Source organism: Aeromonas popoffii (assembly GCF_000820025.1).
GTDB lineage: Bacteria > Pseudomonadota > Gammaproteobacteria > Enterobacterales > Aeromonadaceae > Aeromonas > Aeromonas popoffii.
The window spans coordinates 57,672-115,111 of the sequence record NZ_CDBI01000055.1 but is presented as its reverse complement, the minus strand read 5'-3'; the positions used below and the strand labels follow the sequence as shown (position 1 = coordinate 115,111).

At 58.9% G+C, this 57,440-nt stretch carries 53 protein-coding genes, 1 tRNA gene and 1 riboswitch; of the genes, 19 read left to right on the top strand and 35 right to left on the bottom strand.

Annotated features, from left to right (window positions below; translation table 11 throughout):
* Positions 1–406: 406 nt before the first annotated feature.
* The 7 genes from phoU to BN1129_RS11000 form a co-directional block, all read right to left on the bottom strand.
* Positions 407–1,117: a phosphate signaling complex protein PhoU gene (gene phoU / locus BN1129_RS11025; RefSeq protein ID WP_042036494.1), complete on the bottom strand. Its 711-nt coding sequence runs from the start codon at positions 1,115–1,117 to the stop codon at positions 407–409.
* Between the two features lie 113 nt (positions 1,118–1,230).
* Complete coding sequence (pstB, locus tag BN1129_RS11020; RefSeq protein ID WP_042036492.1) at positions 1,231–2,049, bottom strand: phosphate ABC transporter ATP-binding protein PstB; 819 nt, start codon at positions 2,047–2,049, stop codon at positions 1,231–1,233.
* Between the two features lie 225 nt (positions 2,050–2,274).
* On the bottom strand, positions 2,275–3,924 hold the full coding sequence (pstA, locus tag BN1129_RS11015; protein WP_042036489.1) for a phosphate ABC transporter permease PstA: 1,650 nt from the start codon (positions 3,922–3,924) through the stop codon (positions 2,275–2,277).
* A gap of 32 nt (positions 3,925–3,956) precedes the next feature.
* Positions 3,957–6,194 (bottom strand): ABC transporter permease subunit, encoded by a 2,238-nt coding sequence (locus tag BN1129_RS11010; protein ID WP_042036488.1) that lies wholly within the window; start codon positions 6,192–6,194, stop codon positions 3,957–3,959.
* Positions 6,195–6,398: 204 nt separating this feature from the next.
* Positions 6,399–6,938, bottom strand: a complete 540-nt coding sequence (tadA, locus tag BN1129_RS11005; RefSeq protein WP_084204632.1) for a tRNA adenosine(34) deaminase TadA — start codon at positions 6,936–6,938, stop codon at positions 6,399–6,401.
* A complete protein-coding gene (locus BN1129_RS23330; RefSeq protein WP_157013346.1) occupies positions 6,935–7,111 on the bottom strand; it encodes a hypothetical protein in 177 nt (58 codons plus the stop codon). The genes tadA and BN1129_RS23330 overlap by 4 nt, the downstream gene beginning before the upstream one ends.
* Positions 7,108–7,284 (bottom strand): hypothetical protein, encoded by a 177-nt coding sequence (locus BN1129_RS11000; RefSeq protein WP_157013345.1) that lies wholly within the window; start codon positions 7,282–7,284, stop codon positions 7,108–7,110. Before BN1129_RS11000 ends, BN1129_RS23330 begins: the two co-directional genes overlap by 4 nt.
* A gap of 346 nt (positions 7,285–7,630) precedes the next feature.
* On the opposite strand from BN1129_RS11000, the gene BN1129_RS10995 reads away from it, so the two are divergent.
* The 4 genes from BN1129_RS10995 (at position 7,631) to aceA (ending at position 11,810) form a co-directional block, all read left to right on the top strand.
* A tRNA-Pro gene (locus BN1129_RS10995) sits at positions 7,631–7,707 on the top strand.
* A gap of 259 nt (positions 7,708–7,966) precedes the next feature.
* Positions 7,967–8,101 (top strand): hypothetical protein, encoded by a 135-nt coding sequence (locus tag BN1129_RS24390; protein ID WP_280136037.1) that lies wholly within the window; start codon positions 7,967–7,969, stop codon positions 8,099–8,101.
* A gap of 714 nt (positions 8,102–8,815) precedes the next feature.
* Positions 8,816–10,423 (top strand): malate synthase A, encoded by a 1,608-nt coding sequence (gene aceB, locus BN1129_RS10990; protein WP_042036483.1) that lies wholly within the window; start codon positions 8,816–8,818, stop codon positions 10,421–10,423.
* 73 nt (positions 10,424–10,496) lie between these two features.
* Positions 10,497–11,810: an isocitrate lyase gene (gene aceA, locus BN1129_RS10985; RefSeq protein WP_042036481.1), complete on the top strand. Its 1,314-nt coding sequence runs from the start codon at positions 10,497–10,499 to the stop codon at positions 11,808–11,810.
* Between the two features lie 100 nt (positions 11,811–11,910).
* Here aceA and hda read toward each other — a convergent pair whose 3' ends face one another.
* The 3 genes from hda to upp all read right to left on the bottom strand — a co-directional run bounded on the left by hda (position 11,911) and on the right by upp (position 14,509).
* Positions 11,911–12,612: a DnaA inactivator Hda gene (hda, locus tag BN1129_RS10980; RefSeq protein WP_016351307.1), complete on the bottom strand. Its 702-nt coding sequence runs from the start codon at positions 12,610–12,612 to the stop codon at positions 11,911–11,913.
* Between the two features lie 103 nt (positions 12,613–12,715).
* Positions 12,716–13,735, bottom strand: a complete 1,020-nt coding sequence (locus tag BN1129_RS10975; RefSeq protein ID WP_042036476.1) for a DUF2066 domain-containing protein — start codon at positions 13,733–13,735, stop codon at positions 12,716–12,718.
* Between the two features lie 147 nt (positions 13,736–13,882).
* Positions 13,883–14,509 carry a uracil phosphoribosyltransferase gene (gene upp / locus BN1129_RS10970; RefSeq protein WP_042036473.1) on the bottom strand — a complete coding sequence of 209 codons (627 nt, stop codon included), beginning with the start codon at positions 14,507–14,509 and terminating at the stop codon, positions 13,883–13,885.
* 175 nt (positions 14,510–14,684) lie between these two features.
* On the opposite strand from upp, the gene purM reads away from it, so the two are divergent.
* Positions 14,685–15,722 (top strand): phosphoribosylformylglycinamidine cyclo-ligase, encoded by a 1,038-nt coding sequence (gene purM / locus BN1129_RS10965; protein WP_042036471.1) that lies wholly within the window; start codon positions 14,685–14,687, stop codon positions 15,720–15,722.
* An 8-nt stretch (positions 15,723–15,730) separates the two neighbouring features.
* Positions 15,731–16,369, top strand: coding sequence for a phosphoribosylglycinamide formyltransferase (gene purN / locus BN1129_RS10960; RefSeq protein ID WP_042036468.1), 639 nt, complete (start codon positions 15,731–15,733; stop codon positions 16,367–16,369).
* 118 nt (positions 16,370–16,487) lie between these two features.
* On the opposite strand, the gene BN1129_RS10955 is transcribed toward purN, so the two are convergent.
* From BN1129_RS10955 to BN1129_RS10935, 5 genes are all read right to left on the bottom strand, one after another.
* Positions 16,488–17,249, bottom strand: coding sequence for a Nif3-like dinuclear metal center hexameric protein (locus tag BN1129_RS10955; RefSeq protein WP_042036465.1), 762 nt, complete (start codon positions 17,247–17,249; stop codon positions 16,488–16,490).
* Between the two features lie 138 nt (positions 17,250–17,387).
* Positions 17,388–18,731 (bottom strand): sigma-54-dependent transcriptional regulator, encoded by a 1,344-nt coding sequence (locus tag BN1129_RS10950; RefSeq protein WP_042036462.1) that lies wholly within the window; start codon positions 18,729–18,731, stop codon positions 17,388–17,390.
* Positions 18,728–19,762, bottom strand: a complete 1,035-nt coding sequence (locus BN1129_RS10945) for a sensor histidine kinase (protein ID WP_042036460.1) — start codon at positions 19,760–19,762, stop codon at positions 18,728–18,730. Before BN1129_RS10945 ends, BN1129_RS10950 begins: the two co-directional genes overlap by 4 nt.
* Before the next feature lie 106 nt (positions 19,763–19,868).
* On the bottom strand, positions 19,869–21,290 hold the full coding sequence (locus BN1129_RS10940) for a sigma-54 dependent transcriptional regulator (RefSeq protein WP_042036459.1): 1,422 nt from the start codon (positions 21,288–21,290) through the stop codon (positions 19,869–19,871).
* 265 nt (positions 21,291–21,555) lie between these two features.
* Complete coding sequence (locus BN1129_RS10935) at positions 21,556–22,431, bottom strand: DUF2726 domain-containing protein (RefSeq protein ID WP_042036457.1); 876 nt, start codon at positions 22,429–22,431, stop codon at positions 21,556–21,558.
* A gap of 189 nt (positions 22,432–22,620) precedes the next feature.
* On the opposite strand from BN1129_RS10935, the gene BN1129_RS10930 reads away from it, so the two are divergent.
* From BN1129_RS10930 to ppx, 3 genes are all read left to right on the top strand, one after another.
* Positions 22,621–23,133 (top strand): glycine cleavage system transcriptional repressor, encoded by a 513-nt coding sequence (locus BN1129_RS10930; RefSeq protein WP_042036456.1) that lies wholly within the window; start codon positions 22,621–22,623, stop codon positions 23,131–23,133.
* Between the two features lie 75 nt (positions 23,134–23,208).
* Positions 23,209–25,278: a polyphosphate kinase 1 gene (gene ppk1 / locus BN1129_RS10925; RefSeq protein ID WP_042036455.1), complete on the top strand. Its 2,070-nt coding sequence runs from the start codon at positions 23,209–23,211 to the stop codon at positions 25,276–25,278.
* Entirely contained in the window at positions 25,268–26,758 is a 1,491-nt protein-coding gene (ppx, locus tag BN1129_RS10920) for an exopolyphosphatase (protein WP_042036453.1), read from the top strand. The genes ppk1 and ppx overlap by 11 nt, the downstream gene beginning before the upstream one ends.
* A gap of 83 nt (positions 26,759–26,841) precedes the next feature.
* On the opposite strand, the gene mgtE is transcribed toward ppx, so the two are convergent.
* The 14 genes from mgtE to BN1129_RS10850 form a co-directional block, all read right to left on the bottom strand.
* Positions 26,842–28,185: a magnesium transporter gene (mgtE, locus tag BN1129_RS10915; protein WP_042036452.1), complete on the bottom strand. Its 1,344-nt coding sequence runs from the start codon at positions 28,183–28,185 to the stop codon at positions 26,842–26,844.
* A gap of 122 nt (positions 28,186–28,307) precedes the next feature.
* Positions 28,308–28,477, bottom strand: a riboswitch (M-box (ykoK) riboswitch).
* A gap of 219 nt (positions 28,478–28,696) precedes the next feature.
* A complete protein-coding gene (gene flgL / locus BN1129_RS10910; RefSeq protein WP_042036450.1) occupies positions 28,697–29,905 on the bottom strand; it encodes a flagellar hook-associated protein FlgL in 1,209 nt (402 codons plus the stop codon).
* Positions 29,906–29,909: 4 nt separating this feature from the next.
* On the bottom strand, positions 29,910–31,907 hold the full coding sequence (locus tag BN1129_RS10905) for a FlgK family flagellar hook-associated protein (RefSeq protein WP_042036449.1): 1,998 nt from the start codon (positions 31,905–31,907) through the stop codon (positions 29,910–29,912).
* Positions 31,908–31,910: 3 nt separating this feature from the next.
* Positions 31,911–32,984, bottom strand: a complete 1,074-nt coding sequence (gene flgJ, locus BN1129_RS10900; RefSeq protein ID WP_042036446.1) for a flagellar assembly peptidoglycan hydrolase FlgJ — start codon at positions 32,982–32,984, stop codon at positions 31,911–31,913.
* Between the two features lie 43 nt (positions 32,985–33,027).
* Positions 33,028–34,125 carry a flagellar basal body P-ring protein FlgI gene (locus tag BN1129_RS10895; protein ID WP_042036444.1) on the bottom strand — a complete coding sequence of 366 codons (1,098 nt, stop codon included), beginning with the start codon at positions 34,123–34,125 and terminating at the stop codon, positions 33,028–33,030.
* 8 nt (positions 34,126–34,133) lie between these two features.
* Positions 34,134–34,805, bottom strand: coding sequence for a flagellar basal body L-ring protein FlgH (gene flgH / locus BN1129_RS10890; protein WP_042036442.1), 672 nt, complete (start codon positions 34,803–34,805; stop codon positions 34,134–34,136).
* Between the two features lie 60 nt (positions 34,806–34,865).
* Positions 34,866–35,654 carry a flagellar basal-body rod protein FlgG gene (flgG, locus tag BN1129_RS10885; protein ID WP_042036440.1) on the bottom strand — a complete coding sequence of 263 codons (789 nt, stop codon included), beginning with the start codon at positions 35,652–35,654 and terminating at the stop codon, positions 34,866–34,868.
* A 14-nt stretch (positions 35,655–35,668) separates the two neighbouring features.
* Positions 35,669–36,415 carry a flagellar basal-body rod protein FlgF gene (gene flgF / locus BN1129_RS10880; protein ID WP_042036438.1) on the bottom strand — a complete coding sequence of 249 codons (747 nt, stop codon included), beginning with the start codon at positions 36,413–36,415 and terminating at the stop codon, positions 35,669–35,671.
* 145 nt (positions 36,416–36,560) lie between these two features.
* On the bottom strand, positions 36,561–37,889 hold the full coding sequence (flgE, locus tag BN1129_RS10875; RefSeq protein ID WP_042036437.1) for a flagellar hook protein FlgE: 1,329 nt from the start codon (positions 37,887–37,889) through the stop codon (positions 36,561–36,563).
* Positions 37,890–37,899: 10 nt separating this feature from the next.
* A complete protein-coding gene (locus BN1129_RS10870; RefSeq protein WP_042036436.1) occupies positions 37,900–38,634 on the bottom strand; it encodes a flagellar hook assembly protein FlgD in 735 nt (244 codons plus the stop codon).
* 15 nt (positions 38,635–38,649) lie between these two features.
* Complete coding sequence (flgC, locus tag BN1129_RS10865; RefSeq protein WP_042036435.1) at positions 38,650–39,069, bottom strand: flagellar basal body rod protein FlgC; 420 nt, start codon at positions 39,067–39,069, stop codon at positions 38,650–38,652.
* Complete coding sequence (gene flgB / locus BN1129_RS10860) at positions 39,069–39,467, bottom strand: flagellar basal body rod protein FlgB (protein ID WP_042036434.1); 399 nt, start codon at positions 39,465–39,467, stop codon at positions 39,069–39,071. The genes flgC and flgB overlap by 1 nt, the downstream gene beginning before the upstream one ends.
* Before the next feature lie 62 nt (positions 39,468–39,529).
* A complete protein-coding gene (locus BN1129_RS10855; protein WP_042036433.1) occupies positions 39,530–40,354 on the bottom strand; it encodes a CheR family methyltransferase in 825 nt (274 codons plus the stop codon).
* Positions 40,355–40,372: 18 nt separating this feature from the next.
* A complete protein-coding gene (locus BN1129_RS10850) occupies positions 40,373–41,284 on the bottom strand; it encodes a chemotaxis protein CheV (protein ID WP_042036432.1) in 912 nt (303 codons plus the stop codon).
* Between the two features lie 222 nt (positions 41,285–41,506).
* Between BN1129_RS10850 and flgA the strand changes: the two genes are divergently transcribed.
* The 3 genes from flgA to BN1129_RS10835 all read left to right on the top strand — a co-directional run bounded on the left by flgA (position 41,507) and on the right by BN1129_RS10835 (position 42,936).
* Positions 41,507–42,112: a flagellar basal body P-ring formation chaperone FlgA gene (gene flgA / locus BN1129_RS10845; RefSeq protein ID WP_042036626.1), complete on the top strand. Its 606-nt coding sequence runs from the start codon at positions 41,507–41,509 to the stop codon at positions 42,110–42,112.
* A gap of 87 nt (positions 42,113–42,199) precedes the next feature.
* Complete coding sequence (gene flgM / locus BN1129_RS10840; RefSeq protein WP_042036430.1) at positions 42,200–42,523, top strand: flagellar biosynthesis anti-sigma factor FlgM; 324 nt, start codon at positions 42,200–42,202, stop codon at positions 42,521–42,523.
* A complete protein-coding gene (locus BN1129_RS10835) occupies positions 42,520–42,936 on the top strand; it encodes a flagella synthesis protein FlgN (protein ID WP_042036429.1) in 417 nt (138 codons plus the stop codon). The genes flgM and BN1129_RS10835 overlap by 4 nt, the downstream gene beginning before the upstream one ends.
* 65 nt (positions 42,937–43,001) lie before the next feature.
* On the opposite strand, the gene yfcE is transcribed toward BN1129_RS10835, so the two are convergent.
* On the bottom strand, positions 43,002–43,544 hold the full coding sequence (yfcE, locus tag BN1129_RS10830; RefSeq protein WP_042036427.1) for a phosphodiesterase: 543 nt from the start codon (positions 43,542–43,544) through the stop codon (positions 43,002–43,004).
* A gap of 10 nt (positions 43,545–43,554) precedes the next feature.
* Positions 43,555–45,192: a peptide ABC transporter substrate-binding protein gene (locus BN1129_RS10825; RefSeq protein WP_042036624.1), complete on the bottom strand. Its 1,638-nt coding sequence runs from the start codon at positions 45,190–45,192 to the stop codon at positions 43,555–43,557.
* A gap of 238 nt (positions 45,193–45,430) precedes the next feature.
* On the opposite strand from BN1129_RS10825, the gene BN1129_RS10820 reads away from it, so the two are divergent.
* Positions 45,431–46,330 (top strand): DMT family transporter, encoded by a 900-nt coding sequence (locus tag BN1129_RS10820; RefSeq protein WP_042036425.1) that lies wholly within the window; start codon positions 45,431–45,433, stop codon positions 46,328–46,330.
* A gap of 137 nt (positions 46,331–46,467) precedes the next feature.
* Here BN1129_RS10820 and rsuA read toward each other — a convergent pair whose 3' ends face one another.
* Complete coding sequence (rsuA, locus tag BN1129_RS10815) at positions 46,468–47,160, bottom strand: 16S rRNA pseudouridine(516) synthase RsuA (protein ID WP_042036423.1); 693 nt, start codon at positions 47,158–47,160, stop codon at positions 46,468–46,470.
* 173 nt (positions 47,161–47,333) lie between these two features.
* Here rsuA and BN1129_RS10810 point away from each other — a divergent pair, with 173 nt between their 5' ends.
* Positions 47,334–48,530 carry an HD-GYP domain-containing protein gene (locus BN1129_RS10810; RefSeq protein ID WP_042036422.1) on the top strand — a complete coding sequence of 399 codons (1,197 nt, stop codon included), beginning with the start codon at positions 47,334–47,336 and terminating at the stop codon, positions 48,528–48,530.
* On the opposite strand, the gene BN1129_RS10805 is transcribed toward BN1129_RS10810, so the two are convergent.
* Positions 48,527–48,715: a hypothetical protein gene (locus BN1129_RS10805; RefSeq protein WP_042036421.1), complete on the bottom strand. Its 189-nt coding sequence runs from the start codon at positions 48,713–48,715 to the stop codon at positions 48,527–48,529. The genes BN1129_RS10810 and BN1129_RS10805 overlap by 4 nt on opposite strands.
* A gap of 109 nt (positions 48,716–48,824) precedes the next feature.
* A complete protein-coding gene (fsa, locus tag BN1129_RS10800) occupies positions 48,825–49,475 on the bottom strand; it encodes a fructose-6-phosphate aldolase (RefSeq protein WP_042036419.1) in 651 nt (216 codons plus the stop codon).
* A gap of 127 nt (positions 49,476–49,602) precedes the next feature.
* Here fsa and BN1129_RS10795 point away from each other — a divergent pair, with 127 nt between their 5' ends.
* From BN1129_RS10795 to BN1129_RS10775, 5 genes are all read left to right on the top strand, one after another.
* Positions 49,603–50,499 (top strand): glycyl-radical enzyme activating protein, encoded by an 897-nt coding sequence (locus BN1129_RS10795; RefSeq protein ID WP_042036417.1) that lies wholly within the window; start codon positions 49,603–49,605, stop codon positions 50,497–50,499.
* 4 nt (positions 50,500–50,503) lie between these two features.
* Positions 50,504–52,948 (top strand): formate C-acetyltransferase/glycerol dehydratase family glycyl radical enzyme, encoded by a 2,445-nt coding sequence (locus BN1129_RS10790; protein ID WP_042036416.1) that lies wholly within the window; start codon positions 50,504–50,506, stop codon positions 52,946–52,948.
* A gap of 94 nt (positions 52,949–53,042) precedes the next feature.
* Positions 53,043–53,789: a DeoR/GlpR family DNA-binding transcription regulator gene (locus BN1129_RS10785; protein ID WP_042036415.1), complete on the top strand. Its 747-nt coding sequence runs from the start codon at positions 53,043–53,045 to the stop codon at positions 53,787–53,789.
* A gap of 165 nt (positions 53,790–53,954) precedes the next feature.
* Entirely contained in the window at positions 53,955–54,848 is an 894-nt protein-coding gene (locus BN1129_RS10780; protein WP_042036414.1) for an EamA family transporter, read from the top strand.
* Positions 54,849–54,981: 133 nt separating this feature from the next.
* Entirely contained in the window at positions 54,982–56,832 is a 1,851-nt protein-coding gene (locus BN1129_RS10775; RefSeq protein WP_042036411.1) for an extracellular solute-binding protein, read from the top strand.
* Between the two features lie 127 nt (positions 56,833–56,959).
* On the opposite strand, the gene BN1129_RS10770 is transcribed toward BN1129_RS10775, so the two are convergent.
* Positions 56,960–57,352 (bottom strand): DUF2750 domain-containing protein, encoded by a 393-nt coding sequence (locus BN1129_RS10770; RefSeq protein WP_042036410.1) that lies wholly within the window; start codon positions 57,350–57,352, stop codon positions 56,960–56,962.
* Positions 57,353–57,440 lie beyond the last annotated feature (88 nt).

Genomic DNA, 57,440 nt, shown 5'->3' with positions numbered 1-57,440 from the left:
TTAACCTATTGCTACACCCGTCTTAGCACAAGACGGAAAACTGGGCCTGGGAGACCAGACCGTGAGCCCATCCGAGACTCACACAGGGGGCACATTCTAGCAGAAAAGCGCCTGTTGGGTGGCGATATCTTACTCTGGCGCTCAGTGCAACAAAAAAGGCGCCCAAAGCGCTAATGCCAGTCAGTTAAGCATTTTTATGACTAAATATTCGAGATATTGAATATCAAAAACTGTTCCATGGTTAAAGAGTCAATTTGGCTCCAACCCTTGCCCTGACTGGCATGCAATAAAAAGAGGGAGGCATCATGCCTCCCTCACTCTTTAGCCCTTATCCCCTGCGGGTTGGGACTCAAATTCTCTTAACTGACTTGCATTAGCCCAAAGCGCCTTTTTATTCATTTTACGGTCAGTGCTTGCCAAGCAGCTCATTGAGCTCGTCCGCCTTGGTATGGCGCACGTCCTTGCCCTTGACGTAATAGACGATGTATTCGCAGATGTGCTGACAGCGATCGCCGACCCGCTCGATGGCCCGTGCCGCCCACAGCACGTTCAGTACCTGGGGTATGGTGCGCGGATCTTCCATCATGTAGGTCATCAGCTCGCGAATGATGGACTCGTACTCCCGATCCACCTTGTCATCTTCTTTGTAAACGGCGATGGCCGCCTCCAGATCCATGCGGGCAAAGGCGTCGAGCACGTCATGCAGCATCTTGATGGTGCGCCGGCCCATGTTCTCGAGCGATACCAAAGGCGGCTGTGGCTTATTGGCGTTGTCGGTCAGCATGCGGGCAATCTTGTCCGCCACGTCGCCGATGCGCTCCAGATCCGTGATGGTCTTGATGATGGCCATCACCAGGCGCAGGTCGGACGCGGTGGGCTGACGCTTGGCGATGATGCGGGTGCACTCCTCGTCGATCGCCACTTCCATAGCGTTGACCTTGTGGTCGTTGGCCACTATCTTGCGCGCCGCATCCAGATCCTGATCGTGGATGGCCGCGATGGCGTCGGTCAGTTGCTGCTCCACCAGACCGCCCATCACCAGCACCTGATTGCGCACGCTCTCTAGCTCGGCATTGAACTGACCGGAGATGTGTTTATTGAGGTTCATATTGTCCATACAAATAATCCTTGATGCTCCGATTATGCCTTAGCCGTTGAACTGACCGGTAATCTGTTTATTGATGCTCATCTTGTTCATATCAATAAGATCCTTGTTGCACCAACCATGCCTTAGCCGTAACGACCTGTGATGTAATCTTCGGTCTTTTTCTTGGCCGGAGTGGTGAAGATGGTGTTGGTGTTCGAGTACTCGATGAGCTCGCCCATGTACATGAAGGCAGTCTGATCCGACACCCGCGCCGCCTGCTGCATGTTATGGGTGACGATAACCACGGTGAACTGGCTCTTGAGCTCGTTGATCAGCTCCTCGATGGTGAGGGTCGAAATCGGATCCAGCGCAGAGGTGGGTTCATCCAGCAGCAGCACTTCCGGTTCGATGGCGATGGCCCGGGCGATCACCAGACGCTGCTGCTGACCACCGGAAAGACCGAAGGCATTGTCGTGCAGACGATCCTTCACCTCGTCCCACAGCGCCGCACCACGCAGGGAGCGCTCGGCCGCCTCATCAAGGGTGCGTCTGTCGTTGATGCCCTGCAGGCGCAGGCCGTAGATCACGTTCTCGTAGATGGACTTGGGGAAAGGGTTCGGACGCTGGAACACCATGCCCACCTGACGACGCAGGGCAGAAACATCCACTCCCTTGTCGTAGATGTTGTGGCCGTGCAGCTGGATCTCCCCCTCGATGCGGCAGATCTCCACCAGATCGTTCATCCGGTTGATACAGCGCAGCAGGGTCGATTTACCACAACCGGACGGACCGATAAACGCAGTCACCTGCCCTTTCGGGATCTTCATGTTGACGTTGAACAGCGCCTGTTTGTTGCCGTAGTACAGGTTAAGATCCTTCACCTCCAGCGCGGTCTGCTCCGGGCTCAGGTTGAGCAGATCCAGCGCTGTGTGCTGGGTGGACGTGGTCGTTACGTTGATCATCTGTTACCTCAAATCAGTCGGTGGCGGCGGGCATCTTGATGCGCCAGCGGCCGGAACACTTGACTGGCAAGGGGGGAACCCCGTCCCTTGCCTCACATCAGTCTGGGGTGGCTGGATTCATGTTCCAGCCACCGGGATTTCTCACGCAGTGGTTACGAATGGCTGTGATGTCGGTCAGGTTCATGCTGTTCATCCATTGTCTCAACATCCGTCCGGGCAGCCACATCAATGTTCCAAAGAGCGGAATTTTTCACGCAAGTGGTTACGAATACCGATGGCGGTCAGGTTGAGGCCAACGATCACCGTCACCAGCAGGAAGGCGGTGGCATAGACCAACGGGCGCGCCGCCTCGACGTTGGGACTCTGAAACCCGACATCATAGATGTGGAAGCCCAGGTGCATGAACTTGCGCTCCACGTGCAGGAACGGGAAGTTGCCATCCATCGGCAGGGTCGGCGCCAGTTTCACCACCCCCACCAGCATCAGCGGCGCCACTTCACCGGCAGCACGGGCAATCGCCAGAATAAGGCCGGTCATGATGGCCGGACTCGCCATCGGCAGCACGATGCGCCACAGGGTCTCGGCCTGGGTGGCTCCCAGTGCCAGCGAGCCCTGACGTATGGTGCCCGGGATCCGCGACAGCCCCTCTTCGGTGGAGACAATCACCACCGGCAGAGTCAGGATAGCCAAAGTCAGCGCCGCCCAGATAACACCGGGTGAGCCAAAGGTCGGGCTCGGCAGCGCTTCCGGGTAGAACAGCCGATCCAGCGAGCCGCCCAGGGTATAGACGAAGAGGCCCAGACCGAACACGCCGTAGACGATGGAGGGTACACCCGCCAGGTTGATCACGGCGATGCGGATGATCTTGGTCAGACTGTTCTTGCCCGCGTACTCGTGCAGGTAGACAGCCGCCACCACACCGAGCGGCGTGACTATGATCGCCATCAGGAACACCATGAACACGGTGCCGAAGATGGCCGGGAATACGCCGCCCTCGGTGTTGGCCTCGCGGGGATCGTCGGAGACGAACTTGCCGATCTGGTGGAACCAGTGACCCACCTTGGCCAGCAGGCTCATGTCGTTGGGCCACACCACATCCAGTACCTTGGACATGGGCATGGTCACCAGCTCACCACGCATATCCTTGACAGTAATGGCGTCGCGGTCGGCCTGACTGCGCAGGGAGAAGAGCTCTTTTTCCAGCAGCTGATAACGGTCGTTGAGCGCCTGGCGCTCACTGGCCAGTTCGGCTTTGAGCTGATCGGTCAGCTTGTCATCCAGCTCGGCCCTGCGCTCTTTCAGGCGCAGCCGCTCCAGCTGATAGTTGATCCTGCCAATATCCCCTTTTTGCAGATCGTTCGCCTGTGCGGAGAGCGCATTGGCGCGAGCCAGCACTCGCTTCAGAGCAGGGTGCAGATCCGTGGTCAGCTCGTTGCCATCCTCCTTCACCCCCACGATGTAGCCGTAGAAGTTGCCGTTGGTGGTACGCTCCACCATCGCCAGCTCGGCAGGCCGGGTCCGGGACTTGATGTCGGTCTCCAGCACCCAGCGGAAATCGAGGTCGACAAACTCGCGGTTGCCAGTCTTGACCAGATAACGAGTGATCTGCTCACGCTCCTCCCCTTCCAGCGGGATACCTGCGGCACGCAGCCGCTCCACCGGCACCAGCTCGCGATCATTGATCTCACCGATCAACACGCTTTTGTTGCCGTTGGCATCCTCAAGTTGCCACTCATAGATAGGGTGAGGCCAGAAGTAGACCAGACCACGCCAGCCGATGAGCAGCAACAGACCCAGTACCGCCACCAGACTCAGGCTGACGGCACCGCCGGTCATCCAGATCCAGGGGGCCCCTGATTTAAACCACTTACCCATTGTCGATTCCTTGTCCATTACAGAGTTGCCCCTTACATCGAGCTGTATTTTTCACGCAACCGCTGACGGACAAACTCGGCCAGGGTGTTGAACATAAAGGTGAACACAAACAGGACGAAGGCCGCGAGGAACAGCACCCGATAGTGGGAGCTGCCTACTTCCGATTCCGGCATCTCCACCGCGATGTTAGCGGCAAGGGTGCGCAGCCCCTGGAACATGGAGAAGTCCATGATGGGGGTATTGCCGGTGGCCATCAGCACTATCATGGTCTCGCCCACGGCGCGGCCAAGACCCATCATCACCGCCGAGAAGATGCCCGGACTGGCGGTGAGGATCACCACCCGGCTCAGGGTCTGCCAGGGAGTCGCCCCCAGCGCCAGCGAGCCCTGAGTGAGATGCTTGGGCACGGAGAACACGGCGTCCTCTGCGATAGAGAAGATAGTAGGGATGACAGCAAAGCCCATGGCGATACCGACTACCAGGGAGTTGCGCTGATCAAACTTGATGCCCATCTCGTGAGTCAGCCAGATGCGCGAATCGCCGTGCATGAAGGCGTTCTCGATGAGCGGACTCACCGCAAAGGCGCCCCAGCCGATCAGCAGCAGCACGGGGATCAGCAGGATGGCGTGCCACCCCTCCGGCAACCAGGATTTGCAGCGCTCCGGCAGATAGTTCCACACCAGCGCGGTCAGCAGCATCCCCATCGGCAGCAGGATGAACAGCAGCACTACCCCGGGCAGCGTCCCTTCGATGATGGGCGCCAGCCACAGACCCGCCAGGAAGCCCAGGATAACGGTCGGCAGCGCCGCCATGATCTCGACCGTCGGCTTGACGTATTTGCGCAGCCCGGCCGACATGAAGTAGGCGGTGTAGATGGCGCCAGCGACCCCGAGCGGCACCGCAAACATCATGGCGTAGAAGGCAGCTTTCAGGGTGCCAAACACCAGCGGCACCAGGCTCAGCTTGGCTTCGAAGTCGTTGCTGGCGGAGGTGGATTGCCACACATACTGGGGCTCGGGATAGCCTTCGTACCACACCTCTTGCCACAGAGCAGACCAGGTCACCTCGGGATGCTCATTCTCCACCGTGAACAACTTGAAGCCACCCTCCTGCTGCATCAGCAGCACGTTGTGGCGTGGCGAGATGGCCAGGGCCGACAAGGGGCCACCCTCGACCTTCTCGCTCAGCAGCTTGGTCTCGCCGGTGGCGTGGAAGAAGCTGACTGTGCCATCCCTGCCTGCACTGATGAAGCCCTTGCGAAAGTGCTCCGGGGTGAGCAGATCCACAGGGCCATCGCCCTTGAAGTCACGAATTTGGGTGAACTGGCGCTTGCCATCCTTGGCCACTTCAAACCACTGGGAGATGACGCCGTTGTCGTTGCCTACCAGCAGGGAGGAGGCACCGGAGAGCAGCTCAACCCGGGTCACGTTGGCATTGGGAGCATTGATCTCCATGACGTTGCGCAGGGAGATGTCATTGAGGTTGTGGATGTCGTAGACAGAGAGGCGGTTGCCCTCACGCACGAACAGGATACGCAGATTGGGGGTCAGCAACAGCTGATCCACATGACGCGGCAGGGAGGGAATGCTGTAGTTCTGGGCGCTCCACTCCACCTCGCCGGAGAGGAAATTCTCCTCGCCGGTCATCACCGTCATCACGCCGCGACCATCCTCGGTCACCGCGGCGGTGGCCATCTTCTCCTTGGTCGCCGCGAACACCATCAGCTGCAACGCTTTTCCTTGCGGATCAATCACCACAGGTGTTTCACCGAAGGGATACTGCAGGCTGGGTTCTATGACCCGCACATCGTTGGGATAGGAGACCTTGAAGTAGGGCTGCATCACCAGCGCCGTGCCATCGGCAAAACCGTAAGCGATGAGCTTCTGACCCGGCGCGGGTGACGCGACCGTGGTGATGTCGCCGGCAACCTGGGCCTGACCCAGGGCCTGCCCCACCTTGACCTTGCCATCCCCCTGGACGGCGAAGAAGTTGACCAGCCCCTTGTCGCTGAAGCGATAGCCAATCTCGTTCTGCTCCTCCACCCCAAGCCAGGCCGTCTTGCCCGCAACGGGTAGCGTGAACGACGCGGTCGGCTCCATCGTGGCACCATTGAAGATGGGTTTCACCACATAGAGCAGGTAGAAGAAAATGAGCAACAGGGCCACCAGCACCAGGGCACCACCTGCGGTGACCCCGTACTTGGCCAACTTATCCTTGATACGGCGCTTTCTACTGCCCGCCATACCCAAGTTTATCGATTCCGATGACATGCAAGACCTCAATGTGCGCTAGCTTGGCGGCATTATATGGCGGTTGCATGACAGTTTTGTTACATCAAGGCCCTCTGCGAATAGGCTATTTTGAGGGGCATTCAGGCAGGATGTTGTCGGCAAGAAACAGTGCCAACCATCTGTTTTATATGGGGATATATGAAGGCATCAAGCGCGGGGCAAGGCGGCTCACCCCCGTTGGCCTCAGACGGCAGGGCCGCCGCTTTGTTGCAGCGCCTGTCTGGCCGCCTTTTTCTCGGCGCGGCGACGCTTGAAGAAGGCTGATAGCTGGGCCGAGCAGGCTTCCGCCAGCACACCGCCGGTCAGCGTCACCCTGTGGTTATGGCGCGGGTCCTGCAATATTTCGAACACAGACCCCGCGGCTCCGGTCTTGAGATCTCGCGCCCCGAACACCACTCGCTTGACCCGACTGTGGATCAGGGCGCCGGCGCACATGCAGCAGGGCTCCAGCGTCACATAGAGGGTGGTGTCGAGCAGACGGTAGTTCGCCAGCCGAACACCTGCCGCGCGGATTGCCATGATTTCCGCATGGGCGCAGGCGTCATGAGTGCTGATGGAACGATTCCACCCCTCACCGACCACCTCGTCCCCCAGCACCAGCACGGCACCAACCGGGATCTCGCCTATCCCTTCAGCCCTGGCGGCCAGCGCCATGGCGTAATGCATCCAGCGCTCGTCTTGTTGCGCTTGCTCAAAGGAGTCAGCCTTCTCTGATGGCGTCACGCCCTTACCTCTTTGTCGTTATATTGCCTGTGCGCCTTGAACATTGACGCCGTGCCGACCGGGATCTCACCTGTTTCCCCCTCAGCCCCGGCGGCCAGCGCCATGGCGTAATGCATCCAGCGCTCGTCTTGTTGCGCTTGCTCAAAGGAGTCAGCGTTCTCTGATGGCGTCACGCCCTTACCCCTTTGTCGTTATATTGCCTGTGTGCCTTGAACATTGACGCCGTGCCGACCGGGATCTCACCTGTCTCCCCCTCAGCCCCGGCGGCCAGCCCCATGGCATAATGCATCCAGCGCTCGTCTTGTTCGCTATACCCCAAGCACGGTGCGACTTCTGATAGTTCCACGCCCTTGTCCTCTCTCGACAGCATGTTCATGACGGTTTGCCCTGCCTCCCGGCCTGACTGATGACGCTCATCTGTCTCTGGTCTTTGTGCGGATGTGGTTATCCGGGACAGGTCCCTGCCCGGCGGGTGATGACAAGGTGCGTGATCACCCGGCGAGGCTGCTCGCCTGGCAGTGGCTGCGCGCACCACAACACGGGGCGGCGATTATGCCAAATCTCACCTGCGGCCCCAAGCTACATCTTGGTTGCACAATAAAGAAGCAGTCGGCATCTCCCTGATAAAAAAGGAGTTGCACCAACCAATCCATATCATTAGACTCCCTTTCGTCAGCTCGAACTGACCTCGTCGGTGTGTAGCGCAGCCAGGTAGCGCATCTGCATGGGGTGTAGAGGGTCGGAGGTTCGAATCCTCTCACACCGACCATTTTCCCCGAAAATAGCCCAGTCACACGACTGGGCTATTTTTTTGCCTCGTTGCCAGCGCCCTATCTTTATTGTCCTGCAAAACGCCCTGCCCAAAGAGCCATCACTTATCAGTGGCACGCTTTTTATTCAGAACCACTTGAAACCCACGCAAAGTATCGCTAGGATACGCCACTTTTCCGCCGGCAGTGGATACAGGGAGGTGGAAACCCGGGTGATGGAGTCACCAACCGGCTTGCAATCCAACAAGGCAAGCACCCATGACGCAAACCGTTGACACACAACCCGACCAGACCCCTCTACCACCACCGAACGTCGAACTCGGCGATAACGAATACGGCACTATCGTACGCCTCGACGTGGTCGATCTGGCGGCACCGGACGACGATTACTGATCACGCCCTTAAAGGGATCCCCGGCACGCAATGGGATTGTGTGGCCACTGAGCCGTGAATTTCGCCACCCTTGCATCCTCCCGAGGGGCCAGAAAGAGCGGCTGATACAAATAACAATAAAATGCTATATATCTGAACATTACCAGTTGCATTCACTATTCATCACCCTCCTCTCCCCCCGCGTGTTGCCAGGCCAAGCTGATACAAACCTACGTTATTGCTCGTCACTTTGCCCTCGCTGATGGGGTAAATCCCATTCGCCTCCCATTCGCGACTCAAGTTTTAAACAAACGTTCACTAGCCAATGCTGGCAGGATCTGGATATTCACTGGAATCGCAGATCCCATTTCATACAACCGTTTTTTGAAAGCTTGGAGTTAGGTCGGGATTTATTTTTGCATTTGTAATTTTATTACGTAATAAGTTACATATCGAGCATCATTATCCCCACTGGATCACACCACCATCAGGGGTCGGAAAACAAGCGCATAACCATCTGCATAGAGTTTTTGCGCTAATCATATAAAACCATTAAAAACATACCCTTAACCACAACCCAAAAACGGGTGTTTTAAAAAACAGATTGACGAACAGAGCAATATTTCGCACCTTATAAATTGTGTCACCCGTCGTTACGGGACGTTTGAAAGAACAGGGATCGACTTTTGTCGTAGTTAGTAAGTTCAAAATGTAATTTTCAAAGGAGTGAACCTTATGTCGGCACCGGCTCAGACCCACTGCAGCGCCCGCCTTCGCATCCAGGGCGAGATGCTGCCCGAATACGCGCAAATTCTGACGCCGGACGCGGTGGCTCTGGTCGCCGAACTGGTAGAACGTTTTGCTCCCCAAAGGGGGGAATTGCTGAAACAACGTGTGGCACGCCAGGCACGCATCGATGGCGGCGAGCTGCCGGACTTCCTGCCCGAAACCGCCCACATCCGTGCCGGTGACTGGACCGTTCGCGGTATTCCCGCCGACCTGCAAGACAGACGGGTGGAGATCACGGGCCCGGTCGAGCGCAAGATGGTGATCAATGCCCTCAATGCCAACGTTAAAGTGTTCATGGCGGACTTCGAGGATTCGCTGGCCCCCGCCTGGAACAAGGTGATCGAGGGGCAAATCAACCTGCGCGATGCGGTCAACGGCATCGTTTCTTACACCAGCCCGGAAGGAAAGGCCTATACCCTGACCCCCAACCCGGCCGTGCTTATCTGCCGGGTTCGTGGCCTACACCTGCCGGAAAAACATGTCACCTTTGATGGCACCCCCATCCCGGGCGGCCTGTTCGACTTTGCCCTCTACTTCCTGCACAACTATCAGGCGCTGCTGGCCAAAGGGTCGGGCCCCTACTTCTATGTACCCAAGCTGCAAAGCCATCTGGAAGGGCGCTGGTGGAGCGAAGTGTTCGCCTGGACCGAAGACAAGTTCGGTCTGCCACGCGGTACCATCAAGGCCACCGTACTGATTGAAACCCTGCCCGCCGTATTCGAGATGGATGAGCTGCTCTATCAGATGCAGGATCACATAGTCGCGCTCAACTGTGGCCGCTGGGACTACATCTTCAGCTATATCAAGACGCTCAAGAACCACCCGGATCGAGTACTGCCAGACAGGCAGGTGGTGACCATGGACAAACCCTTCCTCTGCGCCTACTCACGCCTGCTGATCAAGACCTGTCACAAGCGCGGCGCGCTTGCCATGGGCGGCATGGCCGCCTTCATCCCGGCCAAAGATGCGGCCGTCAACGAGCAGGTGTTTGCCAAGGTCAAAGCCGACAAGGAGCGCGAAGCCAACAACGGCCACGATGGTACCTGGGTCGCCCACCCCGGCCTCGCCGACACGGCCATGGCGGTGTTCAATGCCACCATTGCGGCTGGCGCCAAGAACCAGATCGGCGTGCTGCGCGAGCAGGATGCCCCCATCACAGCTGCCGACCTGCTGGCCCCCTGCGAGGGTGAGCGTACCGAGGCGGGCATGCGCACCAACATCCGGGTCGCCCTGCAATACCTGGAGGCCTGGATCAACGGTAACGGCTGCGTGCCCATCTATGGCCTGATGGAAGATGCGGCCACCGCGGAGATCTCCCGCACCTCCATCTGGCAGTGGATCCGCCACGGCAAGAGCCTGTCGAATTGTCAAGTGGTGACCAAGGATCTGTTTCGCCAGATGCTGGTCGAGGAGCAGCAGGTGGTCAAACGCGAACTGGGCGATGCCCGCTGGCAGGCGGGGCGTTTTGCCGAAGCGAGCGAGCTGATGGAGCAGATCACCTGCGCGGATACCCTGATCGATTTTCTGACGCTGCCCGGTTACGAGCGACTCTGAATCACGGGCCCCCAGCGGGGCTCGCCAATAACAAGTCAATGGACACGTGAAATCAATGAAAGAGGGAACTGATATGGCACTGACCCGTGAGCAACAGATCCAGGCTATCGAGAAAGACTGGGCACAAAACCCCCGCTGGAAAGGGATCAAACGCGGCTACAGCGCCGAAGACGTGGTGAACCTGCGCGGCAGCTTGCAGCCTGCGCACACCCTGGCTCAGCGCGGCGCCGACAAATTGTGGGAACTGATCCACGGCAGCGCCAAGAAAGGCTACGTCAACTGCCTCGGTGCCCTGACCGGCGGCCAGGCGGTACAGCAGGCCAAGGCGGGCATAGAAGCCATCTACCTCTCCGGCTGGCAAGTGGCGGCGGACAACAACTTGTCCTCCACCATGTATCCGGATCAGTCCCTCTACCCGGCTAACTCTGTCCCGTCCGTGGTGGAACGCATCAACAACTCGTTTGCCCGTGCCGATCAGATCCAGTGGGCCAACAAGGTGGGTCCGCAGGATGCCGGTTTCATCGACTACTTCCTGCCGATCGTGGCGGATGCGGAAGCCGGTTTCGGTGGCGTGCTGAACGCCTTCGAGCTGATGAAGGGAATGATTGAAGCGGGCGCCGCCGGTGTGCACTTCGAAGATCAGCTGGCCTCGGTGAAGAAGTGCGGCCACATGGGTGGCAAGGTGCTGGTCCCCACCCAGGAAGCGGTACAGAAGCTGGTTGCAGCACGCCTCGCAGCCGACGTCTGCGGCACCACGACGCTGGTGATCGCCCGTACCGACGCCAACGCGGCGGACTTGCTGACCACGGATGCAGACCCTTACGATGCCGGCTTCCTGACCGGTGAGCGCACCGCAGAAGGCTTCTACAAGGTGCAGGCGGGTATCGAACAGGCCATCTCCCGTGGCCTGGCCTATGCCCCCTACGCCGACATGGTGTGGTGTGAAACCGCCAAGCCGGATCTGGACGAGGCACGCAAGTTTGCCGAAGCCATCAAGGCGCAGTACCCGGACACCATACTGGCCTACAACTGCTCCCCCAGCTTCAACTGGAAGAAGAACCTGGACGATGCCACCATCGCCCGCTTCCAGCAGGAACTGTCCGACATGGGTTACAAGTACCAGTTCATCACGCTCGCCGGCATTCATAACATGTGGTTCCACATGTACGAACTGGCCTACCAGTACGCCCGTGGCGAGGGGATGAAGCACTACGTCGAAATGGTACAGGAGCCGGAATTTGCCGCCGCCAGCCGTGGTTACACCTTCGTGGCGCACCAGCAGGAAGTGGGCACGGGTTACTTTGACAAGGTGACCACCGTTATCCAGGGCGGCCAATCCTCGGTGACCGCGCTGACCGGCTCCACCGAAGAAGATCAGTTCCACTGATAAGCAAAGCTTCCTTGAGATAGCAAAACCCCGGCCAGGTGCCGGGGTTTCTTTTTATCTGTTGTATCAGCGCCGCTGCGGCTCAGGCACACCCAATGGCTCAGAGCTCCAGGATCTCTTTTACAAAGGGGATGGTGAGCTTGCGCTTGGCGCGAAATGAGGCGTTATCGAGCTGATTGAGGGTGGTAAGCAGGGTGCGCATGTCGCGGGAGAGTCGGTTGAGCAGGAAGCGGCCCACGTCAATGGGCAATTTGAAGCCCCGCAGCTCGGCACGCAGCTGCAGGGCACTGAGCTTGCCTTCATCATCTAGCTCGTCGAGGTGGAAGCTCACCCCCCAGTCGAGGCGGGAGGCGAGATCCGGCAGTTGCAGCCCCAGCTTGCGCGGTGCACTGCAACCCGTGACCACCAGCGTCCCCTCCCCTTTCTCCTGCCAGCGATTGTAGAAATCGAACAAGGCCCGCTCCCACAGCGCATTGCCGGCGATGGCTTCGAGACTGTCGAGACAGACCAGTGGCAGGCTTTCGAGGGCATCGAGCATGCTGGGATCGAGCTGTTCGAACTGATCGAGGGAGAGATAGGCCGCCGCCGCATCGCGGGCGTTGACCTCGGCGCAAGTGGCGTGCAGCAGGTGGGAGCGTCCCGACCCCTTGGCACCCCAAAAATAGAGGAAAGGTGATCCCTGACCGATGGCCGCATTCTTGAGGGCGGTGATCAGGTGCGCATTGTTGCCGGGATAAAAACTGACGAAGGTTTCATCATCCGGTAATTGTACGGCTAAAGACAGTTGGGCCGGTTGCTTCACTCGTTGGGCTTTGACTGTGACATTTGTGGCTGAGTGTATCATCGCAAAGGCAGATAGAGAACCGCCCGGACTTGGCCAGGCGGTTGAGACAAAGCAGAAATGATCAGGGCTGCGACCATTGGTAGCGCAAACCGCTGTCATTATCGTCAATTTGGCGCAACCTGCTCTCCAGTTGCAGGCCACGGATGAGCTCAGCCTTATCCCCCTGCAACGCGAGGTTGAAGGTGACCTTGTCCCCCTCCAGCTGGCCGATCTCCACCTTGGTGACGCTGGCCATGCCCTGCAGCATCTTCTGCACCGTGATCATGCCGTCTATGCCGGACAAGCCTTCCACCACCAGGGTTTGGCTGGAGGCGACACCCGAGATGCGCGCACCATAGTTTTGCACCAGCCAGGCCGCCAGCCCATCGGCAAACCCCTGTGCCACCTCGGCCTGGGTGCCGCTGCCACTACCGCGGGTCAGCTCGGCCTGCTCGCCACCGGCTTTGGGTCCATAGAGGCCCCAGTCTATGTTCCACGTTTCCCCTGCCGGGGTCAGCTTGCCCAGCACCACCATCTCGGCGCCATAACGCTGGCTCGCCTTGAGGATGGGGTCGGCGAAGCGGCCCCAGACATCGGTGGCATTGACCGCCATGTTGTCATCGAGATCCATCAAGGGAATGCTGACAGGCAAGCCCATGGCCTGGCTCTGGGCACGCAGCGCGGCGGCCCAGCCATCGCTGGACTGATCCGGCAGGAGGCGGCGTTCTCCCTCATTGATCACCAGCCAGATGGCCACTTGAGGCCGCGCTGGTCCAAGCAGGGCAAACTTGCTCTGGGAGATCAGGGCGTTGACCTTAGCGACGTCAAAGTCGGCCTTGAGAAACTTGACCGGTCCCACGTCCTGATAACCGTAGTGCTGCACATAGTCGCCTGGAGCGGCCAGCGCCTTGACCACGGCCGGCTGGGTGAGGATATCCCGCTTGCCGGTCACCTTGACGAGTACCTCCCCCAGCGCCTGGGACTGGGCCGCCACCATGTCGCCGCTGGTGGGCGCCTTGCCCTGATAGAGATCGGTCACCTGAGCGGCCGAGACCATGAATGACAAGCCGCAGCAGAGGGCGGTCACAACACGTTTTAACATGAGAAAAGTCTCGAAATGGGAGATGGTGCTTATGGTAGCGGCAAGGTGCGCATTGCAGCAAGCTGGAGGGGGATAAACAGCAGAGCCGGCAAGGCGCCGGCTCCATTCTCACCCCTCACACAGAGAAGGTGGTCACGTTATCAGGCATTACTTGGTGCCGAAGATCTTGTCGCCGGCATCGCCCAGACCCGGGACAATATAGCCTTTCTCGTTCAGGCCCTGATCGACGGAGGCGCAGTAGAGCTCGACATCGGGGTGCACAGCTTCCAGCGCCTTGATCCCTTCCGGCGCGGCAACCAACACCAGCACCTTGATGGACTGGCAGCCTTTCTTCTTCAGCAGGTCGATGGTGGCGATCATGGAGCCGCCGGTGGCCAACATGGGATCGATTACCAGTGCCAGACGCTCTTCGATGTTGCTGACGATCTTCTCGAAATAGGGAACCGGTTGCAGGGTCTCTTCATCGCGGTAGATACCGACCACGCTGACGCGTGCGCTCGGCATGTGCTCCAGCACGCCATCCATCATGCCAAGACCGGCACGCAGGATAGGCACGACGGTGACCTTCTTGCCCTTGATCTGGTCAACTTCCACTGGTCCGTTCCAGCCATCGATGGTAACCTTCTCGGTTTCGAAGTCAGAGGTCGCTTCGTAGGTCAACAAACTGCCCACTTCTTTGGCCAGTTCACGGAAACGCTTGGTGCTGATATCGCCTTCACGCATCAGACCGATCTTGTGTTTGACCAGGGGGTGTTTGACTTCAACGACTCTCATTATTATCTCCTCTAACTGCCGCAAAAAAATCGCGGAATCATACAACAAAAGCCGACTCTTGTAGAGCTTTTCCACGCAAAAACGCGCAAACGATTTCCTTTCTGCTTTTACCCGGCCACTGTTAGAATACGCCCCGAATTTTACCCTCCACTTCTTTATATGACGGGGAATACGCGTGACTGACAAAACCTCACTGAGCTACAAGGATGCTGGCGTAGATATCGATGCTGGCAATGCACTGGTTGAACGTATCAAGGGCGTGTCAAAGCGCACTCGTCGTCCTGAAGTCCTTGGTGGTCTTGGCGGCTTTGGGGCCCTGTGTCAAATCCCTGCGGGCTACAAGGAGCCGGTACTGGTCTCCGGCACCGATGGTGTGGGCACCAAACTGCGTCTCGCCATCGATCTGAAAAAGCACGACACCGTCGGTATCGACCTGGTGGCCATGTGCGTCAATGACCTGATAGTGCAAGGCGCCGAGCCGCTGTTCTTCCTCGACTACTATGCCACCGGCAAGCTGGACGTGGACACCGCGGCCGCCGTGGTCACCGGCATAGGTGCTGGCTGCGAGCAATCCGGCTGCGCCCTGGTGGGCGGTGAAACCGCCGAGATGCCGGGCATGTATGAAGGGGAAGACTACGACATCGCCGGTTTCTGCGTCGGCGTGGTGGAGAAGAGCGAGATCATCGACGGCAGCAAGGTCGGTGACGGCGATGCCCTGATCGCCCTAGCTGCCAGCGGCCCCCACTCCAACGGTTTCTCGCTGGTGCGCAAGATCCTGGAAGTGTCCAAGGCAGACGTTCATCAGCCACTCGGTGACACCACCCTGGCCAACGCCCTGCTGGAGCCAACCCGCATCTATGTGAAGCCCGTGCTCAAGCTGATCAAGGAGTGCGAGATCCATGCCCTGTCCCATATCACGGGCGGCGGCTTCTGGGAGAACATCCCCCGCGTGCTGCCCGCCAATACCCAGGCGGTGATCGACGAGCAGAGCTGGCAGTGGCCGGCGGTGTTCGGCTGGTTGCAGCAAGCTGGCAACGTCACCCGTCACGAGATGTACCGAACCTTCAATTGCGGCGTCGGCATGATCATCGCCCTGCCTGCGGATCAGCTCGAAAAGGCGCTGACCCTGCTCAAGGCGGAAGGCGAGAATGCATGGCACATCGGCCATATCGCCAAGGCGGCCGATGGTGAAGAACAAGTCGTCATAAAATGACCTCCCCAATGAAACGGATCCTGGTGCTGGTCTCCGGCAGCGGCAGCAACCTGCAGGCTATTCTCGACAATTGCGCCAGCGGCAAGATTGCCGGCGAAGTGGTCGGCGTCATCAGCAACAAGGCCGATGCCTACGGCTTGGTGCGTGCGCAAACGGCCGGGGTAGCGACCGCCATTCTGTCCCAGCAGCAGTTTGCCAGCCGGGTGGAGTATGACGTCGCCCTGCAGGCGCTGATGGATGACTATCAGCCGGATCTGGTGGTACTGGCCGGCTTTATGCGGATCCTGAGTGCCGATCTGGTGCGTCACTTTGCAGGGCGGATGATCAACATCCACCCGTCACTACTGCCCAAGTATCAGGGCTTGCACACTCACCAGCGCGCCATCGATGCCGGTGATAGCGAGCACGGTGCCAGCGTCCACTTCGTCACCGAAGAGTTGGATGGCGGTCCCGTGATCCTGCAGGCTCGCGTCCCCATCTTCGAAGGTGACGATGTCGAGGAAGTGGCGGCCAGGGTGCAGGCTCAGGAGCACAGCATCTACCCGCTGGTGGTGCACTGGTTCTGCGAGGGAAGGCTGAGAATGCAAGGCGATACCATCCTGCTGGACGGTATCGCGCTTGGCCCCGCAGGTCATGCCTGCGAGTAACCGCCAAGCACAGCATGCAACATATGACAAGGGAGGCTTAGGCCTCCCTTGTCATTTCTAGCTACCCGCACAATTGCTGCAGTCATGTCCGATTACGCCGCTACGCGGCTAATCGAACTTACACCGGATTATCGATATCGATAAAGGTGACATCCAGCCCCTGCACGGTCGCCAGCCACTCTCCCAACGCCTTGACGCCGTAGCGTTCGGTGGCGTGGTGGCCAGCGGCGTAGAAGTGCATCCCCATCTCGCGAGCGGTGTGAATGGTCTGCTCGGAGGCTTCGCCGGAGATGAAGGCATCGATCCCCTGCTCCGCCGCCAGATTGATATAGCTCTGGCCACCGCCAGTGCACCAGGCTACGGAGCGGATAAGCTCGGGGCCTGTGTCACCACAATAAAGGGGTTCACGACCGAGCCGTTCGGCGATGAGCGTTGCAAAATCGCGACCGCTCATCGGCTCTTCCAGCTTGCCCACCATGGCGACGCTCTTGCTGTTCCAGGGCTCCAGGCCACGGCGCACCTTGATGTCCAGCAGCTTGGCAAGCTGGGCATTGTTACCCACCTCGGGATGCACATCCAGCGGTAGATGATAGGCAAACAGGTTGATGTCGTGAGTGAGCAGGGTCTTGAGGCGACGCTGCTTCATGCCGGTGATCTGGGCCGGCTCGCCGCTCCAGAAGTAACCGTGATGGACCAGAATGGCATCGGCGTCGAGGGCCACGGCCGCGTCGATCAGCGCCTGACTGGCGGTGACACCGGTCACCACCTTGCGAATGCGTGCGCGCCCTTCCACCTGCAACCCATTGGGGCAGTAATCCTTGATGGCGTGGGGTTCAAGTAGATGGTTGAGTACGGTTTCGAGTTTTCGATGAGAGATCATAGGGGTCCCTTATAAAGGCTCGGTCCCCTGCATCAACGATACAGCAGGGGGCAGGCTCAAACGCCAAGGACCCCATGATAATCGAGCAAAGCCGCCAAGACCATGACAGTTCCCTGGCAGGGCATGCCCGCCCAGTACTCAGGCGGGCAGATCGATCCCCGCCTCTCGCATCTGGGCAAGCTTGTAGCGCAGGGTGCGCGGGCTGATGCCGAGCCGGTCGGCCACCGCCTTGCGGCTGCCGTTACAGTCTTGCAAGGTATCGAGAATGATCTGGTGCTCCTGCTGCTTGAGCTCGCTGCCCAGATGCTCGCTCCCGCAGCTGCGATCGCCGCCGGTGAAGCGGATCGCCTCCTCGTCCACCTCTTCCAGGATCAGGTGCTCGCAGCCGATGAGCCCATCCGGGCTCAGGATCAGGGCACGCTGCACCACGTTGTCCAGCTCCCGCACATTGCCGGGCCAGGGGTGAGCCAACAGGCGTTCGCGCGCTTCATCTGCCAGCTGCGGCGTCGGCAACCCTTGCTGACAGGCATGCAGCGCCAGCAGGTGTTCCGCCAGCGGCAATATGTCGCCGGGCCGCTCCCAGAGCGAGGTCCAACGCAAGGGGAAGACGTTGAGACGGTAGTAGAGATCCTCGCGGAACAGGCCGTCCTGTACCGCCTTCTTGAGATCCCGGTTGCTGGTGGCGATGACCCGCACATCGAGGGGGATCATCTTGCGGCTGCCGAGTCGCTCCACCTCTTTCTCCTGCAAGACCCGCAGCAGCTTGGCCTGCAGCCCCAGATCCATCTCGGTGATCTCATCGAGCAACAAGGTGCCGCCCTGGGCCTGTTCGAACTTGCCCGGGCACCCCTGCACGGCGCCGGTAAAGGCCCCCTTCTCGTAACCGAACAGGGTTGCCTCCAGCATGTTTTCCGGGATGGCGGCGCAGTTGATGGCGACGAAGGTCTGTTCGGCGCGGCTGGAGTTGTCATGGATGTAGCGGGCCAGCACCTCTTTCCCCGTTCCGCTCGGGCCTGTCACCATGACAGTGGCTTCGCTGCGGGCTACCCGGGTCGCCAGCTGGAACAGCTCGGCGGTCTTGGGATCCCCGTACACCACGGCGCGCTTCTCCACCTTCTGGGCCGGCACATAACGGCTGACCTGGTTGAGCAGCACCTCGGGCGAAAACGGCTTGGCGAGGTAGTCGATGGCGCCTTCGCGCATGGCGCGCACGGCACCGTCTATGTTGGCGTAGGCGGTCATCAAGAGCACCGGCACCTGGGGATATTGCTGGCGAATGTTAGCCAGCAGGGTCAGGCCATCCATGCCCCCCATCTGGATATCAGAGATCACCATGTCAAAGCTCTGGCGCGACAACGCCAGCAGGGCGCGCTCGCCGCTGTCAGCTTCACGGCACTCGTAGCCGCCGAGCAACAGGGTATCCACCAGCGCTTCGCGCAGGCCATTGTCATCTTCCACGACCAGAATACGAGCCTGAGTCATGCGACACCTCCAAGCTGCACCGCTTGCTGATGCAGGGGGAACGACAGGGTAAAGCAAGTGCCTTCAGCAGGCACTGAGGCCACACTGACCTCCCCCTGATGGGCACGTACCACGGATTGCACCACAGCGAGACCCAGGCCTGTGCCCTGGGAGCGGGTGGTGAAGAAGGGTTCGAAAATCTGGTTAAGCAGGTGGGCGGGCATCCCTTTGCCATTGTCGAGAATACGCATCTCCACCCGGGCGCCACTGCGCACCGCACTCACCAACAGCGAGGTGGCACCCGCCTGCTGGGCGTTGGCGATCAGGTTGTTGATGGCCCCCGCCAGCGCATTGCTGTTGGCGAGCAGGCAGAGATCCGGCTCGGGCGCGTCTATATGCAGCTCACAGCCCTGCTGGTTGCAAAATGCCTCGGCGCCTGCCTGCACCTCGGCCAGTAATCCCTGGACCGAAATGGGTGTCACCACCTGATTGTCACCGTTGCGGGCGAACAGCAGTATGTCGTTGATCTGTTTTTCCAGGTCTTGCAACCTGGCCATCAGCTTTTGTTGGAACTGGCTGCGCGACTCGGGCTTGAGGGTGCGGTTGGCCAGATTGGCCGCATAGAGCATGGCGGCGGAGAGCGGTGTGCGGATCTGGTGTGCCAACGAGGCGGCCATGTTGCCCAAGGCAGACAGCCGCTTCATGTGGTTGACTCTGTCCTGCAGTTTGCGGGTTTCGGTCAGATCCGTGATGAACACCAACTGGCCGGGTTGATCCGGCAGCGGCTGGGTCGAGAGCTGCACCCGACGCCCATCGCGCAGGGAGATCTCGTGACCGTCATCCTCACGGGGCTGGAAGCAGCGAGCGATGATCTGGCGCCAGGCCTGACCCTCCAGCGGCTCCCCCAGCAGCGCCAGGGCGGCGGGGTTGGCACGGGTGATGCGACCCTCGCCATCGAGCAGCAATACACCGGTCGGCAGTGCCGTGAAGATGGCGTAGAGCTGGCTCACCTCGTGAGACTGGAGTAGGTTGACTTGCTGCTGGGCTGTCATAAAGCTGACCTCAAACTGGCTATTGGGTCAGGTTATTCAATTTCCATGCCACTAAAATTATGGTTAAAAATCAACTCGTTGAACAAAGGCGTCAAGGCTTTGACCCTTATGCTTCCTTGCTCATCCCGTATTTTTTCATCTTCTCCACCAGGGTGGTACGACGCATGCTGAGCAAGTCAGCGGCGCGGGCCACCACCCCATCCTGGGACTCCAGGGCCTGACGGATCAGCTCTACCTCGAGGTCGGCCAGCATCTCCTTGAGATTGACCCCCTCCTCTGGCAGCTGCATGGCACGGGAGTGACTTGCACTGAGATCCAGCGCCAGGGGATCCTGGAACACGGCGGCCAATGCGTCGCGCTCGTCCATCTCGGTCAGCCGCTCATCTCTTGGCTCGCACGGCAGCAGGCGATAGCGGCTCGGCAAATCGGCCACATCGACTATCTGCTGCGGGTAGAGGATCAGCAGTCGCTCCAGCAGGTTGGAGAGCTCGCGCACATTGCCGGGCCAGGGGTACTGCATCAGGGACTCCAGCGCCCGCTGGGTCAGGCGAATCATACCCTGATGCTGCTCGGTATGACGGTTGAGCAGCTCCTGCAGCAACAAGGGAATGTCATCGACCCGATCCCGCAACGGTGGCGTCTCTATGGGGAAGACATTAAGGCGATAGTAGAGATCTTCCCGAAAGCCCTGGGTGCGGATCATGGCCTCCAGATCCCGGTGGGTAGCCGCAATGATGCGCACGTCCGCCTGAATGGGCTTACCACCACCCACCCGATCGAACAGCCGCTCCTGCAACACCCGCAACAACTTGACCTGCATCGGCAAGGGCATGTCGCCGATCTCGTCGAGGAAGAGCGTGCCGCCCTGAGCCAGCTCGAAACGGCCCCGGCGGGCGGCGATGGCGCCGGTGAAGGCGCCTTTCTCATGGCCAAACAGCTCGCTTTCCAGCAATTCGGCCGGGATGGCGCCACAGTTGATGGGCACGAAGGGGCCCCCACTGCGGGGAGAAAGTTCGTGAATGGCGCGGGCTACCACCTCCTTGCCGGTCCCGGATTCCCCCAGGATCAACACGTTGGCTTCGGTCTCTGCCACCTGGCTGATGAGACGGCGCACTTCCTGAATGCCTCGTCCCTTGCCCACCAGCAGACGCAGCAGCGCCTGGCCCTTGTCGTGAGTCTGCTGACGGGGATGCAAGGAGACAAACGCCTGACAGAAGTGCAGATGGCGAGTGAGGGATTCGTAGGTGAAGGGGGCCTCGGCGACACCGATGAAGTTGCTGTTGGGGAAATCAGCCTCTACCAGGGACAGGAAGGGCACGCGAAGGAAGCTGGTCAGCAGCTCATCCAGCGAACGGCTGGTCAAGGCACCCGCCAGCACCCCTTGCAGCGGACCGGACGACTCGATGGCAACATCCAGCTCGCTCTCGACTATCTCCTGCCACGGGATCCCCATGAACGAAAGCACTGTGCCCAACTGTTGGCGCCGCTGCGCATCGGCATCAACAATCAATACTCCCATCGCCATCATATGAATCCCTCTTATTAACGACGTAACTTATTGTTTTATTGTGCTTCTGTGGCCTAGCCACGCACTTTATGCAGGAAGAACAAAGTGCCAAAATTCCGACGTATTGTCAAAAATTGTCGCATTCAACCTAAGTTTATCGACATCACTTCGCAATAAGATAAATTTTGTCGCCTCTTTTTTAATTTGAGGCACAAACAAGATAAAGAGATGGGACTATCGACTACCCGTTCCCGGCCCCATGACAGGGTCGGGAACGGCGACAGTGTCAGTGACGGGCGTTCGTGTGGGGCGTGGCGTAGCGGCACTCGGGGAAGCGACTGCAAGCCATGAACAGGCGTCCGGCATGAGGCCCTTTTTTGGCCTCCCGTTCGACCAGCGGGGCATCGCAGCGAGGGCAATGAGGTGCCTGGTGCGAGTGATCCTCTTCTTCGTCATCCACCTCGGCAAACAGGTTGTCCACCAACTCGCTGTCTGTGGCAGAGACCAGGGCACTCCTGATCGGGGCCGTAACGGTCGACATGCTCGAGGAACCGGAAGACGAGCGTCCACCATGACGGGTCTCTTCCGTGTCGACGCCATCGAGCAACAGGGGGCTGAAGGTCGGCTCGCGGCGCTCGCCCGGCATCAGATCATCGGCCAGCGGAGCTGTCGTCTTGTTCAGCAGCGGCAGGATCAGATCCCGCACCGCCTCTACCTCATAGTGGCTGCTTGCCGGGATTTGCAGCAGCGGCAAACCGGCGCTGTCGCACGCGGCCTTGAGGAAGCTGTCCCTGGCTCTGCGCTTCTGCTGGCGGTGGGAACTGTCATCGAGTTCGATGGCGCAGATAAAGGAGAGATCAGCCGGATGGCAGAGCAGGTAATCCAGATGCTTGGCGCTGATCTTGTTGAACGCCTGCTGCCACTTGCTCTTGCCCATGCCCGCCTCCGGGGTCAGTACATCGGCCACCCGCACCTTGGCAAACACCCGGGCCTTGTCACCGACCGCGAGATCCAGCACACCGAGGAAGGCGCGCTCGGCCGGACTGAACAGGGTCTCCTGCACATCATAGGGCAACGGCTTGCCTTTCTTGCCTCGGGTCCAGAAGACCACCAGCAGGAGCAGCACCAACAACACCAATCCCGATACGACAAGGGTATTCATGAGCGCACTATCCAGTTCACAAAACAAAAGAGGGGTATCACTCTACCACAGGGGCCCAGTGGCAGGCAGCGCTGAAACATAGCCCCCTCCCGAATCTGCGTTTTTCACCCTGTTTACGCCGGGCAGGGCTTCATATGGCCTGCCACAGCAGGCACAATGCTACAGAAATCCAATTCCAAGGAGAGCAGGATGCAAAAGCAATTGGTTGTGACCGTGATCGGCACAGACAAACCCGGCATAGTCGAAAGTCTGGCGGATGTCATCACTCGGCAGCAGGGCAACTGGCTGGGCAGCGCCATGAGCGAGCTGGCAGGCCAGTTTGCCGGCATCCTCCATGTGACCGTGCCCGAGGAGCACTACCGCAGCTTGTGCGAAGCGCTGGCCCTGCTGCCGGGTCTGACCATCAGCTTTGCCGAAGGGACGCCCACCGCCGAACCGTCCCATCAGGTGATGATGACGGTGACCGGCAACGACCGCCCCGGTATCGTCCGTGAAATGGCCAGCATATTGCGCCAGCTCAACATCAACGTGTCCGACCTCACCACGGGTTGCGAACCGGCTCCCCACTCCGGCGCCCCGCTCTTCTATGCCCATGCCCTGGTGGCCCTGCCGCCCCAGCTCGAACTCGACGATCTGATCACCGCGCTGGAGTCGCTCTCCGACGATCTGATGGTCGACATAGACCAGGCATTCGCCGACTGAGCGGATGGTCATCACCCTGTCATATTTTCACGCCATTACTGCCGCGCAGACGCGACCTGACCACGGAGGCATCACATGAGCACCGACAAGCAGTATGAAGAGAAAGAGCTGAGCTGGCTCTCATTCAATGAACGGGTGTTGCAAGAGGCAATGGACAAGACGGTGCCCCTCATAGAGCGGGTCCGTTTCCTGGGGATCTTCTCCTCCAATCAGGATGAGTTCTTCAAGGTACGGGTGTCGGACGTCAAGCGCCGCATCCTGATCAACGAAGTGCACGGCGGCGAGGACGACGCCAAGGTGTTGCTGCGCGCCATCCAGCAGAAAGTGATGGCGCTCGGCGAAGCGTTCGACAACACCTACAAGGAGCTGTTGATAGCGCTGGCCCGTCACAACATCTTTCTGGTCAACGAGAGCCAGATCTCCGAGTCTATCCAACAGTGGCTGCGGGTCTTTTTCAGGGAGAAGGTGCTGCGCCACATCATCCCGATCCTGCTCAACAAGGAGGTCAACCCGGTCAAGTTCCTCAAGGACGAGCACACCTATCTGGCCATAGAAATGAAGAAGAATGGCCAGGTGATCCAGTACGCCCTGGTGGAAGTACCGACCGACGATCTGCCCCGCTTCTTCCAGCTGCCGCCGGAAGGCACTCGCCGCAAGAAGCAGATCATCATACTGGACAACGTCATCCGCTTCTGTCTCGACGAGATCTTCAAGGGCTTCTTCGACTACGACGAGATAGCTGCCTATGCGGTCAAACTGACCCGGGATGCCGAATATGATCTCTCCGACCAGCTGGATCTCAGTCTGGTGGACAAGATGAGTGACGGTTTGAAGCAGCGCCTCACCGCCATGCCAGTACGCTTCGTCTACGAGCGGGAGATGCCCGCCGCCATGATAAGCTTCCTGAAGCTCAAGCTGCAGATCAGCTCCTACGACGCCATCATGCCGGGCGGGCGCTATCACAACTTCAAGGATTTCATCGGCTTCCCCAACGTAGGCCGAGATTATCTGGAAAACCCCAAGCTACCTGCCCTCGATTGCCGCGATTTTGACGGTTTCGTCAACGCCTTCGATGCGATTACCAAGCAGGATATTCTGCTCTACTACCCGTATCACAAGTTCCACCACTTCACCGAGCTGGTGCGCCAGGCGGCGTTCGATCCGGCGGTGAGTGCCATTCGCATCAATATCTACCGGGTCGCCAAGAAGTCGCGCATCATCCACTCCCTCATCGATGCCGCCAACAACGGCAAGAAAGTGACCGTCGTCGTCGAGCTGCGCGCCCGTTTCGACGAGGCGGCCAACATCGACTGGGCCAACATTCTCACCGATGCCGGCGTCAAGGTGGTGTTCGGGGTGCCGAGCCTCAAGATCCACTCCAAGCTCTGCCTCATCACTCGCCACGAACATGGCGAGGCGGTGCGCTACGCCCATATCGGTACCGGCAACTTCAACGAGAAGACGGCGAAGATCTACACCGACTTCTCCCTGCTGACCCGCCACCCGGACATCACCGCCGAGGTGGAGGGCGTGTTCGAATACATCGAGTACCCCTATCGGCGCTACAAGTTCAACCACCTGCTGGTCTCCCCCATCAACAGCCGCCGTCAGCTCTATCGACTCATCGATAACGAGCTCTCCAACGCCAAGGCGGGCCAACCCAGCGGCATCACCCTCAAGATCAACAATCTGGTGGACAAGGATCTCATCAACCGGCTCTATGCCGCCGGCCAGGCCGGGGTGCCGATCCAGATGATCATCCGTGGTATGTGCGCCCTGCGCCCGGGTGTACCGGGCCTCAGTGACAACATCAAGGTGATAAGCATCATAGACCGCTTCCTCGAGCACCCCCGGGTCATGGTGTTCCACAACAAAGGCAACCCCCAGCTCTATATCTCCAGCGCCGACTGGATGAGCCGCAACATCGACGGCAGGATCGAGGTGGGAACCCCCATCTATGATGAGCGCCTCAAGCAGCGCATCATGGACATTCTCGAACTGCAACTGAGTGATACCTGCAAGGCACGGGTGATCGATGCCGACCAGCAAAACGCGTATGTGAAGCGGGGCAACCGCCGCAAGATCCGCTCTCAGGTGGCGATTTACGACTATCTCAAACGTATCGAGTCAAACAATGGACAATAGTCTCTATGCCGCCGTGGATCTCGGCTCCAACAGTTTTCACATGGTGATCGCCCACCTGAGCGAAGGACGCTTTCGCATCGTCGATCGCATCAAGGAGCGGGTCCGTCTAGCCGAGGGGATGGATGAGCAGAAGCGGATGAGCCCGGAGGCGATGGCCCGCGGTCTCACCTGCCTGTCGCTGTTTGCCGAGCGCCTCACCAATATCAAGCCGGATCAGATCCGCATTGCCGGTACCTATACCCTGCGCCGCGCCAGCAACGCCCGCGAATTCGTGAGCGAGGCAGCCAAGGTGCTCAACCATCCCATCGAAATTATCAGTGGTCAGGAAGAGGCGCGCCTCATCTATCAGGGCGTTGCCCATACCCAGCATATCGAAGGCCAGGTGCTGGTGGTGGATATCGGCGGTGGCAGCACTGAGCTCATCATAGGGGAAGGCTTCGATCACAAGGCCCTCACCAGCCGCAAGATGGGCTGTGTCAGCTTGACCCAGCGCTTCTTTGCCAACGGCAAGCTGAACGAAAAGGCCTTCCACAGCGCCGTGCTGGAGACCCAGCATCAGCTCGCCCCCATCATCAACCAGTATCGCAAGCTGGGCTGGCAGAGTTGCCTTGGCAGCTCCGGCTCGATTCGAGCCGTACGCGACGTGCTGCAAGGAGAAGGCTGGACCGATGGCGCCATCACGCTGGCGGGGCTGGAGCGGCTCAAGCAGGAGATGCTCGACCACAAGCGGGTCGATCAGTTGAAGCTCGCTGGCCTGACCGAGGAGCGCAAGGGGGTGTTTGCCGCCGCGGTGACCATACTGCTTGGGCTTTTTACCTCCCTACCCATTGAACGGATGGAGTATTCGGACGGTGCCTTGCGCGAAGGGCTGCTGTATGAATTCGAGGAGCGCTTGCAGCACCACGACATTCGCGAGCGTACCGCGCTGGCCCTCTCCACCCACTATCACATCGACAAGCGCCAGGCCAACCGGGTCGAGCAGAGTGTGTTGGCCCTGTTCGATGCCCTTAGCGGCCCCTGGCAAATGCCGGAGGAACCCTATCGCGCGATCCTCGGCTGGGCGGCGCGACTGCACGAGATTGGGCTGGTCATCAACTACAGCGGCATCCAGCGCCACTCCGCTTATATATTGCAGAACACGGATTTGCCCGGCTTCACCCAGGACGATCAGGCCCTGCTGGCAGCCCTGGTACGGTTTCAGCGCAAGGGGCTCAAGCTCTCCGAGCTCCCTCCCCTGCCCAACCATGACACGCAAACTGTGCTGCGTTGCATTCGCATCCTGCGGCTCGCCGTGGCGGCGCACCACAGGCGTCAGGACAATTTGTTGCCAAAATGGAACGTACAAGCAGCCGAAGATCAGCTGGTGGTCACCCTGCCGATCGATTGGTGCGACGAGAACCGCCTGCTGATGCAAAACCTGGAGAAAGAGCACCGTTATTGCCAGGAGCAAGGCTGGCCGCTGCTGTTTCAGCTGAGCTGACCCCGCCTCTTTGGCAGGCAGACAGGCAAAAAGGCAGCCCAGGCTGCCTTTTTGCTATTTGACTCATCCGCGTCAGGTGCGGGTTACTGCAACTCGGGCAGCAACCACTTGGCCATCTCGAAGTAGATGATGAGACCGGTACCATCCACCAGGGTGGCGATGAAGGGGGCGGACACCACAGCAGGGTCGATGCCAAAGCGGCGCAGCACCATGGGGATAATGGATGCAACTGTGGCGCTCCACAGCACGATGGCGATGATGGTAAAGGTCACCACCATGCCAATCTCGGGGCCGACGCCCAGACTCCATGCCCGCACCCAGGCCGCCATGGCAATGGCCCCCGAGATAAGCAGACCGGTGGAGAGCTCCTTTTTCAGCACAGTGCCAAGGTTGCGCAGACTCACCTCACCGACTGCCATGGCGCGCACTATGGTGGTGGTGATCTGGGTGCCACTGTTACCGCCAGTACCGATGAGCAACGGGATAAAGAAGGCCAACGCGATGGCGGCTTCCAGCTGCTCTTCGAACGCCCGCAGCACTGTGCCGGTATAGGCCTCCGCCACAAACAGGATGAGCAGCCAGCCCACCCGTTTACGCCACAGTTGCCAGGGGGTCGCCTGCAGATAGGGGGTATCGAGCGGCGATGAGCCCCCCTGCATCTCGGCATCCTCTGTGGATTCGAGCTCCAGGATGTCGGCGGCATCATCCACATGGAAGATACCCACCAGCTTGCCCTGCTCCTCCACCGGCAAGGTCGAGATGTCACGGTCGATCAGCAGACGTGCCGCCAGCTCCTGATCCGCCCGGGCGTTGATGCGCACCGTATCCCTGTCCATCAGCTCGCTGACCGGCAGCAGAGGATCCGCTATCAACAAGGATTTGAGCGCTATGCTGCCGAGCAGACGATGCTCGGTGTTGACCACATAGAGGTGCTGGAACAACTGGGCGTTGTCCCAGGCATCGTGGATCAGCTGCTTGGCACTGCCCACCGTATCCTGATCGCCGATGGCCAAAAATTCATGGCGCATATTGGCTCCAACCGATTCGGTCGGCCAGTCGAGCAGGGAGTAGAAGGTGGACTGCACCGGCTCCGGAAAGCGGGAGAGCAGCATGGTGCGATCGCTACTACCGAGCCGACGCAGTATGTCCAGCATGTCGCGCCGGGGCATGGCCCCTTGCAACAGACCGACTATGCTGGCATGCAACCGCATCAGCAGACGTCCGGCACACTCGCCCGACAACGAGTTGAGTAGCGCCACCCCCTCGACAATGGGCAGGGTATCGAAGATGCAGTTGAGCTCTTCCGGACGCAGGGTCAGCAGTTGATCGGCACGCTGAACCGGATCCAGATTATTCTCCAGCCAGCCCTGCAGGGCGGCCAGATCGAGCAGTTGATGACGATTGAGTAGAGTCTGTGTTTTCTTCATCACAAATGATCTCATGTGATTTCAGGCAGGGCCTGAGCGCGATCGGATATCCGGTCGCTGTCTGAAAGAAAACAGCAATTTGATTGACGAGTAATAGGCAGGAAATGACGCCGTCCGGCGTGTCATCATCCCCACGTACCAGCTTTAGCACTGTATAACGTATCCGGCATGCCGGAAGCCACTTGGGTTTACACCTTAATCCGATGAAAACTGTCCTGAGCTTGGGCGTCTCTCGACGTCGTGAGATCAGTGGCCTTTGTTTATACAGGAGCCTCGCCTAACGAGATGCTGCAAAAAAATTAGCACAACCCTCTGTTGTGCGGGCAGCATGATTATCGAATGCACAGAGTGAGTCAACCCGACAGGGAGGGTTAAATAGCCCATTGCAACAGCTTGTTACAATTGGAGAAAAAAGAGGATTTAAACGAGGATATATCATGACTGGGCAAACAAGATCTGGATGCCCCCTGTTCATCGCGTCCCGAAATGCGCTGAACAGGGGTGGAAAATATCAGCGAATATAGTCAAACAGGGTCAACTTGCTTATTTTGCTGAAGGAAAGCTGGGAGGCACTCAAGGCTGCATCCTCTTTGGACAATGCAGCAATGACTTCATACAAGTCAGCCTCGGAAACCTTGGCCCTGACCTGCTGATTGAGGGTACTCAGACCCTCGTTCGAACCCAGTACCTGCTCCAGGCTGTTCATCCTGCCACCAATTTCACCCAGCCCCTTATCGACATTCAGTCGGGCATTGTTCATGTGAGCGGTGGCATCCGCTACCTTCACCTGAAAATCGTCTGCCGACATAGTGGGATCACGCAAAGCCGTAATGAAATCGGACATACCATCCAGAATGTTGTTGTTCTGGGGCGAGTCCAGCACAAAGTTTTGCGCGGCGCCCCCTGCGGGCAGATCCAGGGTCAACTCCAGACCATTGAAGGGGATCTGGTTACCTGCCACATAGTCACCGCTTTGCAGCAGGGCGCCGCCGCTATCCCTTATCTCATAGGTATCAGGAGCCCCCGCCGCTGTGGTCACCGTGTATTGGTTGCTGGCCAGGGCGGGGTCAAAGTTGATGCGATGAAAGTTGTCGAAGTTACCCTGATCGGCCACTCTGACCTGAATATTGGCGCTGCCCGCACTGCCGGTCCTGCGGGTCGGCACCATTTCAAACAGATTGAAGCCGGAATCATTGGCCGCGATTTGCACCGTCGGAGAGACCTGGATATTGCGCTGGCCTGTATCCCCCTGAAAGACGTAATTGCCGCTGGCATCCTTGATGAAGGGCTGGGTCTTGCTCTGGTTGCCACCAAAAATGAATTCGCCCTGGGAGTTCTTGCTGTTCATCAGATCGAACATCTGCTTTTGCAAGCCTTCCAGCTCGCTGGCGATCGCCTTGCGATCATCTGACTCCACCGCCGAGTTGTTGGCCTTCTGGATCAGGGTCTGGGCACTGGTCATGGCGTTATTGAGCGCGGTCAGCACTGTCTCTGCATGGCCCAGGCTGTTCTCAAGCAAGCTGCCATTCACGCCATACTGCTTGAACAGATCTATCTCCTTGGTCAGCGCCATCTTCTGGCTCATGCCGGAGGGATCTTCTCCCGACGTCTTGAATTTATCTCCACTCTGCAGCTGTTCATAAGCCGTGCTCAATCTTTCATTGGCGTTATTCAGGGAGGAGATATTCCGGTTATAAACCATGTTGGTGGTAATACGCATGAACTTACCTCACTGATGACAACAGGGTGTCGAAGATGGTCTTGGCCGTACTGACCACCTGGGCCGATGCCGCATAAGACTGCTGGAAACGGATCAGATTGGCCGCCTCTTCCTCGAGGCTCACACCGGAGACGCTCTCGAAAATATTGGTACTCTGGGTCAATTTTGCCTCGTTGGCCTTGAGCAGCGTCTTGGCCTGGCTGGTGCTGATACCCACCCCGGTCACCAGACCGGAATAGGCCTCGTTGAAGGTCATCTTGTCATTGCTGGTGCCGGTATTGGTGCTCTTGCGCACCAGATCCTTGTTCTGCAGCTCAGCCAGCGCCAAGCCATTGGCGTTATCGGCAAAACCATTTTTGTTATAGCTCAGGGTGAAGCTGTCGTTGGCGGCTACCGAGCCGGTAATGCTGAACTCGTAGCCGGGAGTCTGGGTCGGATCGGCATAGACCTTGGGACCTGGCAGCGGGTTCTCGATGGCGGCCATCAAATTCTGGCCATTGCTGGAAGCTGGCGCGACCCCGAGGAGGTTGTTGTTCCCGTCATAGACCTTGTAGTTACCGCTGTCGTCGACTTTCACCACCTGGGGTGCCGTTGGATCCAGGGTGTTGGTACCAAAACCCGACCCCGTGCTGGTGTTGAAGATGCCGTTGAACTTGATCTCGGCAGAGCCGTTGTTGTTCTTGTTCTTGTCCGCCTTGAGGGGGGATGCCAGCGCCAGATCCTCGGGACGGGTGACAAGCTGCCCCAAGCTGGCGGCGGCCCGCTTGGTCGGCTGCAGCAGGATGCGATCCCCTGCCGCTGGCGTGCCGGTCAGATCAATCTCGATACCATGGCCCGGGAGCTGAAACTTGGCCGGGGGCGTGGTACCGGTCGCCAGCGAGGTACGATTGCCATCCTTGTCGAGGGAGAACACCTCGTAACCTGTGGCGCTGCTGAACTGTATCTCGTAATCGAAGGTGGTCACTTCACTGCCTTTACCAGGCACGAAATTGACCTTGGCAGCACCTGTGCCTGTGTTTTTTTCATAAGGCAGGCCATCGCTGACACCAAGGGAGAAGAGATCCCCCCCCAACTCGTTATCCAGATCCATGCCCAGCCGGTTCTGCTGGTTCATGGCATCGGCCATGGCCGCGGCCAACTGACCCAGTTCGCGCTTGGCCGGCTCCAGATCACGACGAGCGGAGAACAAGCCCCCCACGCCGCCACCAATGCTGCTCTCGTTAATGCGGGTCTTGTTGGTCCCCGCGATCAGCTGCAGCTCGGGCTCGCGGGGATCAGGATCACCCGGCACGACGCTGAACTGGGCCACCCCGCTATTGAGTACCAGGGAGTGACCCGTGCTCATATTGATCAGCACGCTGCCATTGGCCTGGGGCACGGTGCGGATCTCCATCTTCTCGGAAAGCTGGCGGATGGCTTCATCCCGCTGATCGGACAGCATCAGGTTCTCTTCCGGCGAGCCCTGAGTACGGATGATGGCCTGGTTCAGATCGTTGATGCTGTTGATAAGGCCATTCACCCGCTGGGTCTCGTCACCTATGGTGGTGTTAATGGTGTCGGTCTGTTTGTCCAGCTGGGACGACAGGGTATGAAAGCGGTTGACCATGCCGCTGAGCTCGCTCAGGGTGATCTTGCGGCCGGCAATATCGGCCGGCGCCTCGTTGGCGGTATGAAACGCCTTGAAATAGGAGGTGATGGCCGTCCCGACGCTGTTGCTGGTATCCCCCAGCAGGGTATCGGTATTGGAGAGCTGCTCGTAGCGGGTCGCCGAGGCAAAATAGGCGGAGGTGTCGCGCCGCACTTCGCCCTGGGCATAGGCATTGATGACCCGCTCGGTCAGCATGTCGCCCGTGCCCAGACCGACGGAACTGGTATAGATCAGGGTTCGTTCACGCACATAGCCCTGGCTATTGACGTTCACTATGTTGTTACTGGTGGTCTGCAGCAGTCGCTGCTGGGCCATCACACCCGAGGTACCAATTCCAAGCAGATCGCTTGCCATGACTTACAGCTCCATTTCTGTGTGGTTGGTAGCGGAGTAGCCGGCAATGGCATCACTGCGCAATACCTGTTTCAGTTTCCTGGCGTACTGGGGATCCGTCGCATATCCGGCCTGTTGCAAGGCCTCGAAGTAACGGTCCGGGCTGTCTACTTTGGTCAGGGCCCCCTTGTAGCGAGACCCCGAGGTCAGGAAATCGACATAGTCGTTGAAGCTCTCCTCGAACGACTCGTAAGAGCGAAACGATGCCTTCTGGCGCGAGGCCACCCCTTGCTCATATTCCAGGGTGTTGACCACCGCCTTGGGGCCTTCCCAACGCGGATCGGCCTTGATGCCGAACAGATTGTGGGTCACCTGTCCTTCCCCGTTCTTGATCACCCGCTTGCCCCAGCCGCTTTCCAGCGCCGCCTGGGCCACCAGCACCGCCGGGCTCAGCCCCAACTTGTCCGCCGCCTTCTTGGCGAGTGGCATCAGGCGATTAACGAACTCTTCCGGGGTTTCAAACACTTGCGCTGTCCTGTCCAGCGCCTTGGCCCCCTGCGCGGGCCCCATGGGGGGAACCGTGCGACGGGGGCGATGCGGCACAGCCAGCGGCTGGGCATCGGCACGCATCTCTTTGTTAGCAAAATCTTTGCCAACTTTTGAGGCGGAGATGAGATCGTTTGGGCCAGAGGTGGGGGGCTGGTAGGGTTTGTAGACCCGTTCGGTACGCTGCGGCATCTTGAGCACACGCCCATCGTGACGGGTAAAGGTCTCGGGTGAGAGTTGCTTGGCCACCATCTCGGCCAGCCCCATCCCTCCCTTGCTGGTCATGTCGGCGACCCGCTGTTCATCCAGCATGCCCTCGTAGAACTGGGTGTAGCTGCTGTTCATGGGGTTGTCCTGAGTCAAGGCCTGGTTGGCCTGACGCATGCCCTGAAACAGGGTTTGGGTGAAGATGGACTCGAACTGGCGAGAGGCGGCCATGAGCGCCTCGGCCTTGCCCTCTTTGCTCTGGCTCAGCTGGCGCAGGCGGTCCAGGTTCTTGATATCCTGCACCATCCCCATATTCACGCCACTGTTGGTGTCAAATTCTGCCATTTTGCTTACCTCATTGCCGCCCGTGGCAACCCCTTGCCGCTTGTTACAGTATGACCAGCTGACCTTCGATAGCGCCCGCCTGTTGCAACGCCTCCAGGATCGCCATCAGATCGCCGGGCGCCACCCCGACCTGATTCACCGCTCGCACCAGATCATCCAGGGTCGCGCCGGTATCGAGCTTGAACATGCGTCCCTGCTCCTGCTGCACATTGATGGTGGAGTTGTTGGTCACCACCGTCTGGCCGTCAGAGAGCGGGTTGGGCTGTGACACCTGCTGATTCTCGGCTATGGTCACCGTCAGCCCGCCGTGGCTGATGGCCGCCGGTTTGAGCCGCACCTGACTGCCGATGACAATGGTGCCGGTACGGGAGTTGACGATGATCTTGGCCGCCTCGCTGGCCGGGTCTACTTCCAGATTTTCGATGGTGGCGAGGTAGGAGACCCGCTGCCCCGGATCCCGCGGCGCATAGACCTTGACCGAGGTCGCATCGAGTGCCTGCGCCGTGTTGGGGCCCACCAGATCGTTGACCACGTCCGCCAGCCGGCGGGCCGTGGTGAAATCGGGGCGATTGAGGTTGAAGGTGATGGTATCCCCCTGACTAAAGGAGTTCGGTACCTCCCGCTCCACAGTCGCGCCGTTGGCGATACGCCCCACCGTCGGCGTATTGATCACCACCTTGGAGCCATCGGCCCCTTCAGCGCCCAGCCCCCCCACCACCAGACTGCCTTGCGCCACCGCATAGACACGCCCGTCCAGCCCCTTCATGAAGCTTTGCAGCAGGGTGCCGCCCCGCAGGCTCTTGGCCTCGCCGATGGCCGATACCGTCACGTCTATGGTCTGGCCAGGCTTGGCGAACGGAGGCAACTCTGCATGAATAGCCACAGGCGCCACGTCCTTGATCTTGGGCCTGATGTTGTCCGGCACCTTGATACCGAAGTTGTTGAGCATGGTGCGGAAGGTTTGCTCGGTGAAGGCGCTGTTCCTCTCGCCGGTACCGGGCAAGCCAACGACCAGACCGTAGCCAATCAGCTGGTTGTTACGTACTCCTTCCACCGAGCTGATGTCCTTGATACGGGAGGCGTGGGCCATTCCCAAGGGCATCAGACAGCAGATCAGGGTCACAAGACGGAGTGACTTCATAACATCTCCTAGAGCGGCCACCAGGGGCCATTGAAAAAGCTGGTAAGCCACCCCTGCTCCTGACTGTTGGCCAGATCGCCGGTACCGCCGTAATGGATGCGGGCATTGGCGACCCGCTGTGACGACACGCTGTTCTCGGCCGTCACATCTTCGGGGCGGATCATGCCGGTGATCCGGATATATTCGTTGCCATTGTTGAGCATGATCCACTTCTCGCCACGCACGAGCAGGTTGCCATTGGGCAGCACCTTGGCCACGCTGACCGAGATATTGCCCTGCAGGCTGTTGCTCTGATCCGCCTTGGCCTGCCCCTTGAAAGCGCTGTTCTGGCCCAGGGACGCCGACAGATCATAAGCACCAGCCGTGACCGGCACACCGCCCAGGATGACAGGCTCCATATTCAGCTTATTGTCCTTGCCGCTCTGGGTATTGGCCTTCTTGGAGGCCGAGGTCGACTCGGCCAGCTCTATGGTGATGATGTCACCCACCCTGTGCGCCTTGATGTCCGAATAGATGCTGTTGGCCTGATCCGGTTGAAAAATGGCACCGGTCGGTCTGATGGAGACAGACTCCGATTCCCCGTATACAGGGGAAAACTCGGGGTCATCCGGCTTGGCTGTGTTGAGGGTACTGCTGCAGCCACCTAGCGCCACCAGCCCCAGCATCCATATGGTTTTCATCATGCACCTCCTGCCGATGTGCGCGAGACCAAACATGAGTTCATGGTGTCCACCACCCACTTACGTACGCTGGATCAGGAAGGACATCATGCCGTCCACCGCCGAGAGAACCTTGGAGTTCATCTCGTAGACCCGCTGGGCCTGGATCAGGTTGACCAGCTCTTCGGTCACGTTGACGTTGGACGTTTCCAGCATGCCCTGCTTGATGACGCCGAGCCCGTCCGCTCCGGCAGTTCCTTGAATGGGAGCACCACTGGACTGGGTCTCGACAAACATGTTTTCACCCATGGGTTGCAGGCCGGAGGCATTGACGAAGTCAGAGGTGTTGATCTGGCCCACCACCTGGGATGCGCCATCCCCCTTGAGCTTGACGGATACCTGACCATCCTCTCCCACTGTCACACTCTCGCTGTTCTCGGGGATCTGGATTTCGGGTTGCAGCGGGTAGCCATTGCCCGGGGTGACGATAGTCCCTTCATCATTGAGGGTGAACTGACCGTTGCGGGTATAGGCGGCACTGCCATCGGGCAACTGGATTTCGAAGTAGCCGCGGCCGCTGATCATCAGATCCAGCGAGTTGTCCGTGGTCTGTACGTTGCCCTGGCTATGGTTTTTCTGGGTGGCAACAACCTTGGCACCGGCACCCAGCATCAAGCCGGAAGGGAGCTCGGTATCCGCCGACGAACGGCCACCCGGTTGGTTGATATTTTGGTAAAGCAGATCCTCGAAGATGGCCCGTGACTTTTTGAAGCCCACGGTGCTGGCGTTCGCCAGGTTGTTCGAGGTGACCGCAATGTTGGTCTGCTGTGCATCCAAGCCGGTCTTGCTGATCCAGAGTGCAGGGTTCATTTAAAACTCCTTGATTAGCTGATACGCAGCAGCTGGGTTTGAGCTTCGTCGTTCTCTTCCGCGGTCTTCATTATTTTGACCTGGGTTTCGAACTGACGTTGCAACCGGATAAGGTTGGTCATCTCATCGACCACGTTGACGTTGCTGCCCTCGAGCGAGCCGGCGATGAGGCCGACATTGGCCGAGGCGGCTTCATTCTGGCCATCCTTGCGACGAAATAAACCATCCTGCCCCTTCTCCACCGCATCGGCGGCAGGCTTTACCAACTTGATACGCTGGAAATCTTCGGGCAAGTTGGCCGCGGCACCTTCGGGACGACCGCTAATGGTGCCATCCCGATTGATCTCGATCTTTTCCATCGGTAACTGCAGCACGATAGGTTGGCCACCATCGTCCACGACATTGAGACCGGTAGAGGTTTGCAGGTTGCCGGTCGCACTCAGCTGCAAGTTGCCCATACGGGTATAGGCTTCGCCCCCATTGGGATCCTGCACCGCGATCCAGCCCTGACCGTCAACGGCCACGTCAAGATCCCGACCCGTGGTCATCAGCATGCCATGCTGCAGGTTCTGACCCGGCCGCTCCGTCATGGCGAACACCCGGGATGGCAGCCCTTCGCCAAACGCCTGCATGCTGCGCGCCTGCTCGAAGTCAGACTTGAAGCCGATAGTGTTGGCATTGGCCAGGTTGTTGCCACGCACAGCCAGGCTGTGCATGTTCTCCTTGGCCCCGGACATGGCGATGTAAAGCAGGTGATCCATGGGATCCTCCGTCAAACTGATGACTCTGGAGAGATAACTGCAATTTGAGTGCCAACACAGGTTCATGAATGCAAGGAGGGAGATAAAACAGGAGGGAAACGCTCGAAAAAAGGGCGCCGAGGCGCCCTTGTCATCATGAAGTCACTTAACGGATCTGCAGTATGGTCTGCTGCAATGAACTGTTCACTTCCAGCGAGCGGGAGTTGGCCTGGAAGTTACGCTGGGCCGTGATGAGATTCACCAGCTGGGTGGTCAAGTCCACGTTGGATTGCTCCACCGCTGAAGACTTGATACTGCCCAAGGTACCCGAATTAGGCGTGCCGGGCAGCGCATCACCGGAAAGCAGAGACTGGCGCCAGGAGGTATCGCCGACCTGAGTCAGTCCTTGCGAGTTGGCAAACTTTGCCAGCGCAACCATGGCGACTTTTAACGTCGTCGCATTGCTGTAGGTGGCAGAAACAACACCGTCTGGCGTAATCTCCACCTTGGTCAGATGACCAACAGTGGCGCCATCCTGGGTCAGTCTAGTGACATCGAAAGGAGAGTTGAATTGGGTAACGGTACCGAGACGAATCTCCATTGATTGAGCGGGATCCGCACCGTTGGTAATAATCCCGGCCCCCGGGATGCCTAACGCTTCGGTTTTGATCGGCGCAACCGGGGTGGTTGTATTCAATTTGCCACCGTTGGTAAACTCCATCTCAATGCCAGTGGGAATGCCAGCAGCGGGGCTTACCCCACCCGTAATGTTGATAGGCTTGTCACCCTCATATGCGAACATGCTCCAGGTGCCCGGGTTTCGTGGCTGCCCCGGATTAGCCGGATCCTCATGGCGAACAAAATATTTGGTGATCACATGGGGGGCGCCGAGCGAATCATAGATCGTCACGGATGTTGAGTTTGCAAAGGTTGTCGAGTCCGTGGGTTTAAAATCGGCGGGGTCTGTTGGCTTGGTTTTCGCTTCAATGCTCAAGTTAAAACTTGCTTCCACCAACGTGGTCATTTTAGGCTGACCCGCCCGATCCGGTATTTGAATTGGCTTGGTGGCGTTGATGCTGACCGCCTTGGGCGTACCATCCGCGTTAATTTCATAGCCTTGCAGATAGTGGCCCTGATTGTTGACCATATAGCTGTTTTCATTGAGCTTGAAGGCCCCTGCCCGAGTATAGGTACGGTCAAGATTGGTCAGGCCGTCAGAGGTGACGAAAAAACCATTGCCCTGGATGGCCAGGTCCAGGGCGTTGTTGGTAAATTGCAACGCCCCCTGATGAAACTGCTGCGCCACCGCCCCCGTTGCCACACCGTTGCCGACCTGTGTTTTGGCATTGACAAAAATCGAGTTGGCGTACACATCCGCAAACTCGGCACGGGACTCTTTAAAGCCCATGGTATTGACGTTTGCAACGTTGTTGGCGGTAACGTTCAGATCTTTTTGTGCCGCGTTGACACCGCTCAAGGCATTGTTAAATGACATATCCAGCTCCTTAGATCGATGCTGTAGGCTTGGTCGTTGGTGGTGTGGTCTGGTTGGAATTGGTACCGGCAATCTCCAGGATATCCCCCAGAGAAATGGCCCCAAGTCCTTTCAATTTAACCAGGGTGGGAGAGGTGCCATTACCCAGGGTGACGCTTTCTACTCGCCCATAGGTCAAGGCCGAAATGCTCTCTGATATGCCGGCCACAGTGCCGGTTGCTTTAATCTGGTACTTGCCCTCTTTGACGGGCTTACCGTCCTGGTCGGTCCCATCCCAGCTGAAGGACACGTTACCCTTATGTTCTCCCTCAAGGGAGAAGGACTTGATAACCTGCCCTTTTTCATCTTCAACTGTGATTTTCACGTTCGACATTGTCTTGTCGCCGACAGCGACCACCCCGGAAATCTCGCCATCTTTTTCCAGATAGCCGGTATTGGAGGGGATCAGTACATTCTGCCCCACCAGAGCAGAGGCCTGCAGCGCCTGGCTGGAGGTCATCAAGGTATTCAGATTGCCCATCTGGGTCGACAGACTCGATATCCCTTCCGAGGTCGACATCGATGTCATCTGGGACAGCATCTGGGCATTGTCCACCGGCTTGAACGGATCCTGATAAGAGAGCTGCATGGTCAGCAGCTTCAGAAACGACGCCTGATCCAGCTCTTTCTTGGGCGTCGTCGGCGTGCCAGTGGTCTGGGATGTGGTACGGCTGATACCGTTCACATTATTGGTTGTATCTACCATCTGTGCGTACCCCTATCAGGACTTGCCAAGCTGAAGCGTCTGCTGCAGCATCTTCTTGGCAGAATCGGCAACCTGCACATTGGTCTGATAACTGCGTGAGGCGTTGATCATGTCTGCCATCTCTTCCACCATGTTGACGTTGGGCTTGAATATAAAGCCATCCTTGTCAGCCATGGGGTGGCCCGGGTTGTACTCCTTGAGCAAGGGCGCCTCGCTCTCGACAATCCCCTTCACCTCGACCCCGACGGATTCCTGCTTGTCTGACATGGCCCGATCCAGCTGAGCGGCAAAAATTGGCCGCCTGGCATGGTAAGTATTTTCCACACTGGAGCTGACGCTGTCGGCGTTGGCCATGTTGCTTGCCACCGTGTTGAGTCGAACAGACTGTGCACTCATGGCCGAGCCTGCAATGTCAAAGACCTTGAACAAACTCATTACTGTTCTCCTTTCAGCGCCTTCAGCAGGCCACTGATCTTGCTATTCATAAATTCCAGGGAGGTCTGGTACTCAAGGCTATTACGCAAAAACTCGCTGCGCTCCTGCTGCACATCTACTGTGTTGCCATCACCGGTGTCGGGCTGCAGGGGATTGCGGTACTGCATGAGGCCTGGGGCATCCGACTGCAAGGCGAAGTGCTTCTCACTGGTCGTCGCCAGGCCGAACCCCTGCCGATGCTGGGCCCCTTCCAGTGCCTGTGAGAAGTTGATATCCCTGGCCTTGAAACCCGGGGTATCCGCATTGGCAATGTTGCTGGACAACACCTCTGCACGCTTGGAGCGAACGCTCAGCGCGTATTGATGAATACCAAATGCCTTGTCGAATGAAATTGCCATAGCACACCTCCTGCTTGATAAATTATTAGCAAGAGGCGTGCCAAAGAGGATTTATGCGGGGATTATTTGACTTTGTAGATGATACCGGGATTGCAGCGGACCATTTCGAACTTGTCGGTCAGACCGGCCAGTGACTCGGAAGCCCCCAGCATCAGATAACCACCGGGATTAAGACTGCCAGCGAACTGGTTGAGGATCTTGGACTTCACTTCCGGCGCAAAATAGATGAGTACGTTGCGGCAGAAGATGATGTCGAACTTGCCGAGCAGGCTGTAGCTCTCCAGCAGGTTCAGTGGCCGGAAGGTGGTCAATTTTCTGACACGCTCCACCACTCGCATCTTGTTGTCACCATAAGGTTCGAAGAACAGCTTCTTGCGCTCCGGCGACAGGCCTCGGGCCAGCGCCAGGCTGTCGTACACCCCTTCCTTGCACTGGTTAAGCATAGTGCTGGAAATATCTGTGCCCACGATCTGCACGCCACCGGGCAAGGTACCCGGCTTCTTGACCTGCTGCTCCAATGCCGTCATGGCGATGGAATAGGGCTCCTGACCGGATGAGGACGCGGCCGACCAGATCTTGATCGGACGGCCGCTCTTGCCAAGCTCAGGAAAAATCTTGTCCGTCAGCAACTGAAATGGATAAGTATCCCGAAACCACAGGGTTTCGTTGGTAGTCATGGCATCAACCACTGCCATTTTCAGGTCGCGCTCACGCACACTCATCGCTCGCGTAACCAGATCAGACAAACTCTCAATACCAAACTGAGTCATCAAGGGCGAAAGCCGACTCTTGACCAGATACTGTTTGTTGTCACCCAGCACGATCCCGCTCTGTACTGCCAGAAAGTTGCTGAATTGTTTGTATAAGTCGTCCGAAAGTGTCTTCATGCAGTTTGTTCTTCTTGATTAGAGTGCGCCTTGTACGGCTTTGGCCAATTCATCCGGCTGGAATTTGGCAATGAAATTGTTCGCACCGACTTTCTGCACCATGGCCTGATTGAACACCCCACTGAGGGATGTGTGCAGAATAACATGTAAGTCCTTGAGATTGGGATTGTTGCGGATCTCGGCGGTAAAAGTATAACCGTCCATTTCCGGCATCTCGATGTCCGAGATCACCAGGGCAATTTGATCCTTGATGGGGCCATTCTTGGCCATCTCCAGCAACATGTTGAGCGCCTCACGCCCATCCTTGGCCAGCACACACTGTACACCGATAGCCTCGAGGGCCCGCTGGACCTGCTTGCGAGCAACAGAAGAGTCATCTGCCACCAGCACAGGACGACCATGGGTATTGTGCTCGATACTGGCATCCACCAGCTCGGCACTCACCTCGGTCGACACCGGAGAGATCTCGTTGAGGATACGTTCAACGTCCAGGATCTCCACCAGCTCGCCATCTACCTCGGTGACCGCCGTCATATAGTTGATGCGACCAGCCCCTTTTGGAGGGGGCAGAATGGATTCCCAGTTCATGTTGATGATGCGCTCGACCGAGTGCACCAAAAAACCCTGCACGGAACGGTTGTACTCGGAAATGATGATAAAGCACTTGCTCAGATCCTCGATAGGACGCTTGCCCACCGCCATGCTGAGATCGATCACCGAAATGGTCTGGCCACGGATATGGGCAACCCCGCGAATGCAGGAGTTCAACTTGGGCATGACGGTCAATGAGGGACATTGCAACACTTCACGCACTTTGAATACGTTGATGCCAAATCTTTGACGTCCATTGAGACGAAACAACAACAACTCCAACCTGTTTTGTCCCACCAGCTGGGTACGTTGGTTGACCGAGTCCAGAATACTGGCCATAAACACTCCCTAAAAACGCTTGGCACTAATCATGCATGCGTGTTGGCTTACGTCAGACTATCAATGTCACTACAAACGAATTCTGAAGCAAGCATAGTTAAATGTGGTGATATACGTGAACAACTTATCGGCCTGCGAGCGAAAATGATTAGTAGACTTTTCCTCATCTTACTGCTGTTTTGCGGCATATCTCACACCACGGCTTCCGAGGTGACCAGCTATCTGCAAGAAATGGCACAAGAGTTTGTGCTAGGCCAGCTCGATATTCCGCTCGACGCCCAGGCGCAGGTGCTAGCTGCCTCCATCGATGACCGCCTGCCTCTAAGCCGCTGCGAAGAGCATCTTACCATCAGTTTTCCCGCAAGGATGGAGGTGCGTCGCAACACCACTGTCTACCTCAAATGCGAGGAGGATAAACCTTGGGATCTCTATCTGCCGGTTCGGGTCAGCATACAAAAGCCCTATGTGACCGTCTCAGCGCCGGTGGCCAAGGGCGACATCCTCAGCGAAAGCATGCTGACACTGGCCTATCAGGATCAGACGCTGATCCGTGGTGACTATCTCAGCGATCCGACCCCCCTGATAGGCGTACGTAGCAAGCGGGAGCTCAAACCGGGTCAGCCCATACGGCTCACCCAAGTCTGCGTGGTGTGCAAAGGCGATCAAGTCACACTCAGTGCAGAAAATAGCAGCATGCAAATCAAAACCATGGCCCGAGCCTTGCAAGATGGTAGCTTCGGAGACATGATCAAACTCGTCAATATTCGTTCAGGAAAAACGGTGCAGGGAAAAGTCAGCGCGGTCGGTGCCGTGGTGGTCACTTTCTGAATGTTTTAGGCCACTTTTTTCTAAAGTTCTGACGACCGTCACCGATAAACAGGTAAGCGAACAGCAAAGCAGACGAAGGTAAATAACATGGCTATCAACAATATCAATAACCTAGCGAACAATCGGTTGCAAAACACCGGTAGCAGCCTGGGTGCCAATACCAAACCAGCGACCTCATCCCCCGACAACCGTGCGGCGACCGTCAGGACCGACTCCGTCTCCTTGACCAATGAGGCGCAGCAATTGCAACAGATGCAGAAAAACCTCAACTCAGCCTCTACTACCGGCAATGAAAGCCGGGTCGAGAGCTTGAAAAAAGCCGTGGCCAATGGTGAATATCAGGTCAACAGTGAAGCTGTGGCCAAGAAGATGTTCAGCTTTGAATCCAATCTGGACAAGCTGCTGGGATGATGGATTTACCTTCGCTGCTGCATACCCAAGACGAATACCTCTCCCAGATGCAAGGTTTGCTGGGGGAGGAATTCAACCTGCTCAAACAGCACCAGGCACTGGCACTGCCTGAGCTGGCAGAGCGCAAGCAGAAACTGCTTGCCGATATTGAAGTGCTGGATCAGACCCTGGCCCAACTGCCCGATCTGCAACAACAGCTGAACGCCTTTCCCGAGAAGATGCATCTCCTGCGTGAAAAACTCGATGCCTGCCAGGAACAAAATGATCTCAATGGCCGCCTGCTCGAACTCAGCATCGTCTCCAACCGACGCCTGGCAAGCTTCCTGAGCAAGTTGCGTGATCGCAACTCACTGACCTATGACGCCAAGGGCAATACCCGCTCAGGTACTCGCTCATTCGGCATAAAGGCCTGACTTCTCTCTTCTCACTTTCAGTTTCCCCTTACAGCAGCCCCTGATCTGCCCCCTCGCCACACACCTTACAAATTCAGACGCAGCAAGGCCTCGCTATCCGCACAGGCATGGATGCCCAATACACCGTCTTCATAGCGGCCATAAGTTGCCGCCAGCTCTGCGCGTGGAAAACAGATGGATCCCGGATTCATCAGCACCAGCTCCCCTTCTCGCTGCAACACTGGCATATGGGTATGACCGCTGATAAACAGGCTGCCTGCCGGCAGCGGCACCGCCTCCGGGCGATAGAGATGACCATGGCTGACAAACCAGCGCCGGCCATCCACCAGCAACTGGTTGTAGGGGGCCATCATGGGGAAATCCAGCAGCATCTGATCCACTTCCGAGTCGCAATTACCACGCACCGCCATGATGTGCGGCGCCAGCTGATTAAGCCGCTCGGCCACAGCCGCGGGGGCATAACCCGGCGGTACCGGATTGCGCGGGCCGTGGTTGAGCACGTCGCCGAGCAACAGATAGTGATCAGGCTGCCAGGTGGAAAGCTGGTCAAGCACCAGCTCCAGGGCACTCAGGCTGCCGTGCAGGTCCGACATAATGGCAATCTTCATCGCTCGTTCCTCACGGCTGACTGAAATAGAGATCCTTGGTGGCGATCGCCCCCTTGAGATTCTGAACGGGCAAGCCACGCAGGGTGGGATCCACCAACCGCATCTGGTTGTAGTGATAGATGGGAATGGCGGGCATCTCATCCATCAGCAACTGTTCGGCCTGATGGTAGAGCCCGACCCTGACGTTACCATCCAGGGTATCCGAAGCCTGCTGCAACAGGCCGTCAAAGGCTGGATTGCAGTAGCTACTCTCGTTCTGGGGATCTTGGCAACGGAAGCTGTTGAGCATGGATGAGGGCTCCACGTAATCCCCGAACAGGAAGGAGCGAGCCAGCATGAAGTCCCCGCTGTCTTTGGCCACCTGATAGGCGTTCCACTCCATGTTATTGAGCACGACTTCCACACCAAGCGGCTTCCACATGGCGGCCACCGCCAACGCCAGCTTCTTGTGATTTTCCGAGGTGTTGTAAGTCAGCGTCAGCTTGAGGGGATGAGCGCTGTTGTAACCCGCCTGCGCAAGCAGCGCGGTCGCCTTGGCAAGCCGGGTTGGCTGATCCTGCAAGGCCAGCGGTGAGCTCAGCGCCTCATAGCCCGGCATGGTGGGCAGCAGTGACCAGGCGGCTTGTTCACCCTGACCGCTGACCTTCTCGGTCAGCAAATGTCGGTCTATGGTCATCGCCAGCGCCTGGCGCACCCGCACATCCTGCAACTCGGGGCGACGCAGGTTGAAGGTATAAAGATAGGTACCGAGCAGCGGCAGGCCCCAGATCCGCTCGGGGGTCGCTTCCTTGGTCTTCTGGTAATACTCCTGTGCCACCTTGTTGGTGAGCTGGATCTCGCCCGCCTCGTAGCGCAGCCGCTCGGCGTGTTGGGAGGCAAGCGGCAGATAGGTGACCCGCTGGATCCGGGTATGGGCATCATCCCAATACTGAACGTTGCGCTCCGCCTCGATACGCTCGTTGGGCACCCAGTTCACCAGCTTGTAGGCGCCGTTGCTGACCAGCTTGCCCGGCAGGGTCCACTGCTTGCCAAACTGGTTGATAGCCTTCTCGTTAACCGGTACGAAGGGACGCTGACTGACCAGCTGCAAGAAGTAGGGCACCGGCCGCTCCAGAGTCACTTTCAGGATCTGCTCGCTCTCGGCCTCCACCCCCAGGGTATTGAGATCCAGCGCCCCTGCGTAGATGGATTGGGCATTGTTGATACCGGTCGCCAGCAACAGCCCGGCGGAAGGTGAGCCCTGCGCCGGATCCAGCAGTCGCCGCCAGGCATAGACAAAATCCTGCGCGCCGAGCGGCTCACCGTTGGACCACGTGAGCTGCGGGCGCAGGAAGAAGCGCCAGACCAGCCCATCGTCACTGCTCTCCCAGCGTTGGGCCTGAGCCGGCACTATCTTGCCCTGACCATCTTCGCTCACCAGCCCCTCGAACAAGTCCACCAGCACGACCTCACCCGGAAAACCGGATCGGATCTGGGCCGGGTCGAGGGATTCCGGCTCGGCGCCATTGCCCTTGACCAGGGTCTGGCGGTCCGACAATACGGGCTCTTGGGACACAGTGGTGGCCTGCAATGAAGGGGCCATCAACAGGCCCAGCAGCAAGGGAGAGAGCCAGCGACGGGTGGGCCGGGAAGCGGGGCACAAAACCATGACATACACCTCGTTCAATTCACTTTATTTCAAGAAGGGGGAAGGCCGGCAGCGCGCCTGAATACGAATGCATGATGCTGCGCTTGTTATCCCCAAAGACGCCCCGTATTGTATCGGGCTTGCTCAAGAGATGGAGTCTTGCGGGCGATTTTTTTCCGTAGTTTTTATGAGGTGCGAGTGGCTGTCGCCGGTAACGGCCTGATGCGTCTTTCATCTGGCTACATTTTCAGGAGTTGTTATGGGGTATGAGTGGCTGGCACTGGCAGCGGCCAGTTTGTGGGCAGTGGCGGCCCTGATCTCCGTCAAACCGGCCCGTCACCTGGGGGCTTTTGCCTACAGCCGCTGGCGCATGTTTCTGGTCAGCCTGATGCTGGGCTCCGTCAGCCTCGCCACCGACGGCTGGCAATCTCTCACCGAGAGCGCCCTGCCCCTACTGGCATTGTCGGGCCTTATCGGCATCTTCGTCGGCGATACCGCCCTGTTTGCCTGCATGAACCGGTTGGGCCCCAGGCGCAGCGGCTTGCTGTTCTCCTGCCATGCTCTCTTCTCCGCCCTGCTCGGCCTCTGGTTGTTTGGCGAGCAGCTCGGTGGCTGGCGACTGGTGGGGGCCTTGTTGGTGTTTGCCGGCGTCATGCTCGCCATTTTGTTCGGCCGGCGTGGCGGCAATGAACACAACGAGTGGGAACAGGTGCGTGGGCATCTCGCCATCGGCATAGGTCTGGGTCTGACGGCCGCCTTCTGCCAGAGTCTGGGCGCCATCATCGCCAAGCCCGTGATGATGAGTGGTAGCGTGGATGCAGTGAGCGCTTCCGGCATCCGCATGGGCAGCGCCCTGTTGGCCCACTGCACCTTGCGGGCGCTGCGGGTGCCGCTGTCACTGCCGCACAACCCCATTAACCGTCAGGTACTGGGGATGATTGGTATCAACGGCTTCCTGGCGATGGCCATGGGGATGACGCTCATCCTGGTCGCCTTGCGTCAGGGAGACGTCGGCATGGTGGCGATCCTCTCCTCCACTACGCCTGTCATTCTGCTGCCCCTGCTGTGGTGGCACTCGGGCCAGCGCCCCTCCCTCACGGCCTGGGCGGGCGCCCTGCTGGCCACACTGGGTACGACCATGGTGCTGGGGGCGGGCTAACGCGGCTTAACGTCAGCGCCGGGGTTAACACCCCAAACCGCACCCACTTCGCTATTCGCACCCTCGATCAGAGGTGAGCTGCAGCGTCGATTAGCCCCGTCGCGGCATCACCGGACTTTCGTAGCCGAGTCGGGTGACTAGAACTGGGCGATTTCCTCGGCCGTCAGCTCGCGGTATTCGCCCGGTGCCAGTGCGTCATCCAACGTCAGTGCGCCGATCCGCTCCCGATGCAACCCCACTACCTTGTTGCCGATGGAGGCAAACATCCGCTTCACCTGATGATACTTGCCTTCATGGATGGTGAGGCGTGCCTCGCACTCCCCCAGAATGTCCAGCTGGGCGGGACGGGTCTTCTCGGATTCGTTGCGCAGGAAGACACCATCGGCAAACAGGGAGATGGCATCCTGATGCACCGGGTCGGCCAGCCAGACATGGTAGGTCTTGGCACACTCATGGCGCGGCGAGGTGATGCGGTGGGACCATTTGCCATCGTCGGTGACCAGCACCAGACCCGTGGTGTCAAGATCGAGTCGGCCAACCACGTGCAACTTGCCCATGGCGGGCTCGTCCATCAGGAAGAAGACGGTTGGATGATCCGGATCCTCGTTGGAGCAGACGTACCCTTTCGGTTTGTGCAGCATGAAGTAGCGATTGCGCTGATCCAGCGTCAGCATGACGCCGTCGAATTCGACCTGGCTCTGCTCGTTGATGTGGAAAGCGGGTTGTTTGACCACTATGCCGTCCACCGTGACCTCTCCCTGCCGGATCAGCTTGCCCGCCAGGGACCGGGTCAAATCGGAACAATCGCAAAGAAATTTATCGAGCCGCATGCACAACCTCAGAGTCCATCAATAAAGGGGCGTCATTATATAGGCCGAGGGCAACAACTCCAGCACTAAGCGGTAGTGATGCAGACCATGTCGTCATGACGAAGCCCGGCGCGGGTGTTAGACTGCCTGCAGAGGGCCTAATGTTACGCATAATAATAAAGTCAGGAAGCCGAATGAAGTCGCACACTCCTCATCCAGTCATTCCCGTCAACCAGCTGCAAGCCGGCATGTACGTGATCGCCATCATCAGCCAGACAGGTGGCATGGAGATCGCCCAGATGGGGCTGGTGACCACCCGTCAGCAGATCGATGACCTGGTCCGGCGCGGTGTGCTAACGGTGCGCGTGGATCTCGCCCGCAGCAAGCTGGCTGGCATAGAGCAGATCATCTCCCCCGACCCGGCTACCTTGTCAGCGTCATCCCAACGCACGGCAGGCAGTGCCAACGGCGAGGGCCGCGAACTCAAAATCCGCCGTCTCTATCAGGAAGCCCGCGAACTGCAAGGCAAGTTCATCCGCCAGCTCAAGGCGGGTGAACCCATCGACATAACCCCGCTGGCCGAAGTGGCCGAAGAGATGGTGGACACCATGTTCACCCACGGCGATGCCATGCTCTGTCTGGCCCGCATTCGTGCCAAGGATGCCTACCTGATGGAGCACTCCATGAACGTGGCCATTTTGCTCGCCAACTTCGGCCGCTATCTGGGGTTGGAACGCAGTGTGCTCAAAGAGCTGACCCTGGGGGGCCTGCTGCACGATGTGGGCAAAATCATGACCCCGGATGAAGTGCTCAACAAACCTGGCAAGCTGACCGATGAAGAGTTCACCATCATGCGCCAGCATGTAGTACACAGTTACGACATCCTCAGCCAAACCCCCGGCATCACGGCCACCATGCTGGAAGTCGCCGCCAATCACCACGAGCGGCTCGATGGCACGGGTTATCCCAGCCACCTCAAGGGAGATCAACTCTCTCTTCATACCCGCATGAGCGGCATCGTCGATGTCTACGACGCCGTGACGGCAGATCGGGTCTACAAACAGGGGATGCAGCCGACCCAGGCATTCCGGATCCTGCTCAAGGGGGCCGACCATCATTTCGATCGGGGGCTGGTAACCAAGTTCATCAAGTGCATGGGGGTTTATCCGGTGGGGACGCTGGTACAGCTCTCCAACCAGCGGTTGGCTATCGTGATGCAGCGCAACGAGCAGCAACCGCTCAAGCCGGTGGTCAAGGTGATCTATCACGCCACCCAACGCCACTATCTCGATGTACAGTGGCTGGATCTGGCGAAATCCGGGGTACAGGAGAGCATAGAAAGCACGGTCGATCCCAAGGAGTTTGGCATCAGCCTCGCCCACTTCGTCTAGTTGGTCCCCTCCTCCCGGGACCGCTCGACACAATGCAGAATAAGAAACTCCTCATCCAGCGGTGACAGGTCAAAGCGGATACAGGCCTCTTCGATGGCCCGGACGTCGTGTTGACGGTGCTCGCTGAGCCAGCGCACAGCGCGACGCAGATCTTCACCATGGGGCAGTAGGGGATGGTCGCTCATGAGGCACCTCCGGTAAGCCATCGACATCAGCCCGTCAAACCGGGCTGTCCTCTATAGCTTAGTCTGCCAGCCGCACCACCTCTATGTTCCCTCAATCAGGCCTCTGACCTCAGGCAAAAGCCCGCTGCCAATCTTGGTCAAACTTCGCCAATGCCACATCCACCGCAGGCACAGTCAGCAACTGTTCGGCCACATCAAGCGGCAGGGTGATGGATTGGCAACCGGCCAGCAGGCAGTCAAGCGCCTGACGGGGGGTACGGAATGACGCCGCCAGCACCTTGCTGTTCGGTGCGTGCAGCTCAAGCAGCTGTTGCAGCTCCTGCACGGTGGCGATGCCATCGCCGCCCTGAGCGTCCAGCCGGTTGACATAAGGGGCGACATATTCTGCCCCCGCCACCGCCGCCAGCCAGCCTTGCAACGGGGTATAGACCGCAGTACCCAAGGTCGACACGCCGCTGGCGGTCAGGCTCTTGATGGCCGCCAATCCCTCTGCACATACCGGGATTTTGATCACCAGATCCGGGTCCAGCTCACGCAGGGCGAACGCCTCTCGCACCATCTCGGTTTCGGTTTTGGCCATCACCTGGGCAAACAACCGAGCCTTGGGTCCCAGCACGTCGCGCAGAGCGGGCAGCAGCTCGCTCAGCGGCAATCCCCCGGCGGCGGTAATGGAAGGGTTGGTGGTGACACCAGCCAACGGCAGGATCCGTGACCAGCGACGCACTGCCGCCACATCGGCGGTATCGAGATACAGCTCCATCTCTAACTCCTTAACGGGATGTTCAATATGTCGCCATTCTAGCGACAAAACATCTGCGAATTGCTTGATCAAAATCAAATCAACTTTCGAATGAAAGCAAATAGAATGAAAAACAAAAGGAGGCGGTATGATTTTCGACCTGCAACGATATTCAACTCACGATGGCCCCGGCATTCGCACCCTGGTGTTTCTCAAGGGGTGCTCGCTAGCTTGCCTGTGGTGTCAGAACCCGGAAAGCCGCTCTCCCCAGCCGGACATCTTGCTCGACCGGCGTCAATGCATCGAGGGATGCCAGCTCTGCAGCCAGGCCTGTCCGGCAATCTTGCATGACAGCGAAGGCATTCAGCTCACCCGCTCTGCCCTCAGTGCACAGGATAGGGAACGGCTGCGTGGCCTCTGCCCCAGCGAAGCGCTGCAGGTGTGTGGCCGGGATGAAACGCTGGACACCCTGATGGACACCATACTGCGGGATCGCCCCTTCTTCGAGCGCAGCGGCGGTGGTGTCACCCTCTCCGGTGGCGAGCCGTTTATGCAGCCCGACTTTGCCGCCGCCCTGCTGGCCCGCTGCAAGGCAGAAGGGCTGCACACCGCGGTCGAGAGCTGCCTGCATGTTCCATGGCACCAGATTGAGCCAAGCCTCCCCTCACTGGATCTGGTGCTGGCGGATCTCAAACACGTGGATAAAGAACGTTTCTTCAACTGGACCCGCGGCAAGGTGGAGTTGCCCATCGCGAACCTCAAACGCCTCGCCGAGCACGGCGTGCCGATGCAGATCCGGGTGCCGCTCATTCCCGGCTTCAATGCCGACCGCGCATCGATCACCGCCATCACCGACACCGCCGCCAGTCTCGGCACTGTGCAGGAGATCCACTTCCTCCCCTACCACACCCTGGGGATGGGCAAATACGCCCTGCTGGATCTGCCGTATCAGGCGCCGGAGACACCACTCGACGACCCCGATTTACTCAGCTTTGCCCACGCATACGCCCAACGTCAGGGGCTGACCCCTGTGACCAGAGGATAAGATCATGACCCAGCTCGACCTCAATACCCTCAGCCCGCGGATCCGCGCCCACAAAGAGAGCCTGATCCACATCGTTCAACCACCGGTCTGCACCGAGCGTGCCCGCCACTACACGCAAACCTATCAGGCTCATCTCGCCCGGCCGCTGCCGGTGCGCCGCGCCCTGGCGCTGGCCCATCACCTCAAGGAACGCACCATCTGGATCAAGCACGACGAGCTTATCGTCGGCAATCAGGCGAGTCAGGTGCGGGCAGCGCCGCTCTTTCCCGAATACACCGTGAGCTGGATTGAGAAGGAGATCGACGAGCTGGCGGACAGACCCGGGGCCGGTTTTGCAGTCAGCGAAACCGACAAGGAGATCATCCACGCCCTCACCCCCTTCTGGCGCGGCCAGACGGTGCAGGATCGCTGCTTCGGCCTCTTTACCGACGAGCAGAAAGCACTGCTGGAGAGCGGTATCATCAAGGCCGAGGGCAACATGACCTCGGGGGATGCCCACCTTGCGGTCAACTATGAGGAGCTGCTCACGCTGGGTCTCGATGGCTTCAAGGCCAAGGTGGCCGAGCGGCGCAGTCGGCTGGATCTGGCGGATTGGGCCGATCTGCAACGTGAGCAGTTCCTGAACGCCGTCGCCATCACCCTGGATGCGGTCAGCGATCACATCGCGCGCTACGCCACTCTTGCCCACGAGATGGCCAGCGACATGGCTGCGCAAGAACCGCGCCCCGAGCGCCAAAGCGAGCTTGAGACCATAGCGCTCAACTGCGCCCACATCGCCCACCAGCCCCCCGAAACTTTCTGGCAGGCGCTGCAACTCTGCTACTTCATCCAGCTCATCCTGCAGATCGAATCCAACGGCCACTCGGTGTCGTTTGGCCGGATGGATCAATACCTCTACCCCTGGTATCGCCGCGAAGTAGAGCTGTCAGAATCCCTGTCACGCCCTCGCGCCATCGAGCTGCTGCAAGGGTGCTGGCTCAAACTGCTGGAGGTAAACAAGATCCGCTCCGGCACCCACTCCAAGGCCTCCGCCGGCAGCCCCCTCTACCAAAACGTCACCATCGGCGGCCAGAACTGGCGTGATGGCGCGGCCCATGACGCGGTCAACGGCCTCTCCTACGCCATTCTGGAGTCCTGCGGCCAATTGCGCTCGACCCAGCCCAACCTCTCGGTGCGCTACCACGCCGGGATGAGCGAGGATTTCCTCGACGCCTGCATTCAGGTGATCCGCTGCGGCTTTGGCATGCCCGCCTTCAACAACGACGAGGTGGTGATCCCCGAGTTCATCAAGCTCGGGGTGAGCGTGGAGGATGCCCACCATTACGCCGCCATCGGTTGCATCGAGACCGCCGTGCCCGGCAAGTGGGGCTACCGCTGCACCGGCATGAGCTTTATCAACTTCGCCCGCATCCTGCTGGCCTCCCTCGATGGCGGCCGCGATGCCACCACAGGCCAGGTATTCCTGCCCCAATCCCAGTCGCTGCGAGATGGAACCTTTGGCAACTTTGACGAGGTGATGGCCCGCTGGGATGAGCAGGTGCGCTACTTCACCCGCAAATCCATCGAGATCGACTGCGTGGTCGACAGCGTGCTGGAGGCGCAGGCCCACGACATCCTCTGCAGCACTTTGGTAGATGACTGCATCGAGCGCGGCAAGACCATCAAGGAGGGGGGCGCCGTCTATGACTGGGTCTCCGGTCTGCAGGTGGGGATTGCCAACCTCGGCAACAGTCTGGCGGCCCTGAAGAAACTGGTGTTCGAACAGGGTGTGGTGGGGCAGCACGAGCTGGCTGCCGCGCTGGAGCAAGACTTTGCCGGGCTGGCGGGGGAGCAGTTGCGCCAGCGCCTCACCAATGCCGCCCCCAAATATGGCAACGATCTGGACGAGGTAGACCTGCTGCTGGTGCAGGCTTACCAGAGCTACATCGACGAGCTCAAGGGGCTGCACAACACCCGCTTCGGGCGCGGCCCCATCGGCGGCACCTACTACGCCGGCACCTCCTCCATCTCCGCCAACGTGCCGTTCGGTGCGGCCACCCTTGCCACCCCGGATGGTCGCCACGCCCGCACCCCGCTGGCGGAAGGGGCCAGCCCCTCCTCGGGCTCGGATCGTCTCGGCCCGACGGCGGTGTTCAACTCCATCGGCAAGCTGCCCACGGCGGCTATCCTCGGCGGGGTGCTGCTCAACCAGAAGCTGAGCCCGGCCAGCCTTGAGAACGAGCGGGACAAGGCCAAGCTGATGAGCCTGCTGCGCACCTTCTTCGAGGTGCACAAGGGGTGGCACGTGCAGTACAACATCGTCTCGCGCGAAACCCTGCTGGCGGCCAAGGCCAATCCGGATCAGTACCGGGATCTGGTGGTACGGGTGGCGGGCTATTCGGCCTTCTTCACCGCCTTATCCCCGGATGCGCAAGATGATATCATCGCCCGCACCGAGCACAGTCTCTGACGGGGCGCACCCCATGGCGCCTGTGACGTCATATGATTGGCAAGCCACCCTTGGGTGGCTTGCCGCTATCTACCACCTTGCATGCGAGCGCACCATGAATCCACGCCACCAACTGATCCTCACGCTGGTCCATCAGGCTCGCAAGATGAGCGTGAGTGAGCTCGCCCAACACACCGGCGTGTCAGAGGTGACGGTGCGCAACGACCTCACCGCGCTGGAGAAACAGGGGCTGCTCAGACGGGTACACGGCTCGGCCATGGCGCTGGAGACCGATGACCCGGATGCCCGGATGAACATCAACTACCTGCTCAAGGAGCGCCTCGCCGAGCGCGCAGCCCAGCTGGTGGACGATGGCGAGACGGTCTTTATCGAAGGGGGCAGCGCCAACGCCATGCTGGCGCGCCACCTCGCCCTGCACAAACGGGTCACCATCATCACCATCAGCAGCTATATCGCCCATCTGCTCAAGGACACCCCGGCTCAGGTGGTACTGCTCGGCGGGCTGTTCCAGCATCAGAGCGAAAGCGTGGTGGGGCCGCTGACGCGCCTGTGTATCGAGCAGGTACACTTCTCCAAGGCCTTTATCGGGGTCGACGGTTTTCACCCCGAGGTGGGCTTTACCGGCCGCGACATGATGCGGGCCGACGTGGTCAACAGCGTGCTGGCCAAGGGGATGACCAATGTGGTGATCACCGACAGCAGCAAATTTGGCGCCATCCACCCGAGCCAGCTCGGCGCGCCGGGCCAGATCAAGGTGCTGGTCACCGACGATGCCCTGCCCGCCCCCATGCGTGCGGCCATCGCGGCCAAGGGGATCACCCTGCACTGCGTTGCGGCCTGATCTGCCCTGACCTTGCCACCAGGATCCGCCATCGACCCCTCTACCAGGAACTTCCAAACGGGTCTTTCACCTTGACACTCACCACATGCCCAAAGGTATGCTCCCCCCCTTGCCGATAACTGCGGACCGCCAGTCGCCGCCCCTCTGATGACAAGGATTTCAACCATGCAAACCAAGGACAAGTGTCTGGCCGCCCTGGTCATCCTCTGCTGGGGGCTCAACTTCGTCGCCATCAAGTGGGGACTGGAAGGCATTCCCCCCCTGCTGCTGGGTGCGCTGCGCTTTATCGGCGTGGTCTTTCCCGCCATCTTGCTGGTGCCCAAACCCACCATACCCTGGCGCTGGCTGCTGGCCTATGGCGGTGCCATCAGTCTGGGCCAGTTCGCGTTTCTGTTCAGTGCCATGAAGTTCGGTATGCCCGCGGGCATGGCCTCGCTGGTGCTGCAATCCCAGGTGGTGTTCACCCTGCTGTTTGCCATGATCTGGCTGGGGGAGCGCTGGCAGCCTCACCACTGGGTAGCACTGCCTTTGGCGGGGTTCGGCCTCTATCTCATCGCCACAAACGGCGAGGGCAACCTCACCCTGCTCGGCTTCATCTTGACACTGTGCGCCGCTGCCTGCTGGGGTCTTGGCAACGTCATCAATCGCCAGATTGGTCTGCGTTATCACACCTCCCTGCCCAGCCTCATCGCCTGGGCTGGTCTGGTGCCGATATTGCCATTTTTCGCCCTCTCCTGGCTGTTCGAGGGGCCGGAGCGCATTGCCAGCAGCTTGCTCAATTTCAGCTGGCAAGGATTACTGTGCGTGCTCTATCTCTCTTATGTTGCTACCTGGCTTGGCTACGGCCTGTGGGGACGGCTACTGATGCGCTATCCGGTAGCGCAAGTAGCACCGCTCTCCCTGCTGATCCCCTGTGTCGGCCTGGTGGCGGCCGCTATCCTGCTTGATGAACACCCGACCGCCTTGCAGTGGCTGGGCGCTGGCCTGGTACTGCTCGGCTTTGTGGTCCATCTGCTGGGTGGCCGACTGCGCTGGTTCAAACCACAGAGCGCAACTTGATAACCACCCGCTTATTTACGTCATCCCATTGACCTGACAGGATTAAATTTTCATGATGAGCCAGTCCCCCATCGGGACTGGCGTCACCAAAGCGTGACCTGCAGGAAGCAGACCATCAGGAGAGAGCAAGGATATGCCATCGACCATCACCGCCGGGGGGCGTTGCCTCCCCCACTTCATACGCGCCACTGCCATCACCCTGACGCTGTGCTGGAGCCCGTTGGGCTGGAGTGCCACGCTGCCCGCTGACTTGAAATGGGAGAGCAACAACACGGATCCGGTCTATGCCGATCCGGCTGCCAAGCGCGGCGGCACGTTTCGCACCTTTATGACCAGCTTTCCCCTGACCCTGCGCAAATTTGGCCCCGACTCCAACGGCGGGTTTGCCGGCTACGTGCGGGAGACCAACCTGCCACTGCTGAGCACCCATCCGGTGACCGGCAACCCCATGCCCATGCTGGCAAGCGAATGGGCCTTCGGTGCCGACAACAAGACCCTCTATTTTCGCATCAATCCCAAGGCACGCTGGTCAGACGGCCAGCCAGTCACCGCCGATGACTGGCTCTTTACCCTCAAGATGATGCGTAGCAAAGAGATCAACGACCCCTGGTACAACAACTACTACAGCACCCAGATAACCGACATCACCAAGTTTGATGATCACACCCTGGCCATCACCAGCGGTACCGAAAAGAGCCGCCAGGACCTGCTGGAATCGCTGCCCATCAGCCCGGAGCCGAGCCACGCCATCAAGCTCACCGACAACTGGGTCAAGGAGTACAACTGGAAGGTGCTGCCGGTCACCGGCCCCTATCAGATCGACCAGCTGAAAAAAGGCAAGTCGGTCACCTTCAAGCGAATTGAAAACTGGTGGGGGGATGACGAGCGCTATTTCCAGCATCGCTTCAATCCGGAGCGGATCGAGATCAAGGTGCTCAGGGATCAGAACATCGCCTGGCAACACTTCCTGCGCGGCGATCTCGACACCTTCCCGCTGAACATGCCCAACTGGTGGCACGACAAGACCAAAACAGCGGCGTTCGAGAAGGGTTATATCGAGCGGGCCTGGTTCTACAACCAGACCCCGCAATCGCCGATGGGGCTCTATCTCAACACCGCCGATCCACTGCTGAGCAATCTCGATGTGCGGCTCGGCATCCAGCATGCCCTCAACCTCGACAAGATGCTCACCACCCTGCTGCGGGGGGATTACCAGCGCCTCAACAGCTATGGTTCGGGTCAGGGGGAGTTTACCAACAGCGAGCTCAAGGCCCGTCCATTCGACCCCAAACTGGCACGGGAATACTTTGCCAAGGCAGGTTTCAACAAGGTGGGGCCGCAGGGGATCTTGCAAAATGACCAAGGGCAATCACTGACCCTCTCCATCACCTACACCACCGCAGAACATGCCCAGCGGCTCACCTTGCTGCGAGAAGAGGCGAAGAAGGCAGGGCTCAATCTGGAGCTCAACCTGATGGATGCCTCAGCCGGTTTCAAATCAATGCTGGAGAAAAAACATCAGAGCGCCTGGATGGCCTGGAGTGGCGGCCGCTACCCCGCTTATTGGGAATTTTTCCACAAGTTCAATGCCAACAAGCCCCAGACCAACAACATCATGAACATCGATGACGACGCCATCACGGCGCTGGTGGAGCAGTACGACAAGGAGTTCGACTTCGCAAAAAAAGCGGCCCTTTCACGGCAGATCCAGCAGCGGCTCTATGAGCTCGCCAGCTTCGTGCCGGCCTATCAGGTGCCCTACACCCGGGAAGGATCCTGGCGCTGGATAAAACTGCCCAAGGTGCCGGCGCCCCCCAAGAGCGAGCAGCTCTACTGGCCACTCGACGGCGGAAATAGCGGCTACAGCTATGGTGGCCTGTTCTGGATTGACGAGCAGGTGAAAGCGGAAACCAGGGCTGCCATCAAGAGCGGCAAGACCTTCCCCGCCGTCACCCTGACCGACACCCGCTACCATCAGCACTGAGGCTGCTCACCCAGTCATGGGTCTCGCCCCCAAAAAGACGCAGCCCATAGAGCCGAAAACAAAAGACCCCGCACGTTGGCGGGGTCTTTTTATTGCAACCAGGGTTGCAAGGGAAGCTCAGGAGCGATTAAGCGCGCTTGGCCTGCTTCTCGGCAATGGCGTCGGCCACGTCGGCCGGCTCCAGCACTATACCTTCCTGATCCGGAGTCGGGAACACGGCAACACACAGCTCGTCTTGCTCCATACCGTCGACCCAGCGCTCCAGCCACACCTTGAGGGTGATGGACTGCGGCTTGCACTCGGCCCACTCACCCTCGGCCCACGCCTGGGCGTACTCGGGGTGCGGCCATACCGGAATGCAATCTTCATCGTCGGTGGTCAGCATCATGACACCGTGCTCGTCGGTCAGGACGAACAGCTCTTCGTGCTCGACCAGCTTGCTGATGAAGTGCTCGTAGCGGTAGTCGGCGTTCAGTTGCAGCGCAGCATTGCGCTCGGTTTCGCTCAATTCATAGCTCATTGGCCAAGTCTCTCTTTCAATAAAGGGCGCCATGTTCACATCTTGCTGACGGCTTGTCCAGTATGAGAGGTCGGTCACCTATTTTTCG

What these genes read in the sequence shown, in the direction of transcription:
- mgtE (WP_042036452.1), bottom strand. Translation starts at nt 28,185, where the DNA reads ATGAAGAAAACACAGACTCTACTCAATCGTCATCAACTGCTCGATCTG.
- BN1129_RS11010 (WP_042036488.1), bottom strand. Translation starts at nt 6,194, where the DNA reads ATGTCATCGGAATCGATAAACTTGGGTATGGCGGGCAGTAGAAAGCGC.
- BN1129_RS10940 (WP_042036459.1), bottom strand. Translation starts at nt 21,290, where the DNA reads ATGATGGCGATGGGAGTATTGATTGTTGATGCCGATGCGCAGCGGCGC.
- BN1129_RS10790 (WP_042036416.1), top strand. Translation starts at nt 50,504, where the DNA reads ATGACCCAGCTCGACCTCAATACCCTCAGCCCGCGGATCCGCGCCCAC.
- BN1129_RS10820 (WP_042036425.1), top strand. Translation starts at nt 45,431, where the DNA reads ATGGGGTATGAGTGGCTGGCACTGGCAGCGGCCAGTTTGTGGGCAGTG.
- BN1129_RS10835 (WP_042036429.1), top strand. Translation starts at nt 42,520, where the DNA reads ATGATGGATTTACCTTCGCTGCTGCATACCCAAGACGAATACCTCTCC.
- BN1129_RS10810 (WP_042036422.1), top strand. Translation starts at nt 47,334, where the DNA reads ATGAAGTCGCACACTCCTCATCCAGTCATTCCCGTCAACCAGCTGCAA.
- BN1129_RS10950 (WP_042036462.1), bottom strand. Translation starts at nt 18,731, where the DNA reads ATGACTCAGGCTCGTATTCTGGTCGTGGAAGATGACAATGGCCTGCGC.
- flgH (WP_042036442.1), bottom strand. Translation starts at nt 34,805, where the DNA reads ATGAAAACCATATGGATGCTGGGGCTGGTGGCGCTAGGTGGCTGCAGC.
- phoU (WP_042036494.1), bottom strand. Translation starts at nt 1,117, where the DNA reads ATGGACAATATGAACCTCAATAAACACATCTCCGGTCAGTTCAATGCC.
- BN1129_RS10975 (WP_042036476.1), bottom strand. Translation starts at nt 13,735, where the DNA reads ATGTTAAAACGTGTTGTGACCGCCCTCTGCTGCGGCTTGTCATTCATG.
- pstB (WP_042036492.1), bottom strand. Translation starts at nt 2,049, where the DNA reads ATGATCAACGTAACGACCACGTCCACCCAGCACACAGCGCTGGATCTG.
- BN1129_RS10805 (WP_042036421.1), bottom strand. Translation starts at nt 48,715, where the DNA reads ATGAGCGACCATCCCCTACTGCCCCATGGTGAAGATCTGCGTCGCGCT.
- BN1129_RS10935 (WP_042036457.1), bottom strand. Translation starts at nt 22,431, where the DNA reads ATGAATACCCTTGTCGTATCGGGATTGGTGTTGTTGGTGCTGCTCCTG.
- BN1129_RS10785 (WP_042036415.1), top strand. Translation starts at nt 53,043, where the DNA reads ATGAATCCACGCCACCAACTGATCCTCACGCTGGTCCATCAGGCTCGC.
- flgG (WP_042036440.1), bottom strand. Translation starts at nt 35,654, where the DNA reads ATGAACCCTGCACTCTGGATCAGCAAGACCGGCTTGGATGCACAGCAG.
- flgC (WP_042036435.1), bottom strand. Translation starts at nt 39,069, where the DNA reads ATGAGTTTGTTCAAGGTCTTTGACATTGCAGGCTCGGCCATGAGTGCA.
- BN1129_RS10855 (WP_042036433.1), bottom strand. Translation starts at nt 40,354, where the DNA reads ATGAAGACACTTTCGGACGACTTATACAAACAATTCAGCAACTTTCTG.
- flgL (WP_042036450.1), bottom strand. Translation starts at nt 29,905, where the DNA reads ATGCGTATTACCACCAACATGGTTTATAACCGGAATATCTCCTCCCTG.
- BN1129_RS24390 (WP_280136037.1), top strand. Translation starts at nt 7,967, where the DNA reads ATGACGCAAACCGTTGACACACAACCCGACCAGACCCCTCTACCACCA.
- BN1129_RS10870 (WP_042036436.1), bottom strand. Translation starts at nt 38,634, where the DNA reads ATGGTAGATACAACCAATAATGTGAACGGTATCAGCCGTACCACATCC.
- BN1129_RS10825 (WP_042036624.1), bottom strand. Translation starts at nt 45,192, where the DNA reads ATGGTTTTGTGCCCCGCTTCCCGGCCCACCCGTCGCTGGCTCTCTCCC.
- flgM (WP_042036430.1), top strand. Translation starts at nt 42,200, where the DNA reads ATGGCTATCAACAATATCAATAACCTAGCGAACAATCGGTTGCAAAAC.
- flgB (WP_042036434.1), bottom strand. Translation starts at nt 39,467, where the DNA reads ATGGCAATTTCATTCGACAAGGCATTTGGTATTCATCAATACGCGCTG.
- purN (WP_042036468.1), top strand. Translation starts at nt 15,731, where the DNA reads ATGAAACGGATCCTGGTGCTGGTCTCCGGCAGCGGCAGCAACCTGCAG.
- pstA (WP_042036489.1), bottom strand. Translation starts at nt 3,924, where the DNA reads ATGGGTAAGTGGTTTAAATCAGGGGCCCCCTGGATCTGGATGACCGGC.
- BN1129_RS10775 (WP_042036411.1), top strand. Translation starts at nt 54,982, where the DNA reads ATGCCATCGACCATCACCGCCGGGGGGCGTTGCCTCCCCCACTTCATA.
- flgE (WP_042036437.1), bottom strand. Translation starts at nt 37,889, where the DNA reads ATGTCATTTAACAATGCCTTGAGCGGTGTCAACGCGGCACAAAAAGAT.
- fsa (WP_042036419.1), bottom strand. Translation starts at nt 49,475, where the DNA reads ATGGAGCTGTATCTCGATACCGCCGATGTGGCGGCAGTGCGTCGCTGG.
- BN1129_RS10895 (WP_042036444.1), bottom strand. Translation starts at nt 34,125, where the DNA reads ATGAAGTCACTCCGTCTTGTGACCCTGATCTGCTGTCTGATGCCCTTG.
- BN1129_RS10905 (WP_042036449.1), bottom strand. Translation starts at nt 31,907, where the DNA reads ATGGCAAGCGATCTGCTTGGAATTGGTACCTCGGGTGTGATGGCCCAG.
- aceA (WP_042036481.1), top strand. Translation starts at nt 10,497, where the DNA reads ATGGCACTGACCCGTGAGCAACAGATCCAGGCTATCGAGAAAGACTGG.
- BN1129_RS10945 (WP_042036460.1), bottom strand. Translation starts at nt 19,762, where the DNA reads ATGACAGCCCAGCAGCAAGTCAACCTACTCCAGTCTCACGAGGTGAGC.
- rsuA (WP_042036423.1), bottom strand. Translation starts at nt 47,160, where the DNA reads ATGCGGCTCGATAAATTTCTTTGCGATTGTTCCGATTTGACCCGGTCC.
- BN1129_RS10795 (WP_042036417.1), top strand. Translation starts at nt 49,603, where the DNA reads ATGATTTTCGACCTGCAACGATATTCAACTCACGATGGCCCCGGCATT.
- ppk1 (WP_042036455.1), top strand. Translation starts at nt 23,209, where the DNA reads ATGAGCACCGACAAGCAGTATGAAGAGAAAGAGCTGAGCTGGCTCTCA.
- BN1129_RS10780 (WP_042036414.1), top strand. Translation starts at nt 53,955, where the DNA reads ATGCAAACCAAGGACAAGTGTCTGGCCGCCCTGGTCATCCTCTGCTGG.
- ppx (WP_042036453.1), top strand. Translation starts at nt 25,268, where the DNA reads ATGGACAATAGTCTCTATGCCGCCGTGGATCTCGGCTCCAACAGTTTT.
- flgJ (WP_042036446.1), bottom strand. Translation starts at nt 32,984, where the DNA reads ATGGCAGAATTTGACACCAACAGTGGCGTGAATATGGGGATGGTGCAG.
- yfcE (WP_042036427.1), bottom strand. Translation starts at nt 43,544, where the DNA reads ATGAAGATTGCCATTATGTCGGACCTGCACGGCAGCCTGAGTGCCCTG.
- BN1129_RS10955 (WP_042036465.1), bottom strand. Translation starts at nt 17,249, where the DNA reads ATGATCTCTCATCGAAAACTCGAAACCGTACTCAACCATCTACTTGAA.
- flgF (WP_042036438.1), bottom strand. Translation starts at nt 36,415, where the DNA reads ATGGATCACCTGCTTTACATCGCCATGTCCGGGGCCAAGGAGAACATG.
- BN1129_RS10770 (WP_042036410.1), bottom strand. Translation starts at nt 57,352, where the DNA reads ATGAGCTATGAATTGAGCGAAACCGAGCGCAATGCTGCGCTGCAACTG.
- BN1129_RS10930 (WP_042036456.1), top strand. Translation starts at nt 22,621, where the DNA reads ATGCAAAAGCAATTGGTTGTGACCGTGATCGGCACAGACAAACCCGGC.
- upp (WP_042036473.1), bottom strand. Translation starts at nt 14,509, where the DNA reads ATGAGAGTCGTTGAAGTCAAACACCCCCTGGTCAAACACAAGATCGGT.
- BN1129_RS10850 (WP_042036432.1), bottom strand. Translation starts at nt 41,284, where the DNA reads ATGGCCAGTATTCTGGACTCGGTCAACCAACGTACCCAGCTGGTGGGA.
- aceB (WP_042036483.1), top strand. Translation starts at nt 8,816, where the DNA reads ATGTCGGCACCGGCTCAGACCCACTGCAGCGCCCGCCTTCGCATCCAG.